Source organism: Novosphingobium sp. HR1a, assembly GCF_015594425.1.
Taxonomy (GTDB): Bacteria; Pseudomonadota; Alphaproteobacteria; order Sphingomonadales; family Sphingomonadaceae; genus Novosphingobium; species Novosphingobium resinovorum_A.
Window position 1 is genome coordinate 1 of sequence record NZ_JABXWS010000113.1, and the last position, 57318, is coordinate 57318.

At 60.6% G+C, this 57318-nt stretch carries 54 protein-coding genes and 1 pseudogene (1 of these 55 only partly in view); 30 read left to right on the forward strand and 25 right to left on the reverse strand.

Features of this window, described 5'->3' with window-relative positions; all coding sequences use genetic code 11:
- The 3 genes from HWN72_RS29615 to HWN72_RS29625 all read left to right on the forward strand — a co-directional run.
- Positions 1 to 167 (forward strand): transposase domain-containing protein (locus tag HWN72_RS29615; RefSeq protein WP_211151943.1); only part of this gene is annotated, 167 nt, incomplete at its 5' end.
- Between the two features lie 236 nt (positions 168 to 403).
- On the forward strand, positions 404 to 661 hold the full coding sequence (locus HWN72_RS29620) for a type II toxin-antitoxin system ParD family antitoxin (protein ID WP_008833390.1): 258 nt from the start codon (positions 404 to 406) through the stop codon (positions 659 to 661).
- Positions 658 to 954, forward strand: coding sequence for a type II toxin-antitoxin system RelE/ParE family toxin (locus tag HWN72_RS29625; protein ID WP_008833391.1), 297 nt, complete (start codon positions 658 to 660; stop codon positions 952 to 954). Before HWN72_RS29620 ends, HWN72_RS29625 begins: the two co-directional genes overlap by 4 nt.
- A gap of 156 nt (positions 955 to 1110) precedes the next feature.
- Here the strand turns inward: HWN72_RS29625 and HWN72_RS29630 are convergent, their stop codons facing one another.
- From HWN72_RS29630 to HWN72_RS29645, 4 genes are all read right to left on the reverse strand, one after another.
- Positions 1111 to 1707: an RES family NAD+ phosphorylase gene (locus HWN72_RS29630; RefSeq protein WP_248006470.1), complete on the reverse strand. Its 597-nt coding sequence runs from the start codon at positions 1705 to 1707 to the stop codon at positions 1111 to 1113.
- Entirely contained in the window at positions 1704 to 2285 is a 582-nt protein-coding gene (locus HWN72_RS29635; protein ID WP_069710079.1) for a hypothetical protein, read from the reverse strand. Before HWN72_RS29635 ends, HWN72_RS29630 begins: the two co-directional genes overlap by 4 nt.
- Before the next feature lie 220 nt (positions 2286 to 2505).
- Entirely contained in the window at positions 2506 to 2646 is a 141-nt protein-coding gene (locus tag HWN72_RS29640; protein ID WP_211152185.1) for a hypothetical protein, read from the reverse strand.
- Positions 2647 to 2731: 85 nt separating this feature from the next.
- The gene (locus HWN72_RS29645) at positions 2732 to 3349 is read right to left on the reverse strand and encodes a hypothetical protein (protein ID WP_211152219.1); all 618 of its coding nucleotides are present in this window, start codon (positions 3347 to 3349) and stop codon (positions 2732 to 2734) included.
- A gap of 319 nt (positions 3350 to 3668) precedes the next feature.
- Here HWN72_RS29645 and HWN72_RS29650 point away from each other — a divergent pair, with 319 nt between their 5' ends.
- Genes HWN72_RS29650 through HWN72_RS29660 form a run of 3 tightly spaced genes read left to right on the forward strand, consistent with a single transcriptional unit; the run spans position 3669 to position 5863 of the window.
- Entirely contained in the window at positions 3669 to 4097 is a 429-nt protein-coding gene (locus tag HWN72_RS29650; RefSeq protein ID WP_069710080.1) for a DUF983 domain-containing protein, read from the forward strand.
- A gap of 1 nt (position 4098) precedes the next feature.
- Entirely contained in the window at positions 4099 to 4437 is a 339-nt protein-coding gene (locus HWN72_RS29655) for a hypothetical protein (protein ID WP_069710081.1), read from the forward strand.
- Positions 4438 to 4474: 37 nt separating this feature from the next.
- On the forward strand, positions 4475 to 5863 hold the full coding sequence (locus HWN72_RS29660) for a PLP-dependent aminotransferase family protein (RefSeq protein ID WP_069710082.1): 1389 nt from the start codon (positions 4475 to 4477) through the stop codon (positions 5861 to 5863).
- 251 nt (positions 5864 to 6114) lie between these two features.
- Here the strand turns inward: HWN72_RS29660 and HWN72_RS29665 are convergent, their stop codons facing one another.
- Together HWN72_RS29665 and HWN72_RS29670 are read right to left on the reverse strand one after the other, a co-directional pair.
- Positions 6115 to 6558 (reverse strand): carboxymuconolactone decarboxylase family protein, encoded by a 444-nt coding sequence (locus tag HWN72_RS29665; protein WP_008833397.1) that lies wholly within the window; start codon positions 6556 to 6558, stop codon positions 6115 to 6117.
- Between the two features lie 57 nt (positions 6559 to 6615).
- A complete protein-coding gene (locus HWN72_RS29670) occupies positions 6616 to 7362 on the reverse strand; it encodes an SDR family oxidoreductase (RefSeq protein WP_069710083.1) in 747 nt (248 codons plus the stop codon).
- Between the two features lie 127 nt (positions 7363 to 7489).
- Between HWN72_RS29670 and HWN72_RS29675 the strand changes: the two genes are divergently transcribed.
- Positions 7490 to 8398: a LysR family transcriptional regulator gene (locus tag HWN72_RS29675; protein ID WP_069710084.1), complete on the forward strand. Its 909-nt coding sequence runs from the start codon at positions 7490 to 7492 to the stop codon at positions 8396 to 8398.
- A gap of 163 nt (positions 8399 to 8561) precedes the next feature.
- Here the strand turns inward: HWN72_RS29675 and HWN72_RS29680 are convergent, their stop codons facing one another.
- The 6 genes from HWN72_RS29680 to HWN72_RS29705 all read right to left on the reverse strand — a co-directional run bounded on the left by HWN72_RS29680 (position 8562) and on the right by HWN72_RS29705 (position 15762).
- Positions 8562 to 9053 carry a nucleotidyltransferase family protein gene (locus tag HWN72_RS29680; protein WP_309141605.1) on the reverse strand — a complete coding sequence of 164 codons (492 nt, stop codon included), beginning with the start codon at positions 9051 to 9053 and terminating at the stop codon, positions 8562 to 8564.
- Between the two features lie 186 nt (positions 9054 to 9239).
- A complete protein-coding gene (locus HWN72_RS29685) occupies positions 9240 to 9788 on the reverse strand; it encodes a hypothetical protein (RefSeq protein ID WP_037517263.1) in 549 nt (182 codons plus the stop codon).
- Between the two features lie 104 nt (positions 9789 to 9892).
- Positions 9893 to 10504, reverse strand: a complete 612-nt coding sequence (locus tag HWN72_RS29690; RefSeq protein WP_069710085.1) for a lytic transglycosylase domain-containing protein — start codon at positions 10502 to 10504, stop codon at positions 9893 to 9895.
- Positions 10494 to 13451 carry a MobF family relaxase gene (gene mobF / locus HWN72_RS29695; protein WP_211152186.1) on the reverse strand — a complete coding sequence of 986 codons (2958 nt, stop codon included), beginning with the start codon at positions 13449 to 13451 and terminating at the stop codon, positions 10494 to 10496. The genes HWN72_RS29690 and mobF overlap by 11 nt, the downstream gene beginning before the upstream one ends.
- A complete protein-coding gene (locus HWN72_RS29700; RefSeq protein ID WP_008827966.1) occupies positions 13448 to 15457 on the reverse strand; it encodes a type IV secretion system DNA-binding domain-containing protein in 2010 nt (669 codons plus the stop codon). The genes mobF and HWN72_RS29700 overlap by 4 nt, the downstream gene beginning before the upstream one ends.
- Positions 15454 to 15762 (reverse strand): ribbon-helix-helix protein, CopG family, encoded by a 309-nt coding sequence (locus HWN72_RS29705; RefSeq protein WP_248006465.1) that lies wholly within the window; start codon positions 15760 to 15762, stop codon positions 15454 to 15456. Before HWN72_RS29705 ends, HWN72_RS29700 begins: the two co-directional genes overlap by 4 nt.
- Before the next feature lie 532 nt (positions 15763 to 16294).
- Between HWN72_RS29705 and HWN72_RS31955 the strand changes: the two genes are divergently transcribed.
- The 8 genes from HWN72_RS31955 to HWN72_RS29745 all read left to right on the forward strand — a co-directional run bounded on the left by HWN72_RS31955 (position 16295) and on the right by HWN72_RS29745 (position 24823).
- On the forward strand, positions 16295 to 17572 hold the full coding sequence (locus tag HWN72_RS31955; protein ID WP_211152187.1) for a site-specific integrase: 1278 nt from the start codon (positions 16295 to 16297) through the stop codon (positions 17570 to 17572).
- A gap of 25 nt (positions 17573 to 17597) precedes the next feature.
- Complete coding sequence (locus HWN72_RS29715) at positions 17598 to 18755, forward strand: site-specific integrase (protein ID WP_248006472.1); 1158 nt, start codon at positions 17598 to 17600, stop codon at positions 18753 to 18755.
- Positions 18752 to 19009: a hypothetical protein gene (locus tag HWN72_RS29720; RefSeq protein WP_069710089.1), complete on the forward strand. Its 258-nt coding sequence runs from the start codon at positions 18752 to 18754 to the stop codon at positions 19007 to 19009. The genes HWN72_RS29715 and HWN72_RS29720 overlap by 4 nt, the downstream gene beginning before the upstream one ends.
- A 63-nt stretch (positions 19010 to 19072) precedes the next feature.
- Complete coding sequence (locus tag HWN72_RS29725) at positions 19073 to 20002, forward strand: nucleotidyltransferase and HEPN domain-containing protein (protein ID WP_069710090.1); 930 nt, start codon at positions 19073 to 19075, stop codon at positions 20000 to 20002.
- Positions 20003 to 20044: 42 nt separating this feature from the next.
- Positions 20045 to 20752, forward strand: coding sequence for a hypothetical protein (locus tag HWN72_RS29730; protein WP_156800038.1), 708 nt, complete (start codon positions 20045 to 20047; stop codon positions 20750 to 20752).
- Positions 20749 to 21615: a hypothetical protein gene (locus HWN72_RS29735; protein WP_211152188.1), complete on the forward strand. Its 867-nt coding sequence runs from the start codon at positions 20749 to 20751 to the stop codon at positions 21613 to 21615. The genes HWN72_RS29730 and HWN72_RS29735 overlap by 4 nt, the downstream gene beginning before the upstream one ends.
- Before the next feature lie 501 nt (positions 21616 to 22116).
- Positions 22117 to 23439, forward strand: coding sequence for an AAA family ATPase (locus HWN72_RS29740; RefSeq protein WP_231958414.1), 1323 nt, complete (start codon positions 22117 to 22119; stop codon positions 23437 to 23439).
- Complete coding sequence (locus tag HWN72_RS29745) at positions 23411 to 24823, forward strand: hypothetical protein (protein ID WP_211152189.1); 1413 nt, start codon at positions 23411 to 23413, stop codon at positions 24821 to 24823. Before HWN72_RS29740 ends, HWN72_RS29745 begins: the two co-directional genes overlap by 29 nt.
- A gap of 14 nt (positions 24824 to 24837) precedes the next feature.
- Here HWN72_RS29745 and HWN72_RS29750 read toward each other — a convergent pair whose 3' ends face one another.
- Together HWN72_RS29750 and HWN72_RS29755 are read right to left on the reverse strand one after the other, a co-directional pair.
- On the reverse strand, positions 24838 to 25371 hold the full coding sequence (locus tag HWN72_RS29750) for a hypothetical protein (protein ID WP_211152190.1): 534 nt from the start codon (positions 25369 to 25371) through the stop codon (positions 24838 to 24840).
- Positions 25372 to 26097: 726 nt separating this feature from the next.
- Positions 26098 to 26322 carry a hypothetical protein gene (locus HWN72_RS29755; protein WP_069710095.1) on the reverse strand — a complete coding sequence of 75 codons (225 nt, stop codon included), beginning with the start codon at positions 26320 to 26322 and terminating at the stop codon, positions 26098 to 26100.
- Between the two features lie 401 nt (positions 26323 to 26723).
- On the opposite strand from HWN72_RS29755, the gene HWN72_RS29760 reads away from it, so the two are divergent.
- Positions 26724 to 27149, forward strand: a complete 426-nt coding sequence (locus tag HWN72_RS29760; RefSeq protein WP_069710096.1) for a hypothetical protein — start codon at positions 26724 to 26726, stop codon at positions 27147 to 27149.
- Between the two features lie 185 nt (positions 27150 to 27334).
- Here HWN72_RS29760 and HWN72_RS29765 read toward each other — a convergent pair whose 3' ends face one another.
- From HWN72_RS29765 to HWN72_RS29790, 6 genes are all read right to left on the reverse strand, one after another.
- Positions 27335 to 27655 (reverse strand): DUF736 family protein, encoded by a 321-nt coding sequence (locus HWN72_RS29765; RefSeq protein WP_008832418.1) that lies wholly within the window; start codon positions 27653 to 27655, stop codon positions 27335 to 27337.
- A gap of 458 nt (positions 27656 to 28113) precedes the next feature.
- Positions 28114 to 28401, reverse strand: a complete 288-nt coding sequence (locus HWN72_RS29770; protein ID WP_069710097.1) for an addiction module antidote protein — start codon at positions 28399 to 28401, stop codon at positions 28114 to 28116.
- Between the two features lie 38 nt (positions 28402 to 28439).
- Positions 28440 to 28727 (reverse strand): type II toxin-antitoxin system RelE/ParE family toxin, encoded by a 288-nt coding sequence (locus HWN72_RS29775; protein WP_211152191.1) that lies wholly within the window; start codon positions 28725 to 28727, stop codon positions 28440 to 28442.
- A gap of 244 nt (positions 28728 to 28971) precedes the next feature.
- Positions 28972 to 30801, reverse strand: coding sequence for a ParB/RepB/Spo0J family partition protein (locus HWN72_RS29780; protein WP_211152192.1), 1830 nt, complete (start codon positions 30799 to 30801; stop codon positions 28972 to 28974).
- 91 nt (positions 30802 to 30892) lie between these two features.
- The gene (locus HWN72_RS29785) at positions 30893 to 31303 is read right to left on the reverse strand and encodes a DUF2958 domain-containing protein (protein ID WP_008831237.1); all 411 of its coding nucleotides are present in this window, start codon (positions 31301 to 31303) and stop codon (positions 30893 to 30895) included.
- The gene (locus tag HWN72_RS29790) at positions 31300 to 32319 is read right to left on the reverse strand and encodes an ArdC family protein (protein ID WP_211152193.1); all 1020 of its coding nucleotides are present in this window, start codon (positions 32317 to 32319) and stop codon (positions 31300 to 31302) included. The genes HWN72_RS29785 and HWN72_RS29790 overlap by 4 nt, the downstream gene beginning before the upstream one ends.
- A gap of 521 nt (positions 32320 to 32840) precedes the next feature.
- On the opposite strand from HWN72_RS29790, the gene HWN72_RS29795 reads away from it, so the two are divergent.
- The 3 genes from HWN72_RS29795 to HWN72_RS31480 all read left to right on the forward strand — a co-directional run bounded on the left by HWN72_RS29795 (position 32841) and on the right by HWN72_RS31480 (position 34837).
- Complete coding sequence (locus tag HWN72_RS29795; protein WP_248006466.1) at positions 32841 to 33215, forward strand: thermonuclease family protein; 375 nt, start codon at positions 32841 to 32843, stop codon at positions 33213 to 33215.
- Between the two features lie 280 nt (positions 33216 to 33495).
- A complete protein-coding gene (locus tag HWN72_RS29800) occupies positions 33496 to 33660 on the forward strand; it encodes a hypothetical protein (RefSeq protein WP_156800016.1) in 165 nt (54 codons plus the stop codon).
- A gap of 664 nt (positions 33661 to 34324) precedes the next feature.
- On the forward strand, positions 34325 to 34837 hold the full coding sequence (locus HWN72_RS31480; RefSeq protein ID WP_248006467.1) for a hypothetical protein: 513 nt from the start codon (positions 34325 to 34327) through the stop codon (positions 34835 to 34837).
- 34 nt (positions 34838 to 34871) lie between these two features.
- Here the strand turns inward: HWN72_RS31480 and HWN72_RS29810 are convergent, their stop codons facing one another.
- Positions 34872 to 37151, reverse strand: coding sequence for a TonB-dependent receptor (locus HWN72_RS29810; protein WP_211152194.1), 2280 nt, complete (start codon positions 37149 to 37151; stop codon positions 34872 to 34874).
- A gap of 47 nt (positions 37152 to 37198) precedes the next feature.
- Positions 37199 to 38857: an ATP-binding protein gene (locus tag HWN72_RS29815; protein WP_211152195.1), complete on the reverse strand. Its 1659-nt coding sequence runs from the start codon at positions 38855 to 38857 to the stop codon at positions 37199 to 37201.
- A gap of 352 nt (positions 38858 to 39209) precedes the next feature.
- Between HWN72_RS29815 and HWN72_RS29820 the strand changes: the two genes are divergently transcribed.
- From HWN72_RS29820 to HWN72_RS29840, 5 genes and pseudogenes are all read left to right on the forward strand, one after another.
- Positions 39210 to 39869 carry an MEDS domain-containing protein gene (locus HWN72_RS29820; RefSeq protein WP_211152196.1) on the forward strand — a complete coding sequence of 220 codons (660 nt, stop codon included), beginning with the start codon at positions 39210 to 39212 and terminating at the stop codon, positions 39867 to 39869.
- A gap of 69 nt (positions 39870 to 39938) precedes the next feature.
- On the forward strand, positions 39939 to 41594 hold the full coding sequence (locus HWN72_RS31960) for a sensor histidine kinase (protein ID WP_211152197.1): 1656 nt from the start codon (positions 39939 to 39941) through the stop codon (positions 41592 to 41594).
- Between the two features lie 153 nt (positions 41595 to 41747).
- Positions 41748 to 42365 (forward strand): annotated as a pseudogene (locus HWN72_RS29830) (alpha/beta hydrolase).
- A 674-nt stretch (positions 42366 to 43039) separates the two neighbouring features.
- A complete protein-coding gene (locus HWN72_RS29835) occupies positions 43040 to 46018 on the forward strand; it encodes a sensor histidine kinase (protein ID WP_211152198.1) in 2979 nt (992 codons plus the stop codon).
- Positions 46019 to 46124: 106 nt separating this feature from the next.
- The gene (locus tag HWN72_RS29840) at positions 46125 to 46859 is read left to right on the forward strand and encodes a HAMP domain-containing sensor histidine kinase (RefSeq protein WP_211152199.1); all 735 of its coding nucleotides are present in this window, start codon (positions 46125 to 46127) and stop codon (positions 46857 to 46859) included.
- A 424-nt stretch (positions 46860 to 47283) separates the two neighbouring features.
- On the opposite strand, the gene HWN72_RS29845 is transcribed toward HWN72_RS29840, so the two are convergent.
- Complete coding sequence (locus HWN72_RS29845) at positions 47284 to 48003, reverse strand: hypothetical protein (protein ID WP_211152200.1); 720 nt, start codon at positions 48001 to 48003, stop codon at positions 47284 to 47286.
- 399 nt (positions 48004 to 48402) lie between these two features.
- Here HWN72_RS29845 and HWN72_RS29850 point away from each other — a divergent pair, with 399 nt between their 5' ends.
- The 6 genes from HWN72_RS29850 to HWN72_RS29875 all read left to right on the forward strand — a co-directional run bounded on the left by HWN72_RS29850 (position 48403) and on the right by HWN72_RS29875 (position 54262).
- Positions 48403 to 49260 (forward strand): alpha/beta fold hydrolase, encoded by an 858-nt coding sequence (locus tag HWN72_RS29850; RefSeq protein ID WP_211152201.1) that lies wholly within the window; start codon positions 48403 to 48405, stop codon positions 49258 to 49260.
- A 731-nt stretch (positions 49261 to 49991) separates the two neighbouring features.
- Positions 49992 to 50894: a VOC family protein gene (locus HWN72_RS29855; protein WP_211152202.1), complete on the forward strand. Its 903-nt coding sequence runs from the start codon at positions 49992 to 49994 to the stop codon at positions 50892 to 50894.
- Between the two features lie 3 nt (positions 50895 to 50897).
- Positions 50898 to 52070 carry a S9 family peptidase gene (locus tag HWN72_RS29860; RefSeq protein WP_211152203.1) on the forward strand — a complete coding sequence of 391 codons (1173 nt, stop codon included), beginning with the start codon at positions 50898 to 50900 and terminating at the stop codon, positions 52068 to 52070.
- Between the two features lie 118 nt (positions 52071 to 52188).
- Positions 52189 to 52980, forward strand: a complete 792-nt coding sequence (locus HWN72_RS29865) for a cyclase family protein (protein ID WP_211152204.1) — start codon at positions 52189 to 52191, stop codon at positions 52978 to 52980.
- A 4-nt stretch (positions 52981 to 52984) separates the two neighbouring features.
- The gene (locus HWN72_RS29870; RefSeq protein ID WP_211152205.1) at positions 52985 to 53953 is read left to right on the forward strand and encodes a fumarylacetoacetate hydrolase family protein; all 969 of its coding nucleotides are present in this window, start codon (positions 52985 to 52987) and stop codon (positions 53951 to 53953) included.
- 18 nt (positions 53954 to 53971) lie between these two features.
- On the forward strand, positions 53972 to 54262 hold the full coding sequence (locus tag HWN72_RS29875) for a putative quinol monooxygenase (protein WP_211152206.1): 291 nt from the start codon (positions 53972 to 53974) through the stop codon (positions 54260 to 54262).
- A gap of 60 nt (positions 54263 to 54322) precedes the next feature.
- On the opposite strand, the gene HWN72_RS29880 is transcribed toward HWN72_RS29875, so the two are convergent.
- Together HWN72_RS29880 and HWN72_RS29885 are read right to left on the reverse strand one after the other, a co-directional pair.
- Complete coding sequence (locus tag HWN72_RS29880) at positions 54323 to 56131, reverse strand: DUF5597 domain-containing protein (RefSeq protein ID WP_211152207.1); 1809 nt, start codon at positions 56129 to 56131, stop codon at positions 54323 to 54325.
- Positions 56019 to 57318, reverse strand: partial view of a glycoside hydrolase family 3 N-terminal domain-containing protein gene (locus HWN72_RS29885; protein WP_211152208.1) — the 3' portion only. It continues 986 nt past the right edge of the window; 1300 of the gene's 2286 nt are visible here — the last part of the coding sequence; the start codon falls outside the window, past its right edge; its stop codon occupies positions 56019 to 56021. The genes HWN72_RS29880 and HWN72_RS29885 overlap by 113 nt, the downstream gene beginning before the upstream one ends.

Here is a 57318-nt window from a genome sequence, read left to right on the forward strand (position 1 = left end):
AAGGCGCACGGGCGAGCGCCGTCACCTATAGCCTGATGCTGACTTGCCGCGCCTGCGGCGTCGAGCCTCTCGCGTGGCTACGCCATGTTCTCACTGAACTGCCCCAGCGACCTCTCGACGCCGATATCGACGACCTGCTGCCATTCAACTTCGAAAAACACGCCTGACCTGCCGACGTCGCCGCGGTGGCCTGTCTCGTCCAGCGTCAACTGTGATGGCCGCACTGCCTCCGGAAGCAACGTGTTACGAAATGCGCGCTTACGCTCGGCTGCCTGCGCGATCCTTTCGTCAGGATCATGCCGTGTGCTCAGGTATCGGATGCGTACACCGAGCACTGCTCTCTCAAGATAAAACTTTATCAACAGTTGATAATTTGCTAGATTGATCCGAAAGGAGATGAGCCATGATCAGTGCGGATCTCGGGCACCAGCTAGAGAATTTTGTATCCACCTTGGTGGCTACGGGCCGCTACAACTCCAAGAGCGAAGTGCTTCGTGAAGGCGTAAGATTGATCCAGGATCGCGAAACGCGCCTCGCCGCGCTCGATGCCTCGATCATTCGCGGACTTGGAGATGCTGCGGTAGGCAATGTCACTCCAGCGACAGAGGTTTTCGACCGCCTGGAAGCGAAGTATCGGGACATGAGCGCGCAACCCGAATGATCGTCTCTCTGTCGGCTGAGGCCGAAAATGACCTTGAGACGATCGCGGATTTTATTGCGCGGGATAACGCGGCGAGAGCCGTCACGTTCCTGCACGAGTTGCGTGAAAGATGTCTTGGCTTGGCAGATTTCCCAGAGCGATACCCGTTTGTGCCTCGTTATGAGGCCCAACGTGTGCGCCGATGTTCACATGGCAATTACGTCATCTTCTATCGGGCTGAGAAGCAGGCGGTGGTTGTAATTCACATTTTGAACGGAGCGCAGGACTATGCGGCGGTGCTCGGTTCAGAGTGAGCCTGGCCCGGCAGGACTCCTTTCTTTATTTTAGATAATTTACATATCTGCGCGAAACCCTGCGGATCCAAAATAGGGGTGAGGCTCTCGCAATCCCCACCGGACAAGCCCCACGCTGATATCAGCGGAGCCCCTGCCGACGCCTTATGGACGCAGTCAAAACTCAATCAGGTTGTAACCTCGACTGCAAAGGAGCTTTTCCGCCCACTCCTTGGGGATCGGGTTACCTTCGGAGTTCAACGATATCGCGCCGTCAGCGCGATCGAAGAGCGCTACGCAAAACTCGTCACTGTCGAACCGCGATCGATACTGAATGCCGTCCAGATCGGTGTCATGGAAGACTTGTGCCGCGATTTGCTGCGGCACGCCATAAGCGGCAGGATTGTCTACAGGATCGAAATCTGCAGACACCCCCGCCGAGGTTGTCCTGAACCACGCTAGGCCTGGTCCATGAACCTTGGCGAGACGCACAGGCTGCATCGTCGTAAAACTGGCGGAACGCCTGCGCGCAATCTGCTCCCAAAGAACATCCCTTTCAGCCGGCGCGCGCAAAAGCGTTTCGGCAAATGGGCCGACGAGGGTCTTCCCGAGGTAGAGTACGCCGAATTTGCGATCAGGGTCATCCCAGCGCCAGGTCGCGTCCTTGCGGCCGTACCATCTGGCCGCGACTGCCGATCCATGAATGCGTGAAGTACCCTGCCCGTGGCGATCGTCGCCACAGGCATCCTGCCTGTCCCAGCCATCCCAAATCAGTCTTCGAGCGTTTGGGCGAAGCGCACCACGAGATCGATTTCAGCCGCGCTGCCGCGTAGCATATCTATAGGCTTCCTGCCATCGAGCCCCTCATCTCCGGCCACGAGGAATTGAAGGATGGCCCAACCACCGGTCTGCGGAACACCACTCAGTACGCGCGCGACCCCAGGGAGGATCGTATTGCCGTCGAATTGAAAAACCGGGAAAAGCTTGGTCCCGTTATCCTCGACCATCAGCAGTCGGCGCTCCTTGACCGCCTTGTAAACGGCCTGGATAGTTTTATGCCCCAGCAGCTCGCGCACTTTTTCAGCGGTCAGCGCGCCGCCCGCGGCATCGATCATGCGCCGCTTGAAGGCAATGGCCTTCGTGAGCTTCTCTGCCGCCTCGGGATTATCGGTTTCGACAGCGGGGATACCGCGCGCGAGGTTGAATACCAGACTGGGTACATCGATGCTGCGGATGGCCGCCGCCTTGGCGGAAGCCGGCATCAACTTGATGATGCGCTCCGCGCTCGCCATGATACGGTCCCGGAGGAGCTGATCGGGGTCTACAAATCCAAAATTCGCCAGGCGTGTCATTGCATTCCTGTTCAATCAGTTTCATATACCGCGGACACGAAACTTTTTCAACCACATGGCCATGAGCACGGTGATATCATGGTCACCGGCGTCAGCGTCCAAGGGATTAATGAGGATTGAGGACCACCGCTCATCGCCGGCCAGGGGGCGGGAAGGCCCTGAACCGTCGAAGCAAAACGAGCATCACGGGCCAGTCATTCGGGATTGGCGGCATGTTCGATCAACGATCCTCGCGCACTATAATGGTCATGACACGCCGCGCGACGCTGATGTCCGCAGGATCGGATGATAATGCTAATGGCGGCGACGGGTGTGCGGTACCATCCTCGGCCGCATCCCAGGGCTTGGTTTCAATGGCCATCACTCAATCTCCCTCGCCATGGCTGGTGCCCGCTCGATGTCATCCGACTGCGAGGACTCGTCGCCTCCGCACAGCAGGATCACAATCACGTCGCCCCGGCGCGTGCGAGTACAAGAAGCTGCAACCTGGCGGCTTTATTTCCGGCGGCGAGCCCGAGCTTCACAGCGCGTTCGACGAGGATGGCGACAGCCCGGAAATGGACGGCTTCAACTGCACCGAGAGCTGGAGCGATATTTACGAAGACAAAGGGCTCTGGCACCGGCTCGACACGCCCCTTTTCGATAATGATGAGTAATGAGCGAGGCGACAGTATATTGCATTCATGTTGCACGGACTTGCCCGCGCTAGTCGGAAATTGGCATAGAACGGTGGGAATACATGTAGTTAAATACAAAATGGCCGAGTCGGCTGAACATCCAGTACCTGCTGAGTTATCAGGGTAATGGGTGGTAACGGAGGAACGGCTCGAACCTCCGACACGCGGATCCGTGAATCCGTGAATCCGTGAATCCGATAATGTACCCTGCCCGTGGCGATGGTAGCAACGGGCATCTTGGCTGTCCCAGCCATTGGCGATCAGTTCTGCCATGGGATCGTCAGCGAAAGTGCCAAGGCAGGTCCGGGTGATGACGATGCGCCCGGTATGGTCGAGGCCGTGACCGCAACGATCGTTGAGACGTGCGATGATGTCGCTTTCGGACATTTTAGTGGAAGTGGCGAGCGACTTGGCAATTCTCCTGCGGCTCAGGCGGCGAGACGGGGCGCTGCGACACAGCGTTGAAGCGTTCGATCCAGCTGCGTATGCGGCTCCGCAAATTTAACATTTGTATGGATACAGCCCATGCAATATGGCGGCATAATTACCCTATCCTCTCAAGATATTCCGCGCGCCGATGCTTCATATCGGTCCTGTCCGTGCCTACACGTCTAAATTGTATGTTTATATGCATGGTCATTGCATGGTTGAAATGCATGTCATATATGGGAGTGAGAATCAATTAGACCTATCGAGGTGCTGTCCCATGTTGGACTCGAATGACGCATCTGCCAGCAAAGGACGCTGGATATTTCACTGCGGATTGAAGGGGCTCTGCCCCGAATGCGGAAAGGCATCCATGTTCCGCAAGTGGCTCAAGTTGCAAACGACGTGTCCAAATTGCGGGCTCAGCTACAATTTCGCCGCGCCGGACGACGGCCCGGCTTTCTTCTCGCTGTGTATTGTCGCGTTCCCGCTGACATTCTTCGTCGTCTGGCTGCAGGTCGCCTTTGAGCCGCCTTTCTGGGTGCATCTTTTCACGTCCGCGCCTTTGATGGCGCTCGGATGCGTCCTTCCCTTGCAATACATCAAAGGCTGGCTGGTCGCGTCGCAGTACGTGAACAAGGCGCAGGAAGCCGGCACCGAGAACCTTTGGGCGCAGTTGCATGCCCGGGCAGAAAGCGAGGAGAAGTGATATGGGGGACCCGCCTTCTTCAGCGGTCTCTGAAACGGATGGGAGTATCAATCTGGCGGCCCGGCTCATCTCGGGCCTTTACGATGCCATCAATCGACCGGATCTTTCCGGCATGATCCGCAACGGCCAGGCCGAAGATTTTCCAGAGATCAAGACTGCCGCCGACCTGCTGAAAGCAGAGACCGTTCGACTTGAACGATACGAAGTCGCCCTTCGTCAGTATGCTGACCCTGGGTTCTGGGAAGATATGGCCTCTGCCGGATCGCTTGCGCTGTACGATGGCGGGGAAATGGCGAGGAATGTGCTTGCCGGGCGCCCCGCATTCTATCACCGAGACTGACAGCTCAAGCAGCGTCAAAGACGTTTAGAAGGTCATCATGCAAAGCTGGATTCCCGACATAGCCACGGTGAGCGGCCCGAAGTACCTCGCGATCGCCGAGGCGCTCGCTCGTGATATCGACACAGGGAAGCTGCGCGAGGGTGACCGCCTTCCCCCTCAACGAATGCTGGCGGAAACTCTGGGGCTGGACCTCACGACCATTACCCGTGCCTACGGGGAAGCACAGCGCCTTGGCCTTCTGGAAGGGAGCGGTCGACGCGGAAGCTTCGTGCGTTCCAAAGCATCGGCGGTGTCGGACATCCGCGTTCCGGACGCCGGCGATACGGGAATGAATGCTCCCCCTGAAGACTTTGGCGGGTCCCTTGCAAGCGCCTTTCGGGATTGTGCTTCTGACTTGCTGACACCCGAACACGGCGTACTTCCGTTTCAGTATCAGCGCAGTGGCGGTGCCGCATCGGCGCGCAAGGCAGGTGCCGATATGCTGGCAGGGCGCGGCATCCCGTGTTCTGAGGACAGCGTACTGGTAGCTGCTGGCGGTCAGAATGCGCTCCATGCGATTTTTAGCGCGGAACTCAGAGCCGGCGATAGACTGGCTGTTGCCCCTTACGTTTACCCTGGCCTGCTTGCGCTTTCCCGCAGATACGGCATCGAGTTGGTCGCCGTGGCGTCAGACGAAAACGGGCTGCTTCCGGAGGCACTGGACAGCGCATGTTCCGCAGCAGCCGTGCGGGGTGTGTACCTGGTCCCCACCAACGATAATCCCACTGCCGTCAGCATGCCGGCCGACCGCCGAGCGGCGATCGCACAGGTCATTACGCAGCATCAGCTTCTGTTGATCGAAGACGACGCTTACGGCTTGCTGCCTGCCCAGCCGCTGGTGCCGATCGCGGCCCTCGCGCCAACAAATGCCTGGTACATTGCGAGCGTCTCGAAAGTGCTTACCCCGGGGCTGCGTGTAGCCTGGTTGCGTGCTCCTGACGTCGCTGGCGCGTGGCGTCTTGCTGCCGATATGCACGAAACAGCCATCATGGCACCTCCCTTGAACGCTGCGATAGTCACGCAATGGCTGCACAGCGGTGCCTTTCACAGGCTGATCGAGGAAGTTCGCACCGAGGCATCTATCCGTCAGGCGCTCGCTCGCGAATATCTTCCGGCTGGTTCGTTTCGCGCGCCGGAATACGGATATCATCTCTGGTTAGAAGTCCCTGCGGACCTTGATACCCGGCATATTGCGGATGCTCTGCGCCAGCACGGCCTTTCGGCCATTGCGGGCGAAGCATTTGCGGTCGATCCCGCAATGCCTGGTGCGACTGCGCTACGCGTGTCGATTGGCGGAAGTATATCACGAGAGCGGTTGCAGCGCGGTCTTCAGCTACTCTCGGCTCTGATAAGCCCTCAAGCGCCCCGAAAGATTAGCCTAATCTAACAAACCAACTGGTTGCGACGCCTTACGATCCCGCTGGTACCAGCCCTTGTCCCAGGCAGCAGTCCTCGGGGCGCCGACATCGCAATGCCGGCGCCCCGGCAGGCCCTTCTCCACTGGGGCGCTGACCTGCGCGCCGCGCCTGCTGCAGCGAAGGAGGACATTTCAGCTGACCGGCAAGGGTGTAGCCTCGAGGAAGCCGATGCGCTCACATCCAATCTAGTAGGCGGGCAGGAAGGCTTCGGTTAGTTAGGCTAGGCTTTGACCGCGGCCGCCGGCTTGGCACGGAAGCTGATGGCCATGCGGTTGTAAGCGTTCATTAGACCGATCGCGAGCGTCAGGTCGGCCAGTTCCTTTTCACCGAACACGTGCGCGGCGGCGTCGTAGTCGGCCTGCGGCACGTGGGTCTGCGCCACTTGCGTCACTGTTTCGGCCCATGCCATCGCAGCGCGCTCCCTGTCGTCGAACAGTGCGCCGGCTTCGTGCCAGGTCTGCACCAGCACCAGGGTCTCGATCGCTAGCCCGCCCTGGATCAAATCCCGGCTATGCATGTCGATGCAGTAGGCGCATCCGTTGATCTGGCTGACCCGAAGGTAGACCAGATCTATCAGTCGCTTGGGCAAGCCGCTGCCGGCCACATATCCGTATACTGCGCCGAGCGCCTTCATGGCCTGCGGAGCTGCCTTGTTGTAGTCCATTCGCATTGAACGTCTCCTTCAGGGTGACGCCCGTTACCGGGCGTCACCAGGTTACAGTCACAGGTTGCTCATACCGCCGTCTATGATCAGCTCGCTGCCGACCGTGTAGCGGCTCTCATCCGAGGCAAGATGGACGACGGCATCGGCGATCTCGAGCGGGTCTCCGAAGCGGCCGATCGGGATGGCTCCGATCAGGTAGTCCTTCATGCCAGACAAGTCGCCGTCGGAAAGGCCGAGCTTGCCGTAGATTGGTGTCGTCACCGGACCAGGGCTGACGACATTCACCCGCACGCCCCGGCCGACCAGTTCGCCTGACAGCGTGCGGGCCATTGAGATCAGTGCCGCCTTGGTCGCGGCGTAGACGATCGAGTTGGGCTTGCCGAGCCGGGCGTTGATCGAGCCGTTTAGGACGATTGAGGCGGTCTTGCCGAGCACCGGCAGCAGCGCCTGGACGAGGAAAAGCGGGCCCTTGACGTTGACCGCGAAAGAGCGGTCGAAGCCCGCCTCGTCCCACGCTTCCAGTGGACGGAAATCGGCGACGCCGGCATTGACGAACAGCACGTCCAGCCGGCCGAAAGCGGCGCGGATCGCCTCCACGACCGCCGCCTGTCCGGCAACGTCGCCGGCATCTGCGTGGATGGTCAGCACCTCGCCCAGCTCGGCCTTGGCGGCGGCAAGCTTCTCAGCGCTGGTGCCGGTAATGGCGACGGCAGCGCCTTCTTCGAGGAAGCGGCGGGCGGTGGCAAGGCCGATACCGCTGGTGCCGCCGGTGACGAGCGCGAACTTGTTGGCGAGACGGGTCATGAAAAAGCTCCTTTAATCAGAAGCCGGCGGTCATCGTCGGCGACAACAAGGGATTTATTGCAACCATGGGCCTTGATCGATGGCCCGAAAATGCATCATTCGTTCAGGAAAGCTGAAGGATGACGCTATGGACCGCTTGCGCGCTTTTGAAATGTTCTGTGCCGTCGTCGGGCGCGGAGGTTTCGCCCGCGCGGCCGATGCCCTCGACACCTCGCCCGCCAACGTCACCCGCTACATCGCCGAACTGGAAGCCCATCTGGGCACTCGCCTGCTCAACCGCACCTCACGGCGCCTGTCGCTGACCGAGGCCGGCGAGGCGCTGTACGAGCGCGCCCGTGCGATCGTCGACGACGTGGCGGAAGCCGAGGCTGCGGCCACCGCCAGCGCGGAGGGCGCGCGCGGCCGGCTGCGCATAAACGCGCCGCTGGTATTCGGCATCCGTCACCTCGCGCCGCTGTGGCCGCGGTTCATGGCGCTGCACCCCGAAGTCGAGCTCGACATCGCCTTGAGCGACCGGGTCGTCGACATCGTCGAAGAGGGCTACGACCTGGGCATCCGCATCTCACGCGCCGGCTCGCAGGCTTACGTAGCGCGCAAACTGGCAACCTCACGCAACGTGCTGTGCGCGGCACCTGCCTATCTTGCGCGGCACGGTGCCCCCCAGACGCCCGCCGATCTCGTCGATCATGCCTGCGTGATCTACGGCTATGCGCCCGAGCCCGACGTCTGGACGCTGCTCGATGCGGACGGCGCCGAGACGCGCGTGCGCGTTGGGACGCGCCTGCGCACCAACAGCGGCGACACCGCCCGTCTTGTCGCCCTCGCCGGCGAGGCGATCACCTGGCAACCCGGCTTCCTGATCGGCGAGGACTTGCGCGCGGGCACTCTGGTGCAGTTGCTGCCTGGCTGGCGCCTGCCGGACATCGACATCCTGGCGCTCTACGCCAGCCGCCGCCATCTTTCCGCCAAAGTACGGCTGATGGTGAATTTCCTGAGCGAAGCATTCAAAGGCGTCCCACCGTGGGAGCGAGACTGAAGCGTCGCGTTGTTCAAGGACACATCGCACGCGATCGCGATGGCTCCCATGGACGGTCAGGCGCCAGCAGAAGTATCCGGTTGAGCGCCCTAAGAACCTAGGCACACCCTCGCCGAGGCGGGAACCTGAAACGTGCCGTGACGGGAGGCGCCGCATTGCTGCGTCAGATTTCAATCCTGGTGAGGAGCGGCCAGGCATCACGCCATGATTTCGATTGGATCCGTTCCTCATAGATTGAGCGCTTATCTTCCTCGAAGCGGGGCGTTGGACGCAGAACGAGGTCGAACATGTCGTGTAGACCGAACGGGGCCGCAATCTCGCAGTCACCTGCGTGTGTGCGGCGTGCGGCGATCGCGGTGGCTGTTTCGGGCCAAAACCGCATGGCATCGGTCGCGGAACTATAAGGCGCATCGCCATTGCGAACGTGCATCCGGGCTTGGTTCTTGACCGACCAGATGATGGACGGCTCCGAAACTCTCAGCAGCGCTTCAAACTCTCTGTCATGGATCGCATCGGCACGACGTGGATCGTACCAGATTACATCGACATCACCGCAGATCGGCATAGCGGATCTTTGGTGGAGATGGTCCCACACCGCATTCCTCACGAAGCCTGCGCCGATCCAGCAGTCCGGCAATTCCAGTGCCGCGACCACACCCAGAAGGTGCCAACGATGGGGATCAGCGCGAAGAATGGAAGATACGCATAAAACCCGGTCCATCGGATAACCGTAAAGTGTCCTGCTAAGTTGAACAGGCGGAAAAACGCTTGATGGCGTGGCGCACCGGCTTGGCAGACGCTGGCGTTCGGAGGCCCATCAGCATCATTGCAATAATCGCGGTCAGGTGAGCTTGAGCGCCTGCCGTGTCTCATCCGTCAGCGTATAGACCGCCAACCGCTGCGCCCCGCGGTTCTGATGATCAACCCGATATCCCTGATAGTGTCGGTGTAAGAGACCTGCGCGGACGAGCTCGGATACCGCGCGACTGACGTTCGTCAGGCCCGAGGCTCGAAGACGCTCACGAACGATCTCCTCGATTAACTGCTCTGCCTGGGCGTGGTCGTCCGGCAATTCTCCCTTGCCGGCAAGGTCTTTCCTGACACGTTCAGAAATTCGTACACCATTCGGATCCCGGCGCCCGATCGGAGCGATGGCATCGCACAGCCATTCGCGTACGGTCATCCGCCGGTCGCTGCTCACGACGTAGGGGCCTGCAGAACCAGTTCCGCTGCTTGCCTGGGCGATAAGGTTCAGCACCATGTAAGCATATCGCGGTCGCTCGCACGCCTCAGTCAGACGCTCCAGAATGCCTGGCACGCCGGTGCGCCCCTGCGGATTGGGTTTGGCGTCGGCGGTCTTCCCGCTGGCGAATAGATCAAGCTGGAACATACCATGAATCAAGCACACCCGGGACTCTGTGTGAATCCCTTTTCTTTTCGCGCCGACCATTTACCGCAGATGGCACTTTACCAGCGCGTCCGGGTAAAGTGCCATTAGGGAACCTTTGGGAATTGGATGCGCACTTGGCCAACCGTGGGCTCCGCCGCGACGAGGTTCGCAGTCGAGGTCGCAAAAACCTGCTCACCAAACCGCCGCCTCATATGTACCGCGACTCCGTGAGCATAACGGGCCTGGCGCCATCGCGTCGGAGAGTGGTAGATTCCAACCGCCCGCCAATAATCTTTGCTCACCGCCAGGCCGCTTAGAAAGATCCAGTTGGCGGCCCTGACGTTGAAGCACGCATCGTTTGCCAGCCAGGAACGGATGACTTCTGGCCTGCGGCCTATAAGCTCGGAAATCCGTTGCACCCACCAGCTGTTCACCTGAAGCGGCCCCAGATCGTGCGTCCCGTTGCTGTTCCTGACTTCGGCGCCGATCCACCCTGCCTCCTGATCACGGAGCCCCCAAAGCGTCCGCTCGAGCCAGACACGGCCATTCGCGACCGAACCGATGCACCGGGCGATCTCGATCTCGCCCGCCGCGACAGGGACAGCGGCTGCCGAACACGGATGGAGTGCAAGCGTCACGCTGATCAATGCGCCCAAGAAGCGAGAGGTCGCGCGGCGGCAATGGTGAACTGGCATGCCATTGGGATCATCGGTCATGTCGCTGTTGCCTCCTGGCATGATTTCCATTTCCATGGGGGTGAGTTGTCGTCTCGGTGCGACTTGGAGAGCGCTCTGCAGTCTGTTTGGCGATGATGCGCACGAGAAGACCGTCGAGCATGTCCGCAACTGCCTTCGCACTGCCGGCAATTCGCCCTGCGCCTCGCGGCGCTCCCGGCCTCCGGTCGATTTTGCGCTCAAGCTCTCGATCGCGTTGAAATTCCCGGGCAGCCTCTTGGTCGTTGCGGGATCGCGCCAAAGAGGCCGCGTGACGATCACGAATTGTGCTCATTGCACTTCGATCGAGACGCCCAAGACCCTCCAACGATGACGACTTCTCACCTGTGAAGCGCTCGAGCTTCTCGGCGAGGCGCTTCGCGTCCTCGGTCCAGAGCTTAACCCCGAAACGTGCCCGGGTGATTGCGGTGTAAAAGTTCTGCCCCGTCACCAGAGCAGAATTCACCGGCGCCAGCACATAGGCACGGGCATACGTCTTGGACTGCGCGGAGAACACGGTCTCGGCATAGCCGTGATCCCAGGTCTTGTGCCGGTCAAGATCGACATCGGCAACACGTTCGTCCCGATCCCAGCGGATGGTGGCCCGGCTCCCATCAAGGGCAATAACCGTGCCGCGCTCGGCGTTCTTCAGCTCCAGCTCCCGATTGACGAGCCGCCACTGGATACGGTCGCCTGCGGCGAGTGTACGCTCTTCGCGATTGAAGACATTAACGTGGCGGACTTGGCCGAGACGAGGATCCCACCTGATCATGCGGCCATTCTCATCTACCAACCTCATGATCTGCCGCCTGTTCGGATCCCGTCCAAGCCCGACGACCCGGTATTCGGTGTCGCGAGCGATCCCGCGCGAAGCATTGTCGCGCGCAAAGATCACGACCTGCCCACCGGAATAGAACCTCGCAAAATGCTTCTGCTGGTCTGACAGGCCAGCTGGCGCCAGGATATCGAGACGCGTGTCTTCCGCCGCTAGAATGCCTTCGCGTCTCAAAGCTTCGCGAATACGTGCATTGACGCGAAGGCGCGTGGCATTCTCAAGGACAAGAATGTTCGTGGTTTCGCGGTTCTGTGGACTAAGCCGCGTCCACTGGTCCACAAGGCTACGTGCGAGTTGCCCGGTCTCTCCGCCACTCTCCACCTTGTCCAGATGCGCAAGCGAGGATGCATAATCTCCATTTCGAGCAAACGTCACCGCGGCCTTCATTGACCGCGTTTCCTGTCTCAGCGATTCAGGCAACTGCGCGGTAGGGAGACCGAGGCGCTGCATCAGCCAGAATGGCTTGCCCTGTTCGATGGCGCCTGTTTGCTTGTTGTCACCGACCAGGATCAGGCGAGCGCCAGTTTCGCGGCTGATTTCCAGAATTCGCAGAGCCTGGCGACTGCCCAGCTGGCCTGCCTCATCGAGAACCAGCACGTGGTCACGGGAAAGGCCCCTCCCCCCGGTTGCGAGAAGACTGGCCACCGTCCGGGAAGGTATGCTTGCGGTGGCCCCCAGGTTCGCCGCAGCCGAAGAGGTGGGTGCCAGGGCAATGAGTTGATGCTCCGGCGCCGCCGCCTGCGCAAGCGCTCGAATGAGTGTGGATTTACCAGCCCCCGCTACGCCGTGGATCCCTGCCACACGATCTCTCGAACGTGCGATATCGACCAGCGCCTGCTCCTGCGCCGGGCGCAGACCGGCCACCTCAAGCACCCGAAGAAGACGATCGCTTGTCGCCAGTGGTCTCGCATCATCGGTGGCAAGTGCCATGTGCCAGACCAGCGCCATTTCCATTCTCGCTGTCTTCCTGGTAGTGCGTCCACGCGTGTGGAGGCGGTCCCCGGTCGGCTCTTTCGTTGCTAGGATTTTCGCCCTGGCTTCGTGCTCGGCGATCAGGGGCCTGATATCGGAAAGCCGAACTTCACCGACATGTGAGGCGAGACCAAAGCGAAGCATCCGGCCCAGGTTGTTAACCGCTTCCTGCGTTTCAGCCTGCCGGATCCCGAACAGCATTGCGCGTCGGGCGTCCCCCGGAAGGCTAAGTGATTTTTCCTGTGATGCCTCCACCTCCAGAGAGCGGTCGAGCACAGCCTTCAGCGCAGGCTGATGCTTGGATGCACGCGCATCCCACCGTTCCCTCAGCCCCTCTAGGCTGGTTTTCGCCTTGGCGCGCCGCGTCTGGTAGAAGGACCGGCGGCGCGCGGCCTGCCCCGTCAGGCCATGCTCGGCTGCATGAGCGTCGATCTGTTCGGCGCGCTGCGACATATCGCTAATCAGTTCGCCCGGGACACCGGTAATCTCGAACAGCCCCCGGCGGGGATCAAATTCGATAGCGAACCCGCTCCGCCGCAGTTCATGCGCCAGTTCGTTGCGGTATACCTGTCCTGCGACCATCTGTTCCGCGTACATCGCACGGGTCTCCAGACTTGACATTTCCTCACCGGCCCGGGCGTTGGTCATGTTCATGACGACGACATGCGTATGAAGGTGCGGATCAAGCTCTCGGCTTGCATGTTCGGTGAAGCGCCCAAAGAGCAACCTGCCTGTCGTATGGTGGTTGATCTCGCCATTCTCTCGCCGGCGAAGGCCGGCGTGCTCCTCCAGGTAGGATAGCGCTACGCCCACGGCGTGCTCATGTGCGGCGAGGATCCGCTCATCTCCCATGACGAGCGCCATGATCGACACGGACTTCGGCGCATTGACCGCGAAGTCCCACCCGGGGTGGTGCTGGATTTCACCATCGGCACGGTGACGTCCGAGCTGCTGTCCATTGACCCGGCCGGCCAGCAATTCCTTGAACACTTCGGCATCGACCTTGCCGTGAAGGCCGAGTTCGGCAGCGAGAGCCCCGCCCCATTCCGAGGGCTCGTCGGCGCCCTTGGTGTAGTAATCGCCGACGGTGTAGTAGCGAGCGATGTTGCTCGCGGCCCCCTTGAGGCGGCGCGGGTGGATCATGCCGGACGGGCCTGATGCACGGGCCCATTTTCCCGGTCAAATACGTTAAGATCGACCTTGATGCCGCCCCGAATGGGGGCAAGCATCTGAGGGAGCGCGCCGGCTTGCGCTTCAGTCTTTGACGTAGGTTTCGTTTCGGTCTTCGAGGCGATATCGGTCGCAGGTATCTCCTCCGGGGTTGAAATGAACAGGTTTGGTTGCACATCTGGTTCACGCTCCGCAGTGGCGTTGGAGCGACCGCGTGGACCTTCCTTGGCTGCGCTGGTAATTCCGCCGGTATCTCGCTCAGGCGGCGTATCCCGCTCGACAAACCCCTCCGCGATCGAGGGCACGGTGTTGAAAGTGTCAGCGAACCGGACGACCGGCAGATTGCGCCCAAAGCGCAGAAAGCCGGACAGGTTCGGAAGATTGGTCACCTCGGTATGCATCACGAGTGGACGCGTCACCTGCATTCGGGACAGGTTCACGCCGTCGCGCATGTCGTTCACGCCATAGGACATCCCTTCATTGGCTTCGACCTGCTCGACCTGCCCCAGGTTTTCCGAGACATGCTTCGCGGTCGGGGTGTCGTTCGCCCGCAGGGCAACCCAGGTGGAGCAGTATCCCGTGATCGCCGCCGCATCCTGGATGCCGTACGTTGCCTCCAGCTGCGGGTAGGATTGAAAACCCAGAATTCCGCAGCCGCCGTACTTCCGGGCACGCGCCAGAAAGTCGGACAGGGAAGGTAGTTTTTGTAGACTGGGGAGCTCGTCGATAACACAGTAAAGGCGTCTCTCGCGGTCCGGTGCGAGGCTCATGATGGCGGATATCGCGATGTCGAGCCACACCGTGATGAGGGGCCGCAAGGAAGGGAGCTGGTCCGCCTTGACGGTGATGAAAAGCCAACTGTCGCCCTCCTCGTTCTCCACCCATTCACGGATCGAGAGCCCCTTGCGGGTGTCGTCGAGATAGGAGAATGAGCGCATGACAGAAGCGAGTTCAGCTTGAATGCCCGCCGACGTGCGCTCCCCTTCGACACTGATGAAAGCGGCCGCGTCTGTCCCCGCAGCGAACGCGGCCAGATCCTTCAGCCGGGAGCGAAGAAGGCAGTCCAGGAGGATCGAGACCAGCATCTCGCGTTCGCGGGCGAGCTTGCGCAGGACCGCAACGAGTGTACCGCGCGCAGCCTTTGCCCAGAAGGGATCGCCGCCCTTGTCGGGGATCGTGGATTCGGCGATCTGGTCGTAATGGTACTCGCGCGGAACGTCGCCCCAGGGCGACCAGCGGCTCGTTCGCTTGTCGAGCGGATTGAGGATTACATCATGCCCGGGGCGGTAGAACTTCTCCACGAAAGTGCCGGCCGTATCGTAGACGATCGCCCGGTTACCGGCAGTCCTGATGCCATCCAGCATCTTGACGATGAGGTTCGTCTTTCCGGTGCCAGGTGCCCCGCACAGAAGTATGTGTTCGGGCTCGAAGGCACCGGGAACGGGAACACCGCCGATGGAGAAGCTTCCCCGAGGCTGCTTGCGAAGCAGTGCGCGGATCTGCCGGATCGTGCCGAAGCGGGCCCCACGCAGATATTCGTTCGACCCCAGACCTCGTCCCGTTTTCGTGAAGGTGAACCAAGCGACACCGAGCGCTGCCGCAGCGAATATCCCGGCAAACAGTGCTCCCTCAATCAGGGCCCGTTCGAACGCGTGCAGGGACTGTTTGGCGAGGGGTGAGGCCATCAGCCAATCAGCCGATGTCCAGTACGCCTTGCCCCCGGGCGTCCTGAACTGGACCGGATCATTCGTCCCGGGCGCCGCGTCGGTCTTGAAGGTCGCCTCGATGAGCTTGGCGAGGACGAACCGTTGGTAGTCACTCGTATGTTCAAGCGCCCACCAGACGGTGCCGATCAACCACAGCACTATCCCCGCCAGCAAGGTCTGGAAGAAGACCTGCGTTGTCATGCGGACGTTGTGCACGATCGCCTGCCCACCCCTCGTCCAGGACCCGAGGGTGTCGTTCCGAAAGATGCTCATGAGCGCCCCTCGGGATCGAGAAGTCCGCGCTGCGAGAGTAACGTCCTGGCATGCGCCATGCCCTTGGCGAGTGTGTCGGGCGCTCTGTCGCCAAGCGATGTGGCAAGGATTGCAAAGGTCTGGATGCAGGTCGCCAGAATCTCGTCCTGCGAGGAATAGACGTACCTGCCATCCTGATCGGCCGCGACAGAAAGTGCAGACCGGATGAATTCGCTGAAGGGCAATTGCGCACCAGCGGCGCGCTGATGCAGCCGGTCGTGAAGCTCCGGATCGAGCCGTACGCTTATGCGGGTCATGTCGAGCATCCCTTTGCAGAGGCTCGACCGGAACTGTCTTTGAAGCGCAGACAGATTACCCCATCCCGTTCGCGCACTCAATGCCGAGACGATTGTAGGCAGACTGAGGCCGAGATTCTGGAACATTACCGTGGTCGGACATGTCGGACAGGTTATCCGCTGCGATCTGAGGCCCTTGAGGGAAGCGCATAAAATCCAGGCGGACGCGTCAGCCGCGGATAGCTGAGCATGTCAGCCAAGTCTGGCGCATATAAGATACTATAATTGCTTTGAAAATTGGCCGAAGCACCCGTGCGTACGGTGCATGCCTTCTTTCACCCGCAAGGGTGTGAGTCGCACCCATCGCAAGAGCTTGCTCTTGCGCCCCTAAATCCGCCGTCTGGCGGCCCAAAGGGTTGAACCGATAAGCCTTTTTCCGCTGCGGCGGCGCGAGGCTCCTATCGGGATCAAGGGTCAGGGCAGCACCGCTCAATCTGATGCTGCCGCCAAATCCCAGTGTTCCCCGGGGAAGTTTTTCCGGGGCGCACGTCAACCGGCTTTCGTGAGCCGGGTTTCAAGGAGCGCCGCCATGCGACGCACACAACGAATCGATTTGGCATCCGTAGATATTTCCACCCTGCCTCTCCCCGATGCCGGGGAATATCTGGTCCACGATACACAGGCTCCTGGCCTCGCATTACGCCTGCGAACCTCAGGAGCGCGATCCTGGGTCACTTTGGGCACCCATGAAGGCAAGACCCTTCGCCGCTCTCTGGGCGACGCTCTCAAGGTGCCTGTGGCGATTGCTCGCACCCTCCACTCCACCGCCACGCCCGCGCTGCCCACCGGCAGCGCCGTCCTTGCCCTCTACTCCGCGAACGCGACCGTCAGCGAAGTGATGGCGGGCTATCTCGCCTTTGGAGAAAACCGGCGCTGGAAGGCCTCGACCGGAAGGAGCATGGAGATTGCTTCCCGCCTGCACATTGCGCCTTCGTTTGCAGACAGGCCGGTGTGCGGAGTGAACCGATCCGATGTCGTCGTGTGGCTGACGGAATTGGAGCAGCGCCTCGCCACAACCCGCGTAGCACTGTCCACTTTGTCCGGCATGATGGTCTATGCCGAGGACCACGGCCTTCGCCCTCCCGGTTCGAACCCCTGCAAGGGCCTGCGCAAGAAAGCCCAATCAACGCGCGGCAGTCACCTGTCGCCAAACCTCATCGCAAAGCTCTGGGCTGCGCTCGACCGCTATGAGGTGCATGACCGGGATGCTTGCGATGCCGTCCGCCTGCTGATGCTGACCGGCGCTCGCAAGATGGAAATCCTCGGCATGGAATGGGATGCTGTTACGGGACCGTGCGCCGTGCTGGAGGATGCGAAAGCGGGGCCGCGCGCCATCTGGTTCAACACCCCTGCGCGGGAAATCATTGAACGGCGGCGTACTCTCGGAAGCGGGAAATGGGTCTTCCCGTCTCGCTCTGGAAATAGCTCGCGAAGGTCACTGGATCGCACGTGGTCGCACCTGCGAAATGAGGCAGGCGCGCCCGCGTTGCGGCTCCACGATTTGCGGCATCACTTCGCGGCAGTGGGGGTGTCGAATGGTATCGATTTGAAGTTCGTCGGTGCGCTGCTCGGGCACCACGATATCGACAGCACCTTGATCTACGCACACCTTGCAACCGCATCGCTTTCGAAATCGGCGGGCCGCGTATCGAAGCTGATCGATCAGGCGATGCGCGCCGCGGAAATCGAGCCTGACGAGGGGCGGCACCGCTCCACGCCTTCCCCGGAATGGGCCAATGCCCTCGTCTCCAGCGAAGCTTCGGAGGTGTGCTATGCCTAACTTCGAAGCCCCCCTGACGGAGGCCATGTGCTCCAGCGCCGCACCCGAGCAGCGGGAATACGTCATCCGAGATGCACGGCAACGATGCCTCAGTCTGCGGGTCCGCCCGAGCGGAACCAAAACATGGATTGTTCGGCATCGCTCATCTGGCGGTCAGACCCGCGTGTCTATCGGCCAGTATCCGGAAACGAACCTCAAGGCGGCCCGTGTGGCTGCGGCGGCGGTTCTCTCTGGGAGTTTTGCGCCGGTCCCGGCAAGCCTGCGCTTTGGAGAGTTCTGCGCCGAACACGAAGCGCGCCACGCGGTCGGATTGAAGCCGTCGGGCCTTCGCTCTTATCGCAGCTATGTCCGCAACCAGTTGATTCCGGCTTTCGGCCTTTTGCCCATTGCCCGGATAACGCGGGCCGATGTTATCCGCTGGTTCGAACGCTACAGCGCCACCAGCCCTGGCGGGGCAAATCGAGCGCTAGGCATACTCGGACAGATGCTGGCCTCCGCGCAGCAATGGAATCGAATGCCCTCCAATTGGGTCAACCCAGTGTCCGGCGTGCGGTACAACCGGCGTAAGACACGAGGAACATTCCTTTCCAAACCGCAGATGGCACGACTGGGAACGGCCCTCACTCTCCGCTCCAAATCGGGATGCCTGGCAACGCAAGCGCTGGCGGCCCTCGCACTGACCGGGTGCCGCGCTGGTGAGATGCTAAGTCTTACGTGGGGCGAAGTCCTGCCAGATCGGTTGCGGCTCCGGGATAGCAAGACCGGCGCGCGGGACGTTCCGCTTGGGACAACTGCTCGCCGGTTCTTTTCCGCCAATCGTAAGGCGCGGCTATCGGCAAGCAATACCGCCCTTGTGTTCCCTTTTCCCGGCCTTGATGGGTACGAACGTATCCGCACGGTCTGGAAGGGGGTTCGCCGGGACGCACAATTGCCGACCGCCCTGCGCATCCATGACCTGCGGCACAGCTTCGCCAGCCACGCGATCATGTCGGGAGAGACGCTATTCACCGTCTCGCGGCTACTCGGCCATAGGCGGGTGCAGACGACAGCCCGATATGCCCATCTGGCTGATGACACCATGTTGAAAAGCGCCGAGCACATCGGCTGGCTCATCATGGCACAGGCAACGCGATCTCGGCAACGGCGCGAACCATCTCCATCCGAAAAGGGAGAGGCGGCATGAACGATCTCATCTACTCGCCCAAGCCTCTGACAAAGGCGGATAAGGAAATGGGCCGCCGCATCTGGCTCATCGCCGCCCCGCGCATGACCCGGCTTTCCATTGTGATCGTTCGGTTGCGGGTCGCGCGCGGGTGGCCCCCGGAAAGAATATGCAGGCGCCTGCACATCTCGCGGCGCAAATTCCGGCGGCACCTACTGATCGCCATCAGGCAGATCAGCAGGGCACGAGAAGAACTCCAACGAAAGAAAGGGTAAGCCTGCTCTGGGCGATGCGCGTGAAAGGGTGCATCGCCCGGTTTGGCTTGCTATGGGAACAGCGTGAGAACCGATCTCGATCATCTACCCCCGGCAAAGCGCCGCGAACTGGAGCTTGTGGTAAAGCTCATATTCGAGGAATTTGGCGACGCCGTCGCCCTAGCCCAGCAGGCTTGGAAAAAACAGGCGCGGATACTCAAGATCATATTGTTCGGAAGCCATGCGCGCGGCGGCTGGGTTGATGAGCCTCACACAGCTAAGGGCTACCTATCTGATTTTGATCTGCTCATTATCGTTAATCATGACAGGCTCGTAGATCGGGGGAGCTACTGGAGCAGCGCTGACGAGCGCCTCATTCGAGAGCGGACGGTGGCTGGCACTTTGCGAACGCCCGTCAATTTCATTGTTCACACTCTAGGAGAGGTGAATGCAGCTCTATCAGAGGGCCGCTATTTTTTCACGGACATTGCCCGTGATGGTATCGCCATATACCAGTCCGACACAAGCAGGCTAGCTGAGCCGCGCTCAAAGTCATCGTCCGAGGCCTTAGCTCTTACCCGCGAATATGCGGAAGATTGGATTTCGACAGCTGATGGGCGTCTGGATACGGCGAAGTACGTGCAGAGCCAAGGTCGTTCAAATGAGGCGGCTTTCAACATTCATCAAGCTGCGGAACGCTACTACCACGGTCTACTGCTCTCTTTAACATTCTATTCGCCGCATACGCATAGGTTGGGAGTCTTACGGTCGATCGCTGAACAACTTGCTCCGAACCTGATTGGAGTTTGGCCGCGAGAGACCAAATTAGACCGCGCTCGCTTCGAAAAATTAAAAGATGCTTACATTAAAGCGCGATACTCGAAGCATTATCAAATTGAAAATAGCGATCTCGACTGGCTGATTAGCAGAGTAAGCGATTTAGGCCGCACCGTCGCTTCGCTTTGCAACGAAAGAATTGCCTTTCTCGAACGGCAAGCTGCCTCAGCTTTATGATAAATCACGACACCTTAAAATATAACCTTGAATGGATTTAAAATGTCAGAAAACGAAAATGAATTAAAATTGGCCGAAAAATTGATAATAGATGCCGTGGAGGAGCACTGGAACAAAAATCAGCGTGCATTCTTGTTAAGTACACTTGGCTCTATCCTGAAGCGCCAATTTGGAGATACCAGCGCTCTCTTCCCAAAGGGACTGAAAGATTTCTTACGGGAATGGCCTGTGGTGGCATTGGTGCAACATCCGGATGTTCAAGAAAAGACTGGCCTCATCCCGGCAACTGTGCCCATTCCAGATGATATTTCCGCATTGTTCGCTAAGGGACATCCGCACCTCTCAGAACCCAATCGTGTATCGTACGTTCAAGCTTTCTGGGATGCATTCCATACTCCGATTGAAGCGCCTCGATTTGTTTCGATCAAAACTGGCGGATTTTTTGAGATTGTTGACGGCAAGCCTGACGCAAATGACGTAAACTATGAAATAACGGCAGCCGATATTGCACCGACAAATTTCCAGCAACCAATGGCTGAAAAGGTTGCGGCAACCCAGGAGAAAATTAGCGCGTGGCTTGCGCGTCATTCGCTTGATCATTCGACATTTGCTCGAAAGCGTTCCCCTCGTGATAACCGAATAGTTTCGAGCAGCACCGATATGTTGAAGCAGGTATTTTCTAAATTATCTCATCACGATCAGGCACGAATTTCTATTCCTCTTGATATTGTCCTAAAGTTGATATCGTGATGGCCTCCACGCATTTCATTGTGTTTATCGGGGCGGGAGCATCGTTATCAACCAACCTTTTGAGTTTGGGAAAGCGTATCGCAAAATCAAAAGTGATTGCTCCTGCGATGGGCAAGAAATCTGTAGGTGTAAATGAGCAGTCTGTAGAGAAGGCGGTCGAAGCCCTCTATCGCGCGATGAAAGACGAACAGGCTCCTGCCGAGACTGCACGTCTATCGATCTGGGGCTATGGCCCGCCCAGCCCTGATGACCTCGCCCATCTATGGGAGGCGTTTGGACGTTCCGCTTGGATAGAATTCATTCCAATCGAATACGTACACAAAGAAACACCAACGCGCACCTATATTGAGAATCGCATCAACGGCATTCTACCGTTGCTCCACGAAGTATCCCAATCACTGTATGCGAGCAGAAAATCCTCTCCCCTGCCGCTGCCTTTGTTCAACTTTGATTCTAAAATCACAAAACATCTTGGTCGATTTTGGTACCGAGGGCTGCAAGTAGATGAACTTAAGAAAGAGATCGGCCGGCTCTGCAACTTATTTAGGCAATGTAAATTCGACGGCGCAAAGAAATATAGCGACGACCGCAACCTAACATTCGAGCCTGCAGCAGATGGAGTCTGTCATGGGCAACCTCATCCCACTGGAGCGACCCCGCGCCATTTCCTCGCGGGCCGCTTTCGCTTTGGGGCATCGATCTTCAAAGGGTTTCATTATGAGGTATCTTCCTCAAAATCAGACACACTTCAGTGCACGCTGTATGACGGCGGGACGGTAGCACGCGCACTAAAGTCGGAAAAACGAAAATACATCAACGTGTTTCCAAACGATCATCTGCTTCCAGCCCCAACGCAAAAATAAATAAAGCGGACTACAGTATTTGTAGCCCGCTTTACTATTGGCCGAAGCCGAAATTTCGTTCTGAGTTTTCTCCACGGAGTCGTCTACATATGTAGCACGCTCGCCGAGTGCAGTAATTCAGCCTTTTAGATCATAGCTGACACGGCACTTTTGTAGTCCCCTCTAACCTTGCAACTCAGCATCAACGGTTATGAGCTTCCTACCGGATTAGGAAGTCTTCACATGGAGGCTTTCACCTCCAATGTCAAGGCTTAACATCTCAAAATTGAGCGCATTACACATGGGGCGCTAGTAGGTATAATATTGTCGTATTCTGAATTAATAACATATTATTATGCGCGGTTAGCCATTTCATGATTTTAGAAATGTTCGTATAAAATTATATAAACCAATTATATGCATGAAATTACATAAATTTCCAACCCCTACTGGATGGATTATTTCTCTTAAGATATTTTATAGGGAAATAAATGCCGCATTCGGCAGCGCCTTACCCACGCCTTGAGCTTCGAAATCGAACACCTTTCTTTCGCCCATGCAAATGGTGAAATTTGTGGCCCGCCCCTTTGTCGAGTCAGGGTTTGTGCTTATGTAACAACAATGAATGATAGCGATGACGAGGTTGACGGAGCTTTCAAAGGTGACCTGATGAAGGTCATTCTTATCGACGATGTCTCTGGGGTTGTGTTCTTTCGCTTGGCCGATGGCCGGACGGCGCGCATGAAGGGGCTCCCCGAAGGCACCCTCAGCAAGGATGATGTTGTTTTAAGCCATGGGAACGAATGGCGAAGGGTGCCAGAAGAATTATGGCCCACGTCCCTCTTAACGTCTGTCATTCGAGAGGTGCTTCCCGACGGGACTATCTTGGGGGAGGCAGGGGGCAATATTATCTCCCTTGGAAATCAGAAAGAATTCCCAGTCTCCGAAAACAACACAGTTGAAATAGATGGCTCATCAGAAATCAAGAGAATATTATCTCATGATCCTATCCGAGTGCGGGTTCATTTAGATGATACCGAGGTCTCCGCATCATCATTTTTAGTGAAGCCGGAGAAGGATGGCTTTTCGTTTGATGATTTTGGCGGCTATACTCACGTTGTCGCAAGGGCCAAAGAACTTATTCAAACTCAGCTTGATCGGAGAGCTGAGTTGCAAGCAATTGGGGCTAGGCCCGTAAAAGGTGTACTATTCACAGGTGCTCCAGGGACCGGGAAGACCCATCTCGCCAGAATTATCGCCAACCAAGCTAATGCGAATTTCTACAGCATCAGTGGGCCCGCCATAGTCAGTAAGTGGGTTGGCGATTCAGAGAGTATGCTCCGTAAAATATTTGAGCATGCTGGGAATGCTGAATCCGGCAGATCAATTATTTTTTTTGATGAGATTGATAGTATCGCCGAAGCACGATCAGGTAATAGCAATGAATCATCGCGAAAGATGGTTGCTCAGCTTCTAACACTGATGGACGGGTTCAGTAATTACGAGAACGCAACTATCGTAATTGCGGCGACAAATCGTGTCGATGCATTGGACCCTGCGCTCACACGCCCTGGACGCTTTGACTGGGAAATCGAGTTCGGCTTGCCTGACGTACTTGATCGGTTGGAAATTTTACGTGTCGGGATGCGTCGCGTCCGATGCGATGCCGATTTGCCGATCATCGACATAGCGGTTCGGACACATAATTGGTCTGCCGCACGGTTAACGGCGATCTGGACGGAAGCAGCCCTTCTTTCAGCATCTGACGGAAGAAGCCAGATCGCCGGTGAGGACATTGCCCAAGCTTACGAGCGCGTTGCACGACGCCCAGAGAGAGACAGATAAGATGATATCGAACAAATTAGCGTTTAGCTCGATATTTCCCTATTTAGGGCTTAAAAGCACGTCTCAAAGCAGCAATATTGAAAATAGCAAAGCACCTCTTCGGGAGTTTATTTATCTCGATGAAATCAGTCTTTCCAGTCTGTTGGCTTCGCAAAAGGGTGAGATCACCGATAATATAACGGCTAAATCTGAGGTCGCCCTTCTTGCAGAATCGGGCGGAAAGATTAGCGCGAAATCAGCGGTCGGCCCAGCCGCCGAAATAACGTCGAGATTTCAAAGCACCAATAGCAACGCCATTCAGACTGTTAGAAAAGCAAACGCGCAATCGCTGTTCCGTGAACTGCATATGCTGCAAAATTTGCGGAAAATTCAACCTGAGACGGCTGTTAATCTGCCCGATTCAATGGATATCTTGTTCTCAAACCCAGAGGAATACTCGGCATACAAGTCAACGGACCTCAAACGAGGAGACCTGTTAGAGTTTCGTGTCCGCTTATCAGCTTCCTGGATTTTTCAGATTAGCAGTATGATCGCTGAATTTTCAGACATGTTTGATGACAGCCCAACCATGTTTATCGAAAATGTAAAATTCAGCGACCTATATAATGCAAAAAATGCGAACAAAATAATAAATAGGTTACTGGCAGGCTTAATACCTATAGATGGAATAGCATCAGATTATTCTGTAGTTCTGGATGGTAAAGAGGAGTATATTGTAGATAACCGGGCTTTAGAAAATTTTGATATAGAAACCGCGCCTCTCAAAATCGTTGGCGTGACAGAGCACTCCGCGTATTGGAAGGATATCCGCCGCGTTTTGTTCGCGGAAAATGAATTTACGGTATTATGCCGACTGTCAAAATCTGGACTTCAATCGGATTGGAATCCAATCAAAGCGGCAGACATATTCCGCGACTTTGTCCCAGACCTAGCAAAGCAGATTGAAGAATCGAGTAAAATGGCGATGCTAGCATCAACAGACAGTTCTCCGAACGGCGGATCAGAGCCGTTAAACAATCAATTGCTAATGGCCTTAATAAAATACAAGGAAATAATTCTATCGTCCTTGGTTAAGAAAATCTCGGACACGGCATCAGATAATATTGATCGCAGCATTGCCCTTAGAAACTTCGTTTTCGAGACAGCGGAAGGCCAGAGAGCAGCTTTTTCGCAGGTGAAGGCCGTGATTGAAGATGTTAGCGGTGAAATAATTGCCCCCGAAGCGGATTTCAGCGCTCGAGAGCGAGCAAGAAAAGCACTCAACCTTCCGCTCTTTCCAGACTTTGCTAAGTCTAAAGATAGCCAATTTACGCCAACTCCAGTCATGCTAGATTCAAAAAGATCGCGAATGTTAGATGTAGAGGTGGTAGCTATCTATTGGTGATTTTCTCTCAAGCTTCAGTCAATGACAGCAAGAAACTCGTCAGATAAATCACGCCGACAGATCGCGACCGACTGAACCGGATTGATGTCCACTGTGATCCACATCATCGCGCCGGTCGTAGGGCATATCGCACGAGGTACAATGTAAGACCCATTATTAGCATACGGTTGTGGATCACAGCCATTCGAGTGGGTGAGCATGATAGTTTCGCCAGCTTTCTCAGCCCTTTTTGCCTGCTGAATCTCGCCCTTAGCTATAGGCATACGAGCAAGACCTAGGCGGTGAAGCAAGGCCCGCATCTTATCGTGCCCCCTGGGAGGCCGTCCCATTCGCTCCCATCCAGCGCGGATAACTTCATAGGCTCGCAAAACCCAACATTCGGAAAGAGAAAACAGAATATCTTGCGAGAAATCAATTTGATTTCGCGCAGGGCTTTTCAATCGTTCAAGGCTTTCGGCCTCCAATACCCGAAGTAGCATGTCGAGCCTACTGTCTGAAGCTAAGGTGCCGAGATGGGCTACCCCCGTCACTTCCGAAAGTTTGTGCATGACCCTAATCCACTTTCTGTGGAGGTCATTATCAGCCTGCATCCCTGCCGTGTACGCAGCTACCATTAATTCAGTGACAGCCATCAATTACAGCCCATATCCCCACTCAGGTTTAATCTGATACAGTGTTGCCTCGATGCGGCAACCATGGCTTTTCGTGAGCGTGCCACCAAATTTGATCAACCGCTAATTTCTGAGCCTCTGATGGGACTTGATGATGGGAACGAAGGTGGACAAGACTCATGACAGTGACATTGCGAGAGCTGTACATGAAATGATGAGCCACGCTCACGAAGCGAGCGTAGTTTCAAAAGCTACGCTAGAATCGTTCGAACCCGCGCGTATCATGAAGGTCTCGGATGCTGCGCCGCGCAAGGGATTACGATAGCCGCTGCAATCGGCCACATAGGGATCAAGTTGAAGCTCACCCAGCCCGGAAATGCGGCTCCGCTCCTTTTCAAAATGAGAACAAAAAACCTTGCTTCAAAAATTCCTAGGGCACAAAATGTGTCCCAGCCGCCTTAGGAATTTGATCTAAGCTGCTGAAAATAATCGCTTTGGTGAGCAGCACCCGTGCGTACAATGCGTGTGTGGTGGCACAGGGTACGCTAAACGTTTGCTGCACTGGCCGCCAGCGCTGGAAGGGGAGGAAATTTCTGCAATCCGTGAGGACTTGCAGGCAGCGATTTTGATAAGGGAGAGCCTTAGCGGCCCTCCCCTCGGTAGTCAGATCTCGTCATCCAGTAGCCCGGTGACGGCGTAGACTACCCTGTCGACCATCTCCATCGGCATCGGGCTGTAGTCGCCTTCGTCCACAGCGAGATAGCCCAGCTCTCCGTCCATGATGACGTACTGCGTGAAGTAGCTGTACCGGGCGCGGCGTGCTGCCTTCGCGCAAGCCGCAAAGTAGGCGGCATCGTCGGCGAGCGCTGAGTTCGAAATCGTCTGCATAATGACCTCCTGTCTTCTTGATGACAGGGCGCGCCGGTTCGTGCGGCGATCGGCCGGGTCAGGGACGCCCGGGTTTATCCGGGCGCCGCGCAGCGGGGAGTGGGGGTGCCGATTTTGTCGTAGCTGTAGCGGAGCAAAGCGGAGTGGAGGCTGCGGCAAAATTGGGGGAACCGCTCATCCTTGAGGCGGCCGAGCGGCGCATGACACGATCGAAAGTCTGAGAGAGAAGTTTCCACCCTATCGGCTGGGCGCCGCGCCGGAATACAGGCCCGCTACCTTCCTGGATACAATCAGCTATCGGGCTGGGCGACGTGGAATGTCCCCCGCTATCCAAGAGCTTGTTTTCTGTTCAGGGTCGATCATGATCCCACCGCAAGTCAGTTATCTTTCAGGAGATCATATTGGCGATTTTCGGATGGTTCAGGAAGGCGAGACCAAAGGTCGAAACGCCGGAAATGGACTTGGAACAAACACTGCGGTCCCTGGTCATGGCGGGACTTTCCAAAAGTGACGGACTTTCTCCGCGTTACAGGCCCGACATCAGGTCCGAAGAGGACTTCGAGGCTCGATCTGCCGACCTTCCTCTGGTTGTGGTATGGGGCGAGCATGAGACTTCCGAGGGTTTAGCGTTTTCGATGTCGATCAATGCGCACCTTGTGGAGACCATGTTGCTGGAATTTGTTTCCAGCGATGACCACTGGTTCCGACCTGTCCGCAACAGAGTGATCGAGGACCTAAAGTCGACCAGCATGGCGGCGATGATGAATACCATCGAGGCGACCAACGCACCACCGAGCGCGATCTGCCAATCACTGGATATGTATTAATATCACACTCGCTCTTTGGCTGCATCCGGGCATTTAAACTGAATTTTCATGCCGGGATTAGTTTTTAGGTTTTGCAAATATAAATAGAAGACTGCTTCTATAAATAAATACCTGTTCACTCCGGGTTGGCGCAGGCGTCAATTGCAGATTCTGCTCCCCGGCGGCGCCGGGGAGCAGGCCCGGCATCAGTCGGCGGGGTTCCAGATGATGGCGTAGGTTTCCTCGTCCTCCTGGCCGGCTGCACGCCCAAGGTTGGCATAGAGGCGTCGGGGACCGAACTCGGGCGCTGCCAGGGTGAGCGACACGTAGTCGTTTCCGGTTGCCTCGCTGCGGCGCTGCCATCCGGCGCCGACCTCGACACCGGCCGATGTGATGCGAAAATCGGGATGGCTGTCGGCGCTCTTGCGCGGGTTCGGGGAGATTTCGATTTCGGCACGGATCGAGAGGGTGCGAAGCTGGCCCTTGAAGATCGAGCCGGAGCGGGTGACGTAACCGATTGCGGGCATGTTCTGTCTCCTGAAGGTCCGCCCGAACCATCCGGGCGATAGGCAGACCGGCAGAGCGGCGCCAGCAGGGGTGCTAACCGTCAGGCCGTAGCGCAGCGGAGGACCGGAGCCGCAGGCTTATTTGAAGCGCAGCGCCCGCGAGGAGCCCGCTTCGGCGGGCGGGGAAATAAGCCGGAGGCGATGGTTTGGCAGGCATGCGCGATGCTCCAGGTCAGTGCCTTTGGAGCCGATGGTTTCGGGCATTGCACTGGGGGCAGAACATTTTCATCGATATTCGGGGCACCCACGACGCCTGAAGGGCCCGACGCAAAGCTTGCACGCGCTCACGGCGCGATATGACGGGACAACCCGCGCCTTGGCGTTGCTTTCCGCCTTCCCTTTTGCAGGTCCGCCAGTTCGCGGTGAGGTGGTCAGCGGCAGAAAGCCCAATGGGGGAGCGAAACAGTCGCAGCCTTTGCTCAGGCGGCCGCCTCGATCCGCATCCTGAGGCCGAGCGCGGGCAGGACCTTGAGCATGGTTTCGAGGGTCGGATTGCCATCGGGGCCAAGCGCCCGGTAGAGTTGCTGGCGCTTCATTCCGGTTTCGCGGGCGAGCTCGGTCATGCCGTGGGCGCGCGCGACAATGCCGATCGCCTTGGCGACAATGTGCGGATCGCCGGACTCGACCGCCGCTGCGAGGAGCTGCGCCTGATCTTCCGGCTGAGTGAGATACGTGGCCGCATCGAAGCGGGTAAGTTCGATAGTCATGGCGCTGCCCTCCTTGGCCTGGCCAGTTGCTGTGCGTCTCAGAGCTGAGCCGCGAGTTGCCTTGCTCTGGCGATATCCCGCTGCTGGGAGGACTTGTCGCCGCCGACCAGCAGGATAACCAGCTCATCTCCGCGCCGCGTGAAATAGAGCCGGTAACCCGGCCCATAATCGATGCGGGCTTCGGATACGCCGTCTCCCACCGATTTCACATCGCCCATCAGGCCGATCTCGATGCGAGCGATCCGCTGCGCGATCCTGGACTGCGCCTTTGGGTCGCGTAGACGGTGAAACCACTGCGCGAAGACCGCAGTTTGCGTTACCTCCATTGGCGTCCCTTTTAAGTGACGGCGCTCAGGTGTCAATATTTAAGTGACACCCTGCCGGTACATGACCAGCTAGACGGCCGTGCCGCGAAACCGATCCTTGATGCGGGGCGCCGTGCTTCCTGGCGGGCTTCCGATGGAAGGGAAGCCCGCCAGCGGCGAACATTCCACGACCCCTCGCCCCTTCTCCCCTTTGCAAAGACCGGGGCGGCGCTTGCCGCCCCGGTCCGATGGAGCGGGCGGCTGTCTATGCCGCGATCACGTCCAGCGCGTCACCGTCGTCGGGCCTGTCATCGGGCTCCAAGCCGGTTTCGGAGGCGTCGACATCATAATCATCCGCGACGATCAGGGATCGGCGATGAGCATCGACGGTTTCGACCCCGCCGCGCGCGGTGTACGCGGCAGGCGGAAACGCCATCCAGCGCGGCACCCAGTTCTCGCAGCGCTCGCGTCCGTTCGCACCATCGAGGTGATCGCGGATGATCGCCTTGATGGTCTTCGCCTTCTCGCAGGTGCTGGCGGACGCGACTTCCGATCCGCCCACTTCGCCCAGAATGGCAAGCAGGACTTCACGGTCGCGCAGCGGCTCGAAGAAGGCATCGTCGGCCTTCCACCAGTGCTGCATGTCCGCGCCCATCTCGCGCGCCAGCGCCTCGACGACCGGGCTCCCCGCTGCCAGCGTCTCGCCCATGACGACTGCGATGAGGGCCATGACGGCACTGTCGGGAAGCAGCAGGAGCCGTGCGAACAGGGCGCACATGCCATTGGGCTTTTCCGCACCGGTCACATGCGGCTCTTCCGTGGGCAAGCCGAGCATGGCGAGCACATCGACCCGCGCGCGGTCGAACACGGTTTCGGCGGCACTGTTCGCGATGCTTTCGGCGATGGCATCGCTGCGGGCAGCCTGCGGCTCGGGCGTGACCCGCCAGAGATGCGAGCCGACGATGACGTGAGCCGCCATGAGGCGCAGCGCGGCGCCCGGAAAGGCAAGCAGTTCGGCCCGGACGGCGGCATGGCGGTGCAGGTGGATATAGGTCTGCATGTTGGCGGTCAGTTCGGGACGGACGGCCTTGATACCGGCGTCGCCCTGCGCGTTCGTACCAGCCTTGGCGAGGCGAGCGGCCTCCTTGCGGCTGAGGAAGCCTTCATGGGCGATCACCTCGCCATTGGCGCGCACATCGAGATAGACCCGCCCGCCCTTGCGCTTGGGTGTCTTCTCATGCTCCCAGACGTGGAAATGGGCGTCGGGACCGATCACCACAGCATCGGCCCAGCCCTGCTCGAGGTATTCGCCGCGCCGCGCCTCGATTGCCCCATTCTGGGCGGTCCAGAACGCGGGCGCGTCAGCGAAATAGCTGTCCTCGCCGAACAGGTCGGCGACGGTCGCGAGGCCGCTGGTGCTCACGTCGAACAGCGCATGCCTGGCCGGGATCGACTGGCCCGCGAACAGCCAGCCCTTGAGATTGAAACCTCTGGGAGCATAGGCGCCGGGATCATCGAGCAGCGCCAGCCATGCCTTCTGCTGGCTCTTTGAGGCGAGGGTGAGGTGGCGCACCGTGCCTGCGTCGATCTCCTCGCGGCGGTAGAGGTCGCGGATGCGCGGCAGGAGATTGCCGAGCGCGAGGATGCGCTTCACCGCAAGATCGGGCAGACCGAAGGTCGCGGCGATGTCGGCGGGCTTGCGCCCCTCCTTCACCAGCCGGATGAAGCATTCCCAGCGCGACACCTCGTCGGGGTCGAGCCGGGCACTGTTCTCGATCAGCGAGGCCTCGATGGCGGCGGCATCATCGCCGTCTTCAAGAATGGCGCACGGCAGTTGCGCGGGCTCGTGGCCCGGCTGTCCAGTGCATTCCTGTTCTATGATCTGCGCGGCATGAAAGCGCCGCGCCCCGGCAAGGATTTCGTGATGGCCGGTTTCGCCCTCGGCTCCGCTGCAGGGCCGCACGATGATGGGCTGGAGGACGCCCCGCGCCCTGACGGTGGGCAGGATGTCGGAGACATCGGGGGCCTTGCGCGCGTAGCGCATGTTGAGCCTGCTCACACAAAGCTTGTCGAGATGGACAAAAGCGAGTTTCATAAGCCTTACTCCTAGTGAGGGGCCGGTCCGTCCTTCAGGTGGAATGGTCGGGCGGACCGGCTTTTGGGATGGCGGCGAACGGCCGCCCGCGTCATCCGCGTTTCAGCGGAATTTCAGGGATGGAACCGAAGGCGCGTTCCATCTGGTCAAGGTAGGCCTGCGCCGCGCCGATCGATCCGAGCAGGCGCGAGACTTCGGTCCATCGCGACATGCGCTGGCGGGTACGAAACATGCGGTCGCGCTCGATCCCCATCCCGAAGGGCAGATGGATGCCCGCCACTTCGCGCAGGCTGAAACAGCCCAGTTCCGGGCACCCGAAACCGAGATCGGCGAGACCGAACAGAGTGTCCCCATCCGGATAGAGCTCGCTGACCAGCCACGTGCCGGGCCCGAGCGGATTGAACAGCCGAACCAGTGGATAGGGATCGAAGGCGGGATGCCGCGCGCTCATGCGGGCATTGGCCAGCAGCATCCGGGACGCTGTGCGGGAGAGCAGACTCATGCGGGCACCTTCCCCCCGGCACTCTCAGCGCATTGCGCACCTGCGCCCGCGTGTCCGCCAGCGCTCGCGGCGGCATGCCGGGCAAGCAGCCAGTCGGCGGCCTTGCTGGCCTGACTAGCCGCCTTGAAGATCGCGCGGGAATCCTCGCGCACCACGTCCAGCCATGCGCCGATGTAATCGGCATGGCGCACGGTCGGGACGATGCCGAGCGCAGCGCACAGGAAAGCCGAACCCATTTCCGCGCAGAGTTCCTCGCGGGCATAGTCCTTCGAGCCGAACGAATTGATCAGCTTGCGGTTCAGGCGCGAGGGATGGCCGACCGCGTGCGTCAGTTCGTGCAGGCAGGTCCGGTAATAATTGATCTGGTCGTGGAACGCGGGCTGCGGCGGAACCTGTACGTAGTCCGGGCCCGGCGCATAGAATGCCTTGTCCCCGCCGATCCGGAAATCCACGCCGCTCGCGGTAATGACCTCTTCGGCGAGCGGGATGATCTCGCGCTCGGGCAGCGGTGCGGGATCGTACGCCATCTCACCGGGCAGACCATCGCACTGCGCGACGTTGAAGACGGTGAAGCGCTTGAGGAACGGCACCGCGCGCGCCTCGCCGCCCGCTGCCTCCACCCTTGCCCTCTCGGTCTCGGGCACGAAGCGATCGGCATAGACCACCATGGTCCCCTGCTCGCCCTTGCGGACATGCCCGCCTGCTTCCAGCGCCTGCCGGAAGGTCAGCCAGCGCTGCGAGGAATAGCCGCCCGCGATCCCCTCTCCCCATAGGAGCAGGATGTTGATCCCGGAGTACTGCCGCCCGGTCAGGGCATTGCGAGGAAGCGCCGGGCAGCCCGGCACTCCATCCACCCTGCCCCAAGGCTGCACCCACGGCAGCCGCCCTTCCTCAAGCTGGGCGATGATCTTGGCTGTTACGGTATCGTAGAGATTGGACCGCTCGGCCTGTGGCGACACACAGCGGGATGCCTTGCGCTGCCTGCCGCCAGCGCTGCGCGGGGAACGGGAAACCATGCCTTGCCTCCTGACACCGCCCCAATCCAGCATTGGTCCCCCGCAGGAGCGGGGGTGGGCGGCGAGGAGACGCACGGGGTCCGCGCACGAGCGGTTCATGCACCCGAAGGGCCGCAACGCACGTGGAGGAATGCCTGCCTGCCGGCATTTGCATGGGCCGCGCGCGGGCCCAGGACGGCGACGAAAGCCCACCTCCGCTCGAAGGGAAGGACCAACGCCCAACGCCGCGCCGCGCAGCGCGCGCCTGTATCAGGCAGGCCTGCCTGCCGCACGCGCCAGCGATCGAAACCGGATGGCCGAGACCTGTCTTGCAGGGCTCGGCGGCGCTGGCCTGCAAGGTCGGCGACGTGAGAGCGCGCTCGCACAGCGAGGCGCCCCTCCGGGTCTCTCGGTTCTCAAGGGATCGCTGCAATCACACAATGCCGCAGGGATCAGATGAAGGGGTGAACCTTCGGGATTGTCATCGCAGCTGGTTCCATCTCGGCTGGCACGATGACGCGATGGCGTGCATGGGATCGGGCATGATCGCCATTCCCCTGCTGCTCGCCTCCGGCCTTTGCATCGCGACGGTGCATGACGGCGACACCATTCGGCTCTGCACCGGCGAGAAGGTGCGCCTCCAGTCGATCGACGCGCCGGAGGTGCAGGACTCGCCTCGATGCGAGCCAGCCCAGCGGCGGCGCCTCGCTGGCTCGAAGAATCCAGCCTGGTGCGATTTCGCGAAAGGTGCGGCCAGCCGGGACGCCCTGCAGTCGTTCCTGCTGACGGGGCGCGTGTCCATCGAGCGCTTCGGGAAGGACCGCTATGGCCGCACGCTGGCAAATATCTATGTCAACGACCGCGACGCGGGCGAATACCTGATCAGGCGAGGGTTGGCGCGGCGCTGGGGCGAGTAACCGAGGACGGCTGCCTGTCCTTACCCTCGATATGAACTCATATCACGGTCGCTACGGGCTTTTTCGAACAGCCGAGCCCGTATCGGGAGGAAGGCAACTAGGCATCTTGAAGCTTACGAGGAAAGCGCTTGCGCTGCCGCGATAGGCCGGGCCTGCGGAACAAAAATTTCACAAGCTTCTGCCGGATTTCAAATCCTGTGTGCACGAATGCAACGTCGTGCGAGAATAATCTATGTTATGCAAGTCGATGATTTGACCGACAGAAATCGGAGATTGTCGGATGGACGTATCGGTTGCTCGCCGCAAGGCAACGGAAGAAGATGTGGAGCGCGCCATCGATCACGGAGCCTTCCAAGTTCCTGCGATGCCGGCGGCGGATTTGCTCGCCTTCTTTCGAGCGATGATCGACATAGTTGTGGTTGATCATGCGGGAGAGCGCGAATGACCCGGCGCTATTGGGGCGGCGCTGCCGTCGCCTCGATCCTTATCGGTTTGCCGGTCGCGTTTCTCAGCCTTGACCGCGCGTTGAGCTCCCTCGCTTTCGTGGCTCTGATCGCTCCTTAGCCAGGATTTTCCAGCGGTTGAGATAGATCGAAACATCCCGCGTCTGAAAGTAAAGGTTCATGCCGTGGGTGCCGGGCGGTTACGTCAAGCGGGTCCAAAAGCGCTCTATTTGCCAGTCCTCTGCGATGAGGCTGGTCGAGAGCTAGGCAAGCGCCAGCCGCAGGGCTGGATGGGCTCCTGCTCCGCCTCGTGCCCGGCGATATCGATAAAGTCGATCACGAAACCGTTCATCCGGCCCGGGGGCTGGGCTTACCCGTCGCGATCGTGATCCCCGCGCGCCGCTGCCAGGAATGTGCGCGCATAGTTCCGGAAGACGAACTGCCAGTGCGGCCCAGCATAGTCCTATTCCTTTGTCCACTGCGTCGCCGGGTCTTAAGTCTCGCACGATGCCCACATGCGGGCGGCCAGTTCGTCGAGCAGAGGGATCCCTCGCCATTCGAAGTGCAAACCGGCATGGCATCAGCGTAGCTCTGACGGGCTGCACTGCACGTCGCGGCTACCGCAGGCTTGCACTTCAGCCGCGCCTGGTGTCCATTGCGCGCAGCATGACCACGGAACGCGAGACCGGTTCTGCGCAAACCGTCTTGATCAACGCGGTGATCGAAAAGGCCGTGCCCGCGCTGATCATCGCACGTGAGGCCCTCGATCGCTTTCATGCCATGATGCGCTCGAAGGACGAAGCGCGGCTCGATCCATGGATCGCCATGGCGGCAGACACTAAGCTCGCCGCCGGCGCGGAGGCGGACAAGGACGCAATCGCCGTCGCAATCGCCACGCCTTGGTCCAGCGGTCAGGTCGAGGGGAAAATAAACCGCCGCAAGGCGATTAAGCGCTTCTCGATCATGACCAACCTCATGCACTTCGGTATGACCATCGTCGGTCTCCCCTACAGCCATCCCGGGCAGGGCACGATCGACGAGATCGTCGTGGTCGCCCCTTACGGCGCGACCACGATCGCGGGCAGCGACGGTTCGAGGCATCCTTCCGAGATCGAACTCGCGGGCTCTCGCCACCAGGGCATGCTGGTGGCAACCACTGCGGCCAAGCTGTTCGACTGATCGTCCGGTGCCGTCGGGTCTTCGACCGTAGTGGTCAGAACGTCTTGGTGACCCTGGCCTCGAAGGTTCGCGGCGCTCCGAGAAATCCGCTGTAGGAGCCGGCCTGCAGCGGTGTAGCCAACACCTGTTCGACATAGGTCACGTCGAGCAGGTTGCGCACGCCGACCTCCAGATTGAGGCGAGCGGATGGGAACCCGACCCCCGCCTTAATGTCGAGGATGTCGACGGGACCCTGCCGATAGCTACCCGCCGTGTCGACGAACTGGCTGCTTGTGTATCGGTATTGAACCCTACCGGTGACAGACATGGTCCGGGATACAGGCGCATCGATGCTGGCGGCCAGATTGGCGCTCACCCGGGGCGCGAAGCGGAAGCGGGCGCCCGCGAGCACCGGGTCGATCCCGCCGGCAGCGTCATATCGGGCGCGCGCTATCCATGTCAGATCCGCGTCGAGCGCCAGGTGCCTGGTGAGGTGCAACCTGTTCTCGATCTCGACACCATAGTCCTCCGCCCCCTTCGCGTTGATGACGGTCGTGCGGGTGCCGACGAACTGGGCGATCTGGAGGCTGCTGATGTCGTAGTGGAACAGCGCCACGTTCGTCCGCGCCGCACCGCCGAGATACGAAACCTTCGCGCCCACCTCGAACGCGTCGATGGTTTCCGGTCGGTATTCGGGATCGAGCGGCCTTCCTCCCGGAACCTCGGCAGGATTGTTCTCGCGAGTTCCCGCCCCGTTGGCGTCGATGTTCACCCCGCCGGATTTGAAGCCGTGATTGTAGGTGGCGTAGAGAAGCGTCGACGAGGAGGCTTGAAACTCGATCCCGGCCGTGCCGCTGATCGCGCCGTCGTGATGCGTGGCGTCATATGGTGGGCCCGGCTGGATCCCCAGCAGCCGGAACGGCTCCGCTGCCGCCGGCCGATAGTAGCGGTAGGCGAACCTGCCTGTCTTGTCCTCGATCGAGTAGCGGATGCCTCCAGCGATGCTCAGCCGACTCGTCAGGCGCGTCTCCGCATGGGCAAAAACCGAATAGGTCCGGGCGGCGCCACCCATGTCCTCATGCGCGATAAGACCCGGAGAAGCGTCTGCGGTCCCAGGCGGCAGGCCGAGACCGGAGAGCAGCGCGTCCCACACCGGTTGCGCCTGCGCACCCCACGGTAGTTTGCGTCCCATCACAAGCTGCTCGTCAGATACGAACGCCCCGAGGAGAAGCGTCCCGCTCAGTCTCTCGACGGGCAGAGAAAAGGTGACCTCCTGCGACAGGAAGCGGCTCCTGAAGCTCTCGTCGTAGCGGAAGATGTCCGCGCCCGAGAAGTCCGGATCCATGTTGATCTGATCGACTGAATAGTGCCGGTAGCCAGTCGTCGACTTGAGCGCTCCACCGAATACAGCGGCCTCGATGATCAGCGCTGCGCCGTAGTCATCCACGGCCTCTCGGCCATCCCCGTTCAGGCTCTGCTGTCGATCCCGGGGGCGCTCCGAGGGAACTACGCCGCCCGCAGCGACGATCAGTGAGTCGATGAAGGGCTGGAGCGGACCGACGACGACCGGGGACGTCGCGTAGCAGCAGTTGCCGGTTCCTCTGGAGACGTCGCCTATCAACTGCACAGTGGTGCCGCCGGCCAGTTCCACCAGCAGGTCGGCCTTCGCGCCCCTAGTGGTTGAACCGTTCAGCGATCGGTTACGCGTGACGTCGGAGTAGAACCCGGCTGTATGGGAAATGGTCGTCGCAATTCGGAGTGCGGCATGGTCCGCTAGCGGAAGGTTCGTCGACGCCCGTAGTAGCAGAGTGTCGTAGGAGCCATATGCGATCTCCCCCTTTCCCGAGATGGCGTCGAACCTAGGACGTGTCGATGACAGCAGGACTGCGCCCGCGGTCGTGTTCTTTCCGAACAGTGTGCTCTGCGGCCCACGGAGAACTTGCACCTCGCCCACGTCGAGGAAGTTCTGCAGAGCCGCGGCGGCCCGCGTCCGGTACACGCCATCGACGAAAATGGCGACCGATCCCTCGAAGCTCCTGTTGCTTCCCGAGGTTCCGAGACCCCGAACGATCAGGTTCGCGGTCGAGCTGGCGATGTTGGCGTTGCGGAAGCTGATCGACGGCGTGATCGCCCCCAGCCCGGAGACGCTCTGAACGTCCGCTCGCCCCAGATCCCGGTCGTCGGCCACGGTCACAGCGATCGGGACCGCCTGCAGCCGCTCGGTCCTTCGACGTGCAGTAACCAGTATCTCGCGCTTATCGCCGCTATCGTCTTCCGTCGCACGGGCCTCTTCACCGGCACTGCCGGCCTGCGCGAGGGCTGGAGCAGCTGTCATCGCCTGGAGGATGGCCGCGGCTCCGGCAAGTATGCTCCATCGCCTCGTCACGACACCGCTACCGGCAGTTTGAAGGAGAAGACCGCACCTCGCTCGGGACGGTTGGCCGCGTGCATCGAGCCTCCCAGGCGGTGGATGGTCGAGAGGCAAATCTGCAAGCCGAGACCGATGCCTCCCTCCTTCGTGGTGAAGAACGGCTCGAAAAGCCGGTCGATGTCCGTTTCCGGGATGCCGGTCCCGAGATCCGAAACGGAGAGCTCGACCTCGCTCCCGATCACGCGCAGGCCGACGATGACCTCCTTTCCGGTCCCGGCAACTGTCATGGAATCCCGGGCATTATTGATCAGATTGATGACGACCTGCTGGAGATCCACGAAGTTGCCCATGACAGCCGGAATTTCGCCTTTGCACTCGTTGCGGAGGCGGATGCCGACGCTGCGCATGTCCCTCGCCAGGAGGTCGCAGGTCCTGCCGACCAGCTCGACGAGGTCGACCCTCTCCACAAGTTGGTGCCCGCTCGTGATTTGGTCGTGGGTGTGCTTTACAATGGTCGCGATCCGCTGGGTGGTCGACGACATCCGTTCGAGCACCCTTATGGCCGCGGCAATGTCAGGAGCATCGCGTCGCAAGAGGCGAAGGCCGGTGTTCGCGTCGATGCTGACTGAGGCGACCGGCTGGTTGAGTTCATGGGCGATCGATGCCGAGAAGGCGCCTACCGTGGCGACCCTGTTCGCCCGCGCGAGTTCCTCCTGCGCGGCCAGCCGCATCTCTTCAATACGTTCCTGACTGCTGATGTCGACAAGGCTGGAGAGCTGCCGCTCGTCGGCCAGCCGAGTGACAGAATAGAAAACCGGGACGCGACGGCCGGCCGCGCCGATCAGCATCACGCGGCCTTCCACATTCTCTAGGCCGTAGAAGATCATCTCGAACTGCCGCAGCAGAACGGCTTCGATGTCCTCGGCCGTGCTGTCGACTGGGCGGTCTACGGCGCCATCGACATCGTCGAAGCCGAGCATCCGCATGCATGCCTCGTTGACCGACACGGTCCGGACGGCTGCGACGCATTCCTGGAGCACCTCGGGATGCTCGGCCATGTAGACTGCGAGATCCGTGACCCCCTGCTGCTTCAACCGGTGAAGGATGACCGCCGCGTCGGCCATCTCCTGCTCCGCGAACGCGATCTTGCTGACCGAAAACAGGCTCGAATACCGCGCCTCGGTCCTCACCAGTTCTGCCGTCTGCCTGGCCAGCCGGTCCTGAAATGTTCTTTGTAGATCCTGAAGCTCCTCCTCGGCGGACAGTCGCCCCTGGATGTCAGTCGCCTCGGCCTGCCATAGACCGCCCTTGGCGGTCTCCTCCCCGGCCCGAGCCGAGAGGAGCATCCAACGATAGGAACTGTCGGCGTGTCGGAGGCGGAACTCGAACTGGACCCCGGCATCCCCTGGCTGTCCCATGCTGAGCGCCGCGGACAGTCCTTCGAGATCGTCGGGATGCACCTTGTCGCGCCAGGTCTGGTGAATGACGGCCTCGTCCCGGTCTTGTCCGGTCAGCTCCGTGTAGTGCCGGTTCAGAAACCGGATGCGGCCTTCCAGATCGACCCAGACAAGCAGATGCGGAATTGGATCGGCCAGCGCCCGGGCTGCAGAGAGCGCATCGTCCGTCGGACGATCGACTGACAGGTCCGAGGCGTCGCGATCCCGCGCCATAGAACGCCTCCGGCGCAGCCAATGCGATATCACGACGCTGTCACCCCGAGCCTTCTGAGACCTTATCCGATTCCCGTTTCTTCACACCCGCATTGCGAGACATTCCTTCGAATATTCGGGAACTACCGAACCTACCTCTGGAGATAACCGAGCTTCGTCCGACGTTCCTTGCCGACCACTCCGACCTAGCCCTTTAGCGCACAGCCCAGCGCTCAGCTTGGTTCGCTTATATCCGAGCGAGCGCGAACCTCACCCCATACCATGGAATATATTGTCCCTCGGCCCCTCCATGCGAAAATCGCGCGGCGTCGAGGCTCGTTCGGGGGGCTGCGCTTGAGCGGGATCACGTAGAGTGTCAACGAGAGCTGCCGATCTAGTCGAGAGCGTTTCAGGATCAACCGACTGGGATGCCCTGAGCGGCCACGTGTGCGCCATCTTCCGCGATCTCGACGAACAATATGAGGTGATGATGCCGTTCTTCCGCGGCGGTATCGAGCGCGGCGAGCGCGCCTATCACACCATCGACCCTGCGCGCGTGAAGGACCACGCCGAGCGCCTCGTCGCAGGCGGCATCGACGTAGCTGCCGCGATTGCGTCGGGGCAGCTGACTATCAACGACTGGTCGCAGACCTTCTTCGATCGCGGCCCCTTCGACACCATGGACATCATCGGCATGTTCAAGGACCTCTGCGAGGAGGGACGCGAACTCGGCTATCCGCGGACCCGGTTCTTCTGCGAATACGAATACGCGAAGCTGATCCTGAATACCGACCAGATGCTTGAGTACGAAGCGACCATGCAGATGCTCGGCCACGGGCCCTTCAACGCGATCGACGCGTCGATCTGCTCGTATCGCATCCCCGAATGGACCGGTCAGGTTCTGGTCCAGGCGCTGCGGACCCATCCGACCGTCATCCTCAACGGACATATCCACGAGAACCCATTCTTCGAACCCCCGCAGACGGTCATCTCCACACTTCATCAGAGGCAGCAGATGCATCGCTGTTGCTAAGCGGGAGCTGCGCACTTGCCTGAAGCTGGGCGGTCTTTGACCGAGGAGTGCGACTACCTCCGAGGCTGCGTGAACGATCTTGTTTCGCTCCTCGGACTGCGCCCCATGTGGGCCGGCGCCGACCAGTCCCGCATCGCCGATATCCTGGCCGACGCCCTGGCCCAGACGCTCAGACCGCAATTCGTGCTGGTCCGCCTGTTCGACACCCACGATGGACCCGACATCGAGGCCTTCCGAACAACCGCGCGCGATGAACCCACAATGCAGGGCGCGGTCGATGCGTCCGCTGACTCCTGGTTCAAGCACCAGGCCCGGCTCGGCAGCCATTCGCTGACATCCGAGATCGATGGCGAGGAACTGTCTGTCGTCGCCCTCGATCTCGGGATCCGAGGCGAGTTCGGGTTCGTGTTCGTCGGTTCGGATCGTCCAGAATTCCCAACCTCGGCTGAAAGGCTCCTCGTCAACGTGGCGGCAAGCCAGGCTCTGATCGCTGTGCAGCAGCACTGGCTGCTCCAGGAGCAAAAGGACGTCGCGGTGCGTCTCGACGCCCTCGTAGCGATGCGATCGCAGGAACTGGAGGATGCCACCGAAGCCCTCAGACGAAGCGAGGCCCTCATGGCCCACGCGGAGAGGGCCAGCCTCACGGGGAGCTTTAGATGGCATCCTGCCAGCGACACGTTGGAATGGTCGGCTCAGTCCCGCCGGCTCTTCGGGTTCGAAGCGGACAGACAAGTCACCAGCGAAGACTTCTTCAGCCGCGTGGACCCGGCGGACCACGATCAACTGCGCAGTGCGGGCGCCCACGCGCTGCTGGAACCCATCGAGCTTGATCTAACGTTCACGGCGATGCAGCCCGGGCAGGAACCGCGCATTCTCCATCTCGTCGCCTTTCCGGCCACGCACGTTTCCGAGCGGGGCGCCTACATTGGGACGATGCAGGACATTACCCAGCGCGTCCGAGCAGAGGCCGCGAACCGCCAGGCAGAGATCAGGATGCGTGAACTGCGCGACGAACTGTCACACGCGAACCGGCTCGCCACGCTGGGCCAGTTCTCCGCATCCATTTCACACGACGTGCGCCAGCCGCTCTCCAGCGTGTCGGCGAACGCGATGGCGGGTCTGAACTGGCTCAACGCGCCTACACCGAACCTGGACTCCGCCCGCCGCGCACTGGAGCGCATAGTGGCAGGGGTCAAGCGCGCGGCGGATATACTGGACAGGGTGAAATCGTTCAGCCGACGGAATTCGCCGTGCGTCTTCATCGACCTCAACGAACTGGCGCGCGACACCCTGACGCTGGTGGATGCGGACGCGCGCCGACGCCGGGTGGCCATTTCGATCGAGCTGACGGACGAGCTGCCACCGGTCCAGGCCGATCGGGTGCAGATCCAGCAGGTCCTGATGAACCTGATCGTCAATGCGCTCGATGCGTTCGACGAAGGCTGGTCTGGCCCGCGAATGGTCACGGTAAGTTCGTGGTGTCGAGACAGGGAGATCGGAGTGGACGTCGTGGACACCGGGCCCGGTCTGTCGGAAGCAGCACTTCCCCGGCTGTTCGAGGCATTCAACACGACGAAGCCCTCGGGCCTCGGGATGGGGCTCTCGATCTGCCGCGACATCCTCGCCGACCATCAGGGCCGGATCTGGGCGGGAAGCAACCACCCGAACGGCGCGATCTTCTCGTTCGGCTTGCCGGTAGCCGATCTGGTCGGACGGCCGGATTGAACGGGTGAAGAAGATGACTAGCTTCCTGTCCTATGCTCCCAATGCGCTGGGCCGCCGCGGCGAGCTGGCAATCACGCGCGAAGGGAGCGTAGAGATAGCGCAACGGAAGCGGAAAGGATCACAGCGCTGCTCGATGGCCCACGCCTAGCACCGTTGTCGGGTTCGAAAGCCGAGGCTCTGGTGGTGCTCATCCACGGCTATGGTTCGAACGGAGACGATCTGATCTCGCTGGCGCGCAATATCCAGCCGGCGCTACCGACTGCCGCCTTCGTCGCACCGAACGCTCCGTCTCAGCTTCCCCAGATGGCCGCTGCCTACCAATGGTGGCCAATCGAGGCGTTCTCCATGACGGAACGTGCCCCACGGTGCTGCGGCGGCCGCACCTGGTCTCGACGCTTTCCTGACGCTGGAGCTCGAAAAAGCGGAGCTGACTAGCGACCGCCTGCTGTTGGTCGGATTCAGCCAGGGGTCGATGATGCGCTTCACGTCGGACTGCGACGCGCCCAGCCGGTCGCGGGCATCGTGGGCATTTCCGGCATGCTGGTCGCCCCCGAACTGCTGGAGGAGGAGATCCGCAGCCGACCGACAGTTCTCCTGATCCACGGCACCCAAGACGACGTCGTGCCGTTTCGGTCGATGGGCATGGCCGAGCGGACGCTGAGTGCGGCCGGTGTCGCGGTGACGACGCGCGCCTCTGAAGGAGTAGGGCATGGGGTCGCCCACGATGGCCTCGTCGCGAGCGTCGATTTCGCGCGCAGAGCGCTGCGCTAGTCCACCGCCAGCAGTGATACCGTCCAAGGGCGGTAGCGACACTGATGGTGGTAGAATGGCGGGCCGGATACGGATTGGCGCATGACGCTTCCTCCCCTCGAAGGAGGATTGAGGATGGATGGCCCCGTCGCCTTTCGACTGGTCAATGCGGCCGTGACCGCCGTCAGCATCATGTTCCTCGGCATCACGATCTGCATGGCCAGCGTGCCGGGAACCTTGAGCAAAGGCCGCGATATCGCAGAGCTGGGCAAGCCCGCCGGAGTGCCGGCGTGCACAATGTGCCACGGTCCCGACTTGCGCGGTAGCGCCGGTATAGGCGCGCATTCAATCGCCGGGAAGCCAGCAGCGTTCATCCTCGCCCGCCTAGACCACTACGCCGGCCCAGATGGACACAACCCAGTTATGAGGCAGGTCGCCACTGCCTTGACCTCGACCGATAGAGAGGCAGTCGCTGGAATACTTGGCGACGGTGAAGCCGGACGGAGTAAGGTAGCAGCTGGCAAAACTGCTGTGGCGCGGTGTCTACGAGGACGCGGCGCCTATCGACGCGGCATCCGACGGGTCGATCCCTTGCCACCCACGACGCAAGCCAAGGGCATACCACCTTATCGATTGTCCGGGCTTGCAATCTGAGGCAGCTAAAAGCCTGCCGGGGACGAAAGCGGGAGCGAACATTGCGCAATGTAGCATCAGTAATAGTCGGCGCCTGCGCCGGGCTGCTGATGCTGCTCGTCGCGGCAACAGGCGGCATCGCACAGCAAACCCCTCAAACCGCGCTGACGATGTCTGTGTCCCATCGCGGCTGGACGAAGCAGATGGGCGCACCGACCTTCGTTCAGTCGATTACCCAGGATAAGCAGGGATTCCTCTGGGTTGGCAGCCTTGATGGGCTGTTCCGGTTCGATGGTGTTAGCTTTGAACCGATCATGCCCCCGGCAGGGCACAAGCGGACCGCATTGGCGGTGACGGCGCTCGCGACCTCGCCAGACGGGGACATCTGGATCGGATACGGGGCTGGTGGCGGTGTGGCCGTTTTCCGCGAATCGCGCGCCCTCGATGCGAAGCTGCCAGAACCCGGCGAAGCCATAACCGGGATCGCCATAGATTCACGCGGAGCCCCATGGGTCATCAATTCGGGCGGCGGAGGCGAGAACATCCTCCGGCGAGTGGGCGATCGGTGGGTTCCGGTGCACGCTCCCGATGGCAGATCCTTCAACGACGTCGTCGACTTAGAGCTCGCAAGCGATGGATCGATGTGGGCCTATGCAGCTGGAAGGATCTACGTAGCCCGCTCGGGTGCAGACCGCTTCGTGGCGACCGGCATCACGGGCGACGAGATGGGCGACCTTTCCCGGGATCCCTCGGGGCAGATGCTGCTTTCCGAGGCACACGGAGTCCGGCGAGTTCAAGTCGATAGGAGCGGCTTGCTCTCGAGCGCGACCCGCGTCGGGACGATCCCTGCCTTCAACAAGCTGAGCACGCTGGTTGACCGTCAGGGCGTCCTATGGGGCACTACCTACTTGAACGGTGCCTTCTTCGGCCCCCTCGGCGCTGAACCGGCCATCTACTCCGAAGCGCAAGGAATCACCTCGGCACGTACGGCGGCAATCTACCTCGATCGCAGCGGCAACGTGTGGACTGGAGGCGAAGGAGGCCTTGACCGCTTCTCGAAGCCAGTCGTCGAAGTCGCACCGGGTCTGCCGACCAATCCGCAGAACAGCTACAAGCTGGTGGTCGACACGAGCGGTCAGGTCCGCATCGTAGCTGGAGAGACGATCTGGACCGTCTCCGGTCATGGCGGGCCCACGGCATACGCCACCCTGTCGTCAATGCCGTATGGCGCATGTGGCGATCGCAGGGGAGTGATCTGGACGGTCATGGACGAGGGGCTTGCGGAGGTCCGGGATGGCCGTGAGACCAAGATCCACAAGTGGCCGGTCGAGCCGATCGCAGCGCCTTTCTGCATCGTCCGAGAAGATAGTGTCGTCCACGTCGTCGTCCCTGGAAGCGGGCTGTTCCAACTGCGCGCCGGAGCATGGCACCGGGTTCGGTTGCCTTCGAGTGTGGAAGATATCTCGGATCTGGGGTTTGACCCTAAGGGTCGGATGGTCTTGGTGGTCAATCGAAAGAGCGTCGCCCTCGTTGACGGGTCAAAGATCACGTCTTGGAACGGCGAAAGGATCGGCTTCGAACAACCGACTTCGATCAGCTTCCTTTCGGGCGATACGGTGATCGGTGGCCTCACCGGTCTGCTCCGCCTGCGCGAAGGTCGGGTATCGAAGCTAGACTTCGAGATCTATCCATGGCTGCGGGACACCCGTGCCTTGGTGGCCACCAACGATGGCTACGTATGGCTGATGGGCTTCAAGGGCATCAGCAGGGTCAAGAGGAGCGACCTCGAGAAGGCCTTCGATAGGCCGGGCAGTCCCATCCCCTACCAACTGTTCGACGATGACAACGCCACAGTGGGCATACCGCAGCGCGCATCCGGTCCGCAGGCCGCCGTCGATCGCGACGGTATTGCATGGTTCCTCACAAGACAGAGAGTGTTCCGCGTCTACCCCGATCGCGAGCCGGCCGCCGACCGTCCAGCGATCATCATTAAGTCGGCGACAATTGATGGTTCGCGTATAACCGATCTGGCCGGGCTGACACTTCCAGGCGGACTCAGAACCGCGTCGTTCGACTTCGGCGTGGCGGATCTAACGACGCCGACCCACCGCCGCTTTCGATATCGCGTCGATGGCTACGACAACGGGTGGATCGAGATCGGCGGGCGCCGTCAGATCAACCTGACAAGGCTAGGACCAGGCTCCTACAACCTCCGCGTCGAGACAGACAACGAGAAGGGGGAATGGGTCGCTCCGGGTGCAGAACTCAAATTCGCCGTCCGCCCCCTTCTCCACCAGACTTGGTGGTTTCGGACCCTAGCGGTCCTGAGTGCGGTGGCAATCGTCTGGCTTTTGGCACGCTGGCGCATCCGAGCCGCTGAGGGAACCGCCCGTCGCGATGCAGAAGGCAGAGTGGCAGAGAGGACCCGTATCGCCCGAGACCTTCACGACACGTTCCTGCAAGGCTTCCAAGGCTCCGCCCTGCGCCTTCAGGCCGTGGCGGAGCGACTGCCGGAGGAAAGCCGCGAGCGGCAGGGACTGGAGAATGTGCTCCGCGGCGTCGATGGCATCCTCGAGGAGGGGCGTAGGCGCGTGCAGTCGCTTCGCAGCGAAGACGTCCCCCTGTCGCTCGATGAGGCGCTCGGTGCATTGGCAAGCGATGTTCTGGGGCAAGCTGATATCGGCTGGTCGCTGGAGACCACAGGTAGAATCCGACTGGTTGCGGCGGACGTGGCAGACGAGGCGCTCCTCATCGTGCGCGAGGCACTAATCAACGTCGTCCGTCACGCCCAGGCTACAACTGTCCAACTCACGCTCCAATATCGCCGCTCCAACGTTGAACTCTCCGTCCGGGACGACGGGATAGGCCTGCCGGTCGTTGCGTCGAACGGGCGGTCGCCGTCGGGTCATTTCGGGCTTACCGGAATGCATGAAAGAGCGGGCCTGATCGAGGCTGCTGTTGAAATCGCTCCATCGAACCCGGGCACCCGCGTCACTCTTATCATCCCCGCCCGGAAGGCTTATTCAGCCGCGAAGAGATGAAATCCTCGCCGCCTCGGCCCCCTGATCGGGGGGGCTGATGCTTCCCCGATCACGGATACCTCCCCGATCCGAATCATGGCAGATCGTCTCGCGAGCGGAGGCGCAAATGCATTTGGATCAACTAATCCCGGTCAAAAAGACCTGTCTCGCAGCCACCCGTGCGCACGACACCGTGTACCGGTCCGGTTTAGCGATGGCGCTCGGCCACTCGCTGGGAAGTCCCCTCACCGCGCTTTCGGCCCAGGTGAAGTCGCTCAGCCGCAACCTCCTCGGTGACGAGACGGACCTTGAGCGAGCGCGCATCTCGATCGAGCGCATCGCATCCATCCTGGACGCTGCGACGACAAGGGTAAGCACCGTCACGCTTGAGTTCCATGCGAAGGCAAACTCCCAAGAGCGCCACGACCTGAACGAGATCGTTCGCCAAGTTAGTGGCCCGTTCGAGAGGCAGACCTACTGCAGCCGGCTCCGGGTCGAGTACGATCTCGCTTCAGATCTTCCTAAGCTCGCCCTCGAAAGCGATCAGATGGCCCGAGTGGTGACGGAGCTTATGCTCAATGCTTCGGAGGCGATGTTCGCCCTGCCCTCGTCCAACGGGCTTCTTACCGTCCGCACTAAGCGAGTTGCCGGGTCCATCCAACTTGAGGTCATCGACTCCGGTGGCGGCGCCCCTGACCCGGAGCGCATCTTCGTCATGCACCACACGACCAAGAATGGCCGATCGGGCACCGGGCTCAGCGTCGCCCGCGCTTTAGTGATGTCGAACGGCGGCCAACTGGCAGCGTCGAACAACGACTGCGGAGGTCTGACAGTCACACTGCACCTCCCGTTCGAGAACTAAATCCCCAGCAGTCGGACCGCAATGTGCCAAGTTTCTGCGCCATGCTTGCTCCTGACAAGCCCGGCGCTGGCCCGAAAGACCCGCCCGAACACTTTCTAAGGTAGGCCGCAGCGTCACCACTGCCGCCGGCAGCCAATACCCCTGCCGGATGGCTACGTGCCGCAAATTACTCGATGCTCAGGACCGATGCCATCTTCCGCGGCGACGACCTGGAGCTCCACATGGTCTGTTACCAGATCTGTCTAAAAGCCCTTGCAGCAATCCAGATTCGGTCGGCTGCCTGCGTCCCAAAGGGGCGGCGAGCGTTCGCCGGTGAAAAAAACGGAGCCGGAAACCGCTGACTGCAGTTCCGGCTCCCAGTACCATCGTCTGTCAAGCATACAGAGGGGCGTACAGAAGTACACCGTCCGCCCCCCGATGAACCTTATGAAAAGACGTAATTGGAGAGGTCCACCGCGACGATCAGCGGCTCGGCCGCCGGAGTGTTGTCCAGCTTGCGCGGATAGATGCGCAGCTTGCCGTAGAGCGTGATGCCTTGAACCACGACCGGCTCGGTGAGGTAGCGCGCCGCCGGGTTGCTGCCTTGGATGTCCACCTCGTAATCATGACGGCGAAGCAAGCCGGCGTCATCGAAGTAGTAGGTCTGGACGGCGCTGTGCGTCGCGATTTCGGCCGGGAACGTCGCGCGCAGCCGGCGCCAAGCCTCGCCACCCTCCGTCCACGGCTCGATTTCCTCTGTTACGACGCCGGGACGCTTTAGGAGGAAGGGCGACGTGAGATAGGTCCACATCGTGTAGCCTGCGAAGTAGCCGACCTGCGCGTCGCTCCAAGGCGTCTCCATCTCGTAGCCGGCGAACGAGGCGCGCGGCTCGAGGAGCTCCTCCACCACTTCGCCGGTCGGCGTCTCGATCGTCACGCGGTTCGGCGTGAAGTTGGAGTGGTTCTTGGTCGGCGCGAACGGCGAGTGCGACGTGTGCTCAGTAGCCAGATCGATCTTCACGTGGGCGTGCTCGAGCACGGTAGGCTTCCCCTTGAGCGCCCACAAGACGCCACCCTGAAAGAGATCGGCCTCGAGTGTGGTGAAGCTCTCGAAACGGGCGAGGCCGCCGTGCGCCTCGATCACGAAATCTAGCAGGTCGGTCATGGTCATCCTTTCGAGCGTGGCGTCGCCGAACGTCCGGCGTCGGTTTCGCAGAAAGGTATGGCAGCAGGAAACCGCCTTTTAAGCGCGGATGACGGTATGCGGAGGACCTACTTGGGTATGGGATCGCGCCCAACGGATCAAATCCGTCTGGACAGTCCGGGCCGTTCTTCCGGACCGATCCGCAGCACGCCCGACGGCCGTAACAAGGGCACCCTCCGCCGCCCCCATACTCTCGTATGTCCGCGTATCCGCCTCCGTATGCTGGCGAGCCGGCCACCGCGCCTCTATCCCGACAACGCCGCAAGAGGCGCTCGCAGGCGGCTGCGAACGAACATCAGGCCTTTTCGCGCACCCCCTGCACGTGTCGCAACGTGCGCAGCATACGCGAGGATACGGAAGATGGCTGTAGGCGCGAGCGGTCCCACCAACACGACCCCAACCACCTTCGTCGACGCGCCGGACGGCGTGAAATACGCCTATCGGCGGTTCGGTGCGGCGGCGGGCACGCCACTTTTGCTCCTGCCACGTTTCCGCGGCGACATGGACATTTGGGATCCCGCTCTGCTCGACACTCTAGCCGCTGTGCGACCCATCGTCCTATTCGACAATCGCGGCATGAGCTCAACCAACGGCACGACCCCTTCGACGATCGCCGAGATGGCGCGCGACGTCATCGCCTTCTGCGAAGCGGTGGGTCTGGGGACGGTCGATCTGCTCGGATTCTCCCTCGGCGGCTTCGTCGCGCAAGAAATCGCACTCATCCGGCCGCATCTTGTCAGGCGACTGATTCTCGCCGCCACCTCGCCGCAGGGAGCGCCGGATCTTCATGGCTGGCGCAAGGACGTCGCCGATGCGGTTCGGCGCGACGAGCCAGGCGGAGGGAAGCTGCTCTACACCTTCTTCAAGCCGACCGAGACGAACCAAACGGCAGGGCGGGAGTATCTCGGCCGCTTCCTCGCACGGACCGTCGAACGCGACGTATCCAGCACGCTGCAGACACGCGACGCGCACTACGACGCCGTTTGCGACTGGGGCAGCCCCGATCACTCTAAGCTGCAACGCCTGTCGGGGATCATGCAACCGACCTTTGTCTGCAACGGGGACGCCGACGCAATGATCCCGCCGCACTTCAGCCACCTAATGGGCGGCCTCATCCCCGATGCAATCGTGAAGATCTATCCGGATACCGGTCACGGCTTCCTGTTTCAACATCATGCCGAGTTCGCGGGAGATGTGAACCGCTTTCTCGATGTCTGACAACACAGCCACGCCCGGCTGATTAATCGCCTTCGGCGCTTTCAGGGAACTCTCATTACTGGCGGCGGAACATTCGCTGTAGTCGAGTTCGCCAGTCCGAGGGGCCTGTCCCTATTGGCAAGGTCAACATTGTGGGCTGGAAACACGATGACCAGGCCCGACGTCAGTGATCGCTTCCGAACCTCGATGACGAAGACACAAATGGAGGCGATAAGCTAAAAATAAGAACGCCCAGTCGTTGGGCGAACGCTCCATGCTCTCGGTCATTCGAGCAGCTCCGATCAGCACAGTGGCGAACTGGGACTTTGTGTTCGGTCCGGTTTGGAGCGCCTCGCGTACGAAAGCTGACGCTCCCAGCGTGCAGATCACCAGATTTCTTTTAACTGCAATGCGCCCGTCCAAGCCGTTCGATTAGAGAAATGTCGCGCCTAAGAGCAGCCAGTCCGCTTATTACTAGGTGCCGGGACAGCGCCGCCGCCCGCAGCATTGCTTCCAAACGACGGCATTCGCCGAGAGCAGCCGTACCGGAAGGACCGTCACTCTGTTGATCAACGATGCGACCGCTCCCCTTGCAAACCCTCAGCGCCACAGATAGAATAGGCATTATAGTTTTAAAAAATGGGAGTCGTCGCGGCCTTTCTGCGATGTCCGCCTGTCTTTTGTAGCCGGATGTAAGAAATCGTGCTGATCGCATCGTTCAAGGCGGTAGCCGACGTTGAGGAGATGAGTGAATGGGCCGAGTGAGCGAAATCCGCTATGTCGGATATGGCGTTGAGGATTTCGACGCCGAACGTGCCTTCTACACCAACGACTGGGGTCTGGTCGAAGTGGCAGCCGAGGACGGCATGGCGTGGTTCAAGACGCATGGCCACGATGAACATCACGTCGTGCGCCTGCACAAGTCGGATGCCAACCACGTCGAAGTCATGGCCTTCGCCGCCGATACGCGCGCCGGTGTCGATGCGCTTCACGGCAAGGTCATGGCCGCGGGCTGCAAGGTGGTCCACGCGCCCCGCGATCTCGACGCACCGGGTGGTGGCTATGGCTTCCGCTTCTTCTCTCCCGACGGCCTGCCTTTCGAAATCTCCGCCGATGTCGAGCGTTCGACCAAGCGTTCGATGGAGCGCTGGGAAGGCATGCCGGTCAAGATCAGTCACATCGTCATGCACTCGCCCGACCATCAGGCGCTCGTGAAGTTCTTCACCGATGTTCTGGGATTCAAGGTCAGCGACTGGCTGGGCGATTTCATGTGCTTCCTTCGCTGCAACGAAGCACATCACCGCGTCGCCATCCTGCCCGGACCGCCGTGCCTCAACCATGTCGCTTATGACATGCTGACGGTGGACGATATGTTCCGCGGCGCGCATCGCCTGAAGCAGCACGGGACCGACATCCGCTGGGGTCCAGGCCGCCACACGGCAGGCAACAACACCTTCAGCTACTTCGTGACGCCAGGCGGCTTCGCGGTCGAATACAGCTCGGAACTGGAAGACGTCGACTTCGAGAACCACGTCGACAAGGTCCATGTGCCCGGGCCTATGGCCATGGACCAGTGGGGCATCGGTGTGGGCGGCCCACAGACCATGCCCCATCCCAAGCCCGATGCCCGCCTGTTCCAGGCAGCGGAGGTCTGATCGGTGGCGCTGTTCGAATACTTCCCGAACTACATCTGGAACCTGTCGGTCGCGATCGCGATGGAATCGGGCGCACAGCTCGGTGAGATCATCGACATGTGCAAGCCGATCAAGGACGCTGCGGACAGCGGCGCCGATGCCGGGACCCCGCAATTCATGAAAGCCTGGGCAGCGATGGGCAGCAAATTGCTGGACCTTGCCGCCGAAGACGAAGCCAGGGGACGGGCCTTCTCCGCCTCCAACAAGCTGGAACGCGCATCGCTTTACCTCATCACGGCAGAGCGCATGCAGGGCCACGGCGCACCGGGGCGCGAGGCCACATACGCTGCGGCGCGGGATGCTTTCGATCGCTCCACAGCGCTGGGCAAACTCAACCGTGAGCGCGTTGAAATCCCGCTGTCCAAGGGTACGATGCCAGCACTCTTCACCCGTGCTCCTAACAGTGGCGAGGACGGCGAAGGTCCCAAGCCGGTCGTAGTGTTCTGCAACGGCCTCGATAGCTGCAAGGAACTCCTCTACTGGACGCGGCTGCCCGAAGAACTGGCGCGGCGCGGCATCTCCACGCTCTGCGTCGATCAGCCGGGGTCGGGTGAAGCATTGCGCCTGCAGGGCCTTCCGGTCGATCCGCATTCGGAGAACTGGGCGAGCAAAGCCGTCGACTGGCTGGAGCAGCAGCCCGAAGTCGATCCCAAGGCGATCGGCATGACCGGCATTTCGCTGGGCGGCCACTTCGCACCGCGCGCCGTCGCTTACGAGCCGCGCTTCACCTCGGGCGCAGTCTGGGGCGCCAACCACAACTGGCGCGAAGTGCAGGACAAGCGCATGGCACGCGAGGGCGAGAACCCCGTCCCCCATTACTGGGCGCACGTGCACTGGGCGTTCGGCGCGGAAGGTCAGGAAGACTTCCTGGCGAAATCCGAAGCGATGAACCTCAACGGCCACATGGATAGCATCAAGGTGCCGTTCCTAGTGACCCATGGCGCCAACGATCGCCAGATCAGCGTGGATTATGCCAGCGATCTGTACGACCAGCTGATCAATTCTCCGCGCCGCGAGAAGGTGATCTTCACCGATCGCGAAGGCGGCGTGGAACACGTCGGCGCCGATAACATGGCCTATGGCCGGGATCTGATCTCCGACTGGTTCGCCGAGACGCTCGACGCCCGCACTGCCTGACCGTGACTCCTGACCGACGGAAGCACAAGCCGTCGGCCGGAAAGGCGCACCGCTCTTCTTTAACTCTCCTCCAAAGAAGAGCGGTGCGCTGACCAATAATACAAGAAGGGATGATGCCATGACCCGCCGTTTCGTCGACCTCTCGATCACGCTGTGCAACGATGTTGTCAGCGATCCGCCTTTCCTGAAGCCGGAGATCACCTACCAGACGCATATGGACACGGCGGGCGAACTGGACATGTTCTTCCCTGGCGTCACCGCACAGGATACCCCGGATGGCGCTGGCTTCGCTGCGTCCGAATGGGTGAGGCTGACCACGCACAGCGGCACGCACCTTGATGCGCCTTACCACTTCCACCCGACCATGAACGGCAAGGACGGCGAGCCCGAGCGTTCGATCACGATCGACGAGGTGCCGCTCGACTGGTGCTTTCGACCCGGCGTGAAGCTCGATTTCCGCCATCTGCCTGACGGTCATGTCGTTACCGCCCAGGAAGTCGAGGATGAACTGGCGCGGATCGGGCATGATCTGCAGCCGCTCGACATCGTGCTGATCAACACGGCGGCAGGCAAGGCGCTGGGCCGTCCGGACTTCGTCAACGTAGGCTGCGGCATGGGGTACGAAGCGACGATGTACCTCACCGAAGGGGGGGTTCGCGTGACCGGCACCGATGCCTGGAGCTGGGACGCACCGTTCAGCTACACCGCGGAGAAGGTGAAGGAAACCGGCGATACCTCGCTGATCTGGGAAGGCCACAAGGCGGGCCGGGATATCGGCTACTGCCATCTGGAAAAGCTGCACAACCTTGAAGTTCTGCCGCCGCACGGCTTCACCGTCAGCTGCTTCCCCCACAAGATCAAGGGCGCATCCGCAGGTTGGACCCGCGCCGTCGCCATCTTCGAGGACTAAGCGCATGCGTCTTGCAACGCTGGCGAATGGCACGCCTGACGGGCAACTGATGGTCGTCTCCGCCGATGGCGAGCGGGCGCTGGCAGCCGACATCCCCAACCTGCTGGCTGCTATTACCGATTGGCACTCAGCCGAACCGGTGCTGCAGGCTCTGGCCGAACGGGTGAACGTGGGTCAGGGCGACCCGCTCGACCTCGTCGCATTGCGTGCGCCGCTGCCGCGTTCGTGGCAGTGGCTCGATGGCTCGGCCTTTGGCACGCATGGCGAACTGATGCAGATCGCCTTTAACCTGCCGCCGATCGAGACTGACCGTCCGTTGATGTATCAAGGGATGTCGGATCGGTTCTACGGCCCTAACGATCCCGTGCCGTTCCCCAGCGAGGCCGATGGCATCGACTTCGAAGGCGAATTCGGGGTTATCATCGATGCGGTGCCGATGGGCGTCACGCCCGAGCAGGCGCTGGGCCACATCAAGCTGGTTGTGCAGATTAACGACTGGTCGCTGCGCGCGATCGCGCCAGTGGAGATGAAGACCGGCTTCGGCTGGGTTCAGGCCAAACCGGCCTGCTCGATGGCGCCCTTCGCGGTCAGCCCTGCAGCGCTGGGTGATGCCTGGCAGGACGGGCGGGTCTGCATGGACCTGCACGTCAACTGGAACGGCAATCCGTTCGGTCGTGCCAATGGCGCCGTGATGGACGTGGGCTTCCACGATCTCGTCGCGCATGCTGCGCGTACACGCGACCTGGTCGCCGGGACCATCGTCGGCTCGGGCACCGTATCCAACGCGAATTATGCTGAGGTAGGCTCCAGCTGCATATCAGAAGTGCGCGCTATCGAGATCATCCGTGACGGTAAGCCAGCGACACCCTTCATGGCCTTTGGCGATAGCATCCGCATGGAAGCTCGCAATATCGATGGCTCAGCGCCATTCGGAACGATCAAGCAGACCGTAACAACCATCTCCACCGGCTAATCTTCATTGGAAACCATCATGACTTTCGCAAAACAGTACGTCCTGACTGCCGCAGCAGATAAGGTCTCCGATCTGAAAACGGCGCTGTTGGAGCTGGCTGCCAAAGTCCGCGCCATCCCCGGATCGTCCAACGTGGACGTCCTGCAAGACCGCGACGATCTGGCGCATTTTGTGTTCATCGAACACTGGGATTCGATCGAAGCGCATCAGTCAGGCGGCAAACTGCTTGGCAAGGAAGCCTTCGCGCCCCTCATGAGCGCAATCGGCGCTCCGCCGAAGGCCCATTCTCTAGATCACCTGACGGACTGAACGACTACCGCCATCGCCCGAGGCTTGAGGGCCGGGACGATGGCGGCGGTTGATGGCACCTCAGCGGCGGTGCAGCAGCCTGATCCGCGTAACGCCGATCCGGTCGTGCGGAAGCACGGCCAAACGTTCGTCACCGTTGATGGCGCGGCCAGCCACCCAGCGGCCATCAGCATCGAACGTCCCTTCCTCCACATGGTCGAACTCGATGGTCGCCCCAGCCTGTTCGAAATCGAATGTCACGCCCTTGCCGGCGACAAGAAACGTGTCCTGGCCTTCGGCGATTACCAAAGCGAACGATCGGGAATCGCCGGGAGTAGGAATTCCACCCCCTTCGGTTTCGCTGGGCATGGGTGGCGGCGGTGGCGGCGGGTTGAGTCCGGCATCCAGGAACATTGACGAGAACAGTGCCCGGCTGTCTCTGGCGACCACGGAATAACCGCCAAGATCAAGGCGTGTCGATGCCTGACCTTCATCCAGCAGCACACCGCCGATACGGTTCTGAGCTTGTGCTGCGGTGATTACTGAGTGCATCGGATTGAGCAGGGAAAGCGCCTGGGCGTACTGCCCGTCTACGCGCCCGTCCTCCACGCCAAAGACGGAGAATCCGATCGCGCGATGCTGGCCGAGCGCCCAGAACAGGCTTCCGGTGCGAAACTGCGCTTCGGGAACGAACAGCGGATTGTCGCTGCGATGGTAGTTCGCGAAGGCATCCTTGACGTCCGGCACATAAACATCCGGCGACAGCATATCCAGCGAAGGCGCCCCCGCGTGCCATACGTCGATAACCCGGCCGACCGGTCCACCGCTGGGATACTGCCCCGCTTCGGTTTGCCCCGGTTGCGGGCCAAGCCAGGCATTGGCGTAAACCGGCAGCTTGTGAATTGCCTTTCCCGCCTTTGCCAATGCTTCGATATAAGAGCTGAAGCCCCAGGCCATGAATATTTCATCCGCCTGCCAGTCCGTCCCGAACACTTGCGACCAAGTGCCGGAGCGAGGTTCACCCTGCCGTTTCCACAAGGCTGCCAGCTCAGGACGAAGATGCGCCTTTTCGCGCGCCAGATAAGCAGTCAGCGCAGGTGCGACCGGCCTGTTCCAGGCCGCCTGAGCGACCGCAGAGCGATCCCGGCTGTCGCGCAGCAGCCCCGTCTCGTTCTCGATCTGAATCATGATGACGGTATGGTCCCGATCGACCTCTGCCAAGTGTCGCATCAGAGCCACGAAGGCGCGGCGATCGGCCTCGACCAGTTCCGGCCCGAACACGGAAAGTACGGGCTTGGGCATGGCTCCCGCATAGGAGAAAGCGACTTTGCCTTTTCCCTGTACCATCGCGCGAGGGAAGCGCTTGTCGTCAGCACGAACCCAGCCGGGCGCGTAAGTCGAGGCTGCATTCTTGAAGGCGCCGAACCAGATCAGGGCGATCCGCATCTTGCGCGCACGCGCCTCTGCGATCTGCGCATCAACCGAAGTGAAGTCGAACTTGCCTTCGCGTGGCTCGATCTCGGACCAGCTTGCCGTGCCGATCACCGAGCGCACGTTCATCGCTGCCAGCTTATTCCAGACCGGCTTCATGTACTCCGGGCTGGAGGCGCTGGAATTATGCAGTTCGCCGCCCATGAAAAGATAGGGCTTGCCATCCACGACCAGTTGCCGACCGCCGGGAGTCTCCACCATCGTTGGAATGGACTGGGCCAACGCGGGCGAAGCCAGAGTGAGAGCGATGACGCTCAAGCCAATATGCCGCAGCATGAAATTCCCTTCAGGCGGGGTTATCAAGGATAAATGTCTGGGATCGACCCGCCGCGCTGGACGGCGCGATCCAGACCTGGAAGCGGCCCGGTTCGGCGCGCCAGAGCAGGTCGCCGCCGACAAATTCCAGATCCTTGCGCGTGATTATGAAGTTTACCTTGCGTGAGGCGCCGGCAGCCATGCGCACCTTTTCAAATCCTTTGAGCTCGCGCACCGGGCGCGTCACGCTGGCGCTTTCATCGTGGACATAAAGCTGGACGACTTCATCCACGGCCCGATCGCCCTGGTTGGAGACGGTGACGGAGGCAACCAACTGCCCGTTCCATGCCAGTGTCGTCGTGCTCAGTTCGACTTCGCCATACGCGACGACACCATATCCAAGGCCGTGGCCGAAGGGATAAAGCGCCTGATGCGATACGTCGCTGTAGCGCGCCTTGAAGAAGGCGTTCTCGCCCTGCAATTGCGGGCGCCCGGTGGACTTGTGATTGTAGAAGAAGGGCTGTTGCCCGGACACTTGCGGAAAGCTGACAGGAAGCCGTCCCGACGGAGCCACGCGCCCCGTCAACACATCGGCAAGGGCGTGCCCGCCCTGCGATCCGAGGAACCAGCCCACGACGATCGCCCCGGCATTGCGCACAGCGCCTTCCAGAGCCAGCGCCCGCCCGCAGGACAACACGACGACGACGGGTTTGCCAATGGCTGCCACGGCTTCTGCCAACGCCTGCTGCGCCGCAGGCACGATGATCTCGCTGCGGGACCGGGCCTCGCCGGACATGTCCTGCCCCTCGCCGAGTGCGAGCACCACCACATCTGCCGCCTTGGCCGCTGCAACTGCGGCCTCGATCCCGCCGGTAAGCGGCTCCTGAATTTCGGCGCCTTTCGTCACCGTCAAGCGATCGGCACCCAGCGCCGCACGCAGCCCCTGCGCCAGCGTCACCGCCTCGTTCGTCTTGGCCCACGGCGCCCAGGGTCCGTCCATGTTGGCCTCATCATCTGCCAGAGGGCCGATCAGCGCGACCTTGCGCCCAGCCGCCAGTGGCAGGACATTGCCTTCGTTCTTTAGCAGCACGACCGACCGCGTCGCGGCCTCCCGCGCCAGGGCCAGAGCAGCAGGCGTTCGTACGTCGCGTGCCTCTCGGCGCGGATCGAGCGAGCGGTAAGGATCATCGAGCAGCCCCAGTTGCTCCTTCACCGTCAGTACCCGACGTACCGCTTCGTCGAGGCGTTCCGTCCCAACGGCGCCGCTGGCGACCAGATCGGGGAGATGCCGCTTGTAAAGGCCGCCACCCATGTTGATGGCCACGCCAGCA

What these genes read in the sequence shown, in the direction of transcription:
- HWN72_RS29620 (WP_008833390.1), top strand. Translation starts at nt 404, where the DNA reads ATGATCAGTGCGGATCTCGGGCACCAGCTAGAGAATTTTGTATCCACC.
- HWN72_RS29625 (WP_008833391.1), top strand. Translation starts at nt 658, where the DNA reads ATGATCGTCTCTCTGTCGGCTGAGGCCGAAAATGACCTTGAGACGATC.
- HWN72_RS29635 (WP_069710079.1), bottom strand. Translation starts at nt 2,285, where the DNA reads ATGACACGCCTGGCGAATTTTGGATTTGTAGACCCCGATCAGCTCCTC.
- HWN72_RS29640 (WP_211152185.1), bottom strand. Translation starts at nt 2,646, where the DNA reads ATGGCCATTGAAACCAAGCCCTGGGATGCGGCCGAGGATGGTACCGCA.
- HWN72_RS29645 (WP_211152219.1), bottom strand. Translation starts at nt 3,349, where the DNA reads ATGTCCGAAAGCGACATCATCGCACGTCTCAACGATCGTTGCGGTCAC.
- HWN72_RS29650 (WP_069710080.1), top strand. Translation starts at nt 3,669, where the DNA reads ATGTTGGACTCGAATGACGCATCTGCCAGCAAAGGACGCTGGATATTT.
- HWN72_RS29655 (WP_069710081.1), top strand. Translation starts at nt 4,099, where the DNA reads ATGGGGGACCCGCCTTCTTCAGCGGTCTCTGAAACGGATGGGAGTATC.
- HWN72_RS29660 (WP_069710082.1), top strand. Translation starts at nt 4,475, where the DNA reads ATGCAAAGCTGGATTCCCGACATAGCCACGGTGAGCGGCCCGAAGTAC.
- HWN72_RS29665 (WP_008833397.1), bottom strand. Translation starts at nt 6,558, where the DNA reads ATGGACTACAACAAGGCAGCTCCGCAGGCCATGAAGGCGCTCGGCGCA.
- HWN72_RS29670 (WP_069710083.1), bottom strand. Translation starts at nt 7,362, where the DNA reads ATGACCCGTCTCGCCAACAAGTTCGCGCTCGTCACCGGCGGCACCAGC.
- HWN72_RS29675 (WP_069710084.1), top strand. Translation starts at nt 7,490, where the DNA reads ATGGACCGCTTGCGCGCTTTTGAAATGTTCTGTGCCGTCGTCGGGCGC.
- HWN72_RS29685 (WP_037517263.1), bottom strand. Translation starts at nt 9,788, where the DNA reads ATGTTCCAGCTTGATCTATTCGCCAGCGGGAAGACCGCCGACGCCAAA.
- HWN72_RS29690 (WP_069710085.1), bottom strand. Translation starts at nt 10,504, where the DNA reads ATGACCGATGATCCCAATGGCATGCCAGTTCACCATTGCCGCCGCGCG.
- mobF (WP_211152186.1), bottom strand. Translation starts at nt 13,451, where the DNA reads ATGATCCACCCGCGCCGCCTCAAGGGGGCCGCGAGCAACATCGCTCGC.
- HWN72_RS29700 (WP_008827966.1), bottom strand. Translation starts at nt 15,457, where the DNA reads ATGAGCATCTTTCGGAACGACACCCTCGGGTCCTGGACGAGGGGTGGG.
- HWN72_RS29705 (WP_248006465.1), bottom strand. Translation starts at nt 15,762, where the DNA reads ATGCTCGACATGACCCGCATAAGCGTACGGCTCGATCCGGAGCTTCAC.
- HWN72_RS29715 (WP_248006472.1), top strand. Translation starts at nt 17,598, where the DNA reads ATGTGCTCCAGCGCCGCACCCGAGCAGCGGGAATACGTCATCCGAGAT.
- HWN72_RS29720 (WP_069710089.1), top strand. Translation starts at nt 18,752, where the DNA reads ATGAACGATCTCATCTACTCGCCCAAGCCTCTGACAAAGGCGGATAAG.
- HWN72_RS29730 (WP_156800038.1), top strand. Translation starts at nt 20,045, where the DNA reads ATGTCAGAAAACGAAAATGAATTAAAATTGGCCGAAAAATTGATAATA.
- HWN72_RS29750 (WP_211152190.1), bottom strand. Translation starts at nt 25,371, where the DNA reads ATGCACAAACTTTCGGAAGTGACGGGGGTAGCCCATCTCGGCACCTTA.
- HWN72_RS29755 (WP_069710095.1), bottom strand. Translation starts at nt 26,322, where the DNA reads ATGCAGACGATTTCGAACTCAGCGCTCGCCGACGATGCCGCCTACTTT.
- HWN72_RS29765 (WP_008832418.1), bottom strand. Translation starts at nt 27,655, where the DNA reads ATGCCCGCAATCGGTTACGTCACCCGCTCCGGCTCGATCTTCAAGGGC.
- HWN72_RS29770 (WP_069710097.1), bottom strand. Translation starts at nt 28,401, where the DNA reads ATGACTATCGAACTTACCCGCTTCGATGCGGCCACGTATCTCACTCAG.
- HWN72_RS29775 (WP_211152191.1), bottom strand. Translation starts at nt 28,727, where the DNA reads ATGGAGGTAACGCAAACTGCGGTCTTCGCGCAGTGGTTTCACCGTCTA.
- HWN72_RS29780 (WP_211152192.1), bottom strand. Translation starts at nt 30,801, where the DNA reads ATGAAACTCGCTTTTGTCCATCTCGACAAGCTTTGTGTGAGCAGGCTC.
- HWN72_RS29785 (WP_008831237.1), bottom strand. Translation starts at nt 31,303, where the DNA reads ATGAGTCTGCTCTCCCGCACAGCGTCCCGGATGCTGCTGGCCAATGCC.
- HWN72_RS29790 (WP_211152193.1), bottom strand. Translation starts at nt 32,319, where the DNA reads ATGGTTTCCCGTTCCCCGCGCAGCGCTGGCGGCAGGCAGCGCAAGGCA.
- HWN72_RS29795 (WP_248006466.1), top strand. Translation starts at nt 32,841, where the DNA reads ATGATCGCCATTCCCCTGCTGCTCGCCTCCGGCCTTTGCATCGCGACG.
- HWN72_RS29800 (WP_156800016.1), top strand. Translation starts at nt 33,496, where the DNA reads ATGGACGTATCGGTTGCTCGCCGCAAGGCAACGGAAGAAGATGTGGAG.
- HWN72_RS31480 (WP_248006467.1), top strand. Translation starts at nt 34,325, where the DNA reads ATGACCACGGAACGCGAGACCGGTTCTGCGCAAACCGTCTTGATCAAC.
- HWN72_RS29810 (WP_211152194.1), bottom strand. Translation starts at nt 37,151, where the DNA reads ATGACAGCTGCTCCAGCCCTCGCGCAGGCCGGCAGTGCCGGTGAAGAG.
- HWN72_RS29815 (WP_211152195.1), bottom strand. Translation starts at nt 38,857, where the DNA reads ATGGCGCGGGATCGCGACGCCTCGGACCTGTCAGTCGATCGTCCGACG.
- HWN72_RS29840 (WP_211152199.1), top strand. Translation starts at nt 46,125, where the DNA reads ATGCATTTGGATCAACTAATCCCGGTCAAAAAGACCTGTCTCGCAGCC.
- HWN72_RS29845 (WP_211152200.1), bottom strand. Translation starts at nt 48,003, where the DNA reads ATGACCGACCTGCTAGATTTCGTGATCGAGGCGCACGGCGGCCTCGCC.
- HWN72_RS29850 (WP_211152201.1), top strand. Translation starts at nt 48,403, where the DNA reads ATGGCTGTAGGCGCGAGCGGTCCCACCAACACGACCCCAACCACCTTC.
- HWN72_RS29855 (WP_211152202.1), top strand. Translation starts at nt 49,992, where the DNA reads ATGGGCCGAGTGAGCGAAATCCGCTATGTCGGATATGGCGTTGAGGAT.
- HWN72_RS29865 (WP_211152204.1), top strand. Translation starts at nt 52,189, where the DNA reads ATGACCCGCCGTTTCGTCGACCTCTCGATCACGCTGTGCAACGATGTT.
- HWN72_RS29870 (WP_211152205.1), top strand. Translation starts at nt 52,985, where the DNA reads ATGCGTCTTGCAACGCTGGCGAATGGCACGCCTGACGGGCAACTGATG.
- HWN72_RS29875 (WP_211152206.1), top strand. Translation starts at nt 53,972, where the DNA reads ATGACTTTCGCAAAACAGTACGTCCTGACTGCCGCAGCAGATAAGGTC.